Here is a 56,851-nt window from a genome sequence, read left to right on the forward strand (position 1 = left end):
CTGGTCCTGCTCGCCTGCGCCGTGTTCTGCGCGGCGCTGTCCCCGCTGCTGCGCTGGTACGCCTTCCCGCGCGTGGCCCGCATCCCCGCCGACGAGTACCAGGACATGGTCCTCGAGGCCAGGGACGCCACCCTCCTCGACTACGGCACCATGCGCGCCAGGAAGGTCTCCAAGGTCACCATCGTGCAGACCCTCAAGGGCGACGTCGAGGCCGCGAAGAGGATCGAGAAGACGGCGGGACGGCCGGTCGTCGTCTGGGACGGCCTCTCCTACGTCCAGGGCCCCGACGGCAAGATGGTCTCCAAGGTGCCCGAGCGGTACATCTTCGACGCCCACAGCCAGGACCCGGTGCACGCAGGCGGCGAGATGGTCGACGGCGACCCGGTCAAGCGCGAGGGCATCGAGTTCAAGTGGCCCTTCCTGACGCAGAAACGGGACTACGAGTACTTCGACGCGCAGACCCGCACCACCAGCCCCATCCACTACAAGGGCACCCGGAACTTCCGCGGCCTGACGGTCTACTACTTCGAACAGACCGTCCCCTGGACCAAGGTCCCCATGCCGAAGACCATGCCGGTCCAGGGCATCACACCGGAGACGGTCGCCGAGACGGGCACCACCCGCTGGTACAGCACCGTCCGCAGATTCTGGGTCGAACCGGTCACCGGCGCCCCCGTCTACGGCGAGGAACTCCACAAGGAGGAACTGCGCGGCGGCACCCTGCTGGGCGGCCGGGCGAAGGTCACCGCCTTCGCCGGGCACGTGAAGATGCGCGAGGACTACATCGACCACACGGTCGCGCTGGTCAAGCACAACCGCACCCTCGTCCTGGCGCTCACCTCCTACGTCCCCTGGGGCTCCCTCGGCCTCGGCCTGCTGCTCCTCGCCCTCGCCCTCTACCTGGAGGCCCGCGCACGCCGCCCGCGGGACCCCGCACCCACCCCGACGGAGGACCCCGATCCGGTCAGCGCCTGAGCCGGGCGTTGGTGTGCCGCGTGGGCTCGGCGGTCGCCGGGTCCTCGGGCCACGGATGCTTCGGATACCGGCCGCGCAGTTCCGCCCGGACGGCCCGGTAACCGTCCCGCCAGAAAGAGGCGAGGTCGGCCGTGACGGCGGCAGGGCGTCCGGCGGGGGAGAGCAGGTGCACGAGCAGCGGCACGCCCGCCACCGCCGGTGTCTCCCGCAGCCCGAACATCTCCTGAAGCTTGACGGCGAGGACCGGCCGCCCGGGATCCCCGTAGTCGATCCGGATCCTGGACCCGCTCGGTACGGTGATCCGCTCGGGCGCCAGCTCGTCCAGCCACGCGGCCTCCCCGCTCGCCCAGGGCAGCAGCCGTGCGAGGGCCTGCCCGGCGTCGATCCGGGCGAGATCGGCCCGCCGCCGGGCCCGGCCCAGCTCGGGCTCCAGCCACTCGTCCACGCGCGCGTGGAGCGCGCCGTCCGAAACGTCCGGCCACGGATCCCCGAGATGGACACGCAGGAACGCCAGCCGCTGCCGCAGCGCCTCGGCCTCCGGCGACCAGCGGAGCAGCCCGAACCCCTCCAGGCGGAGCCCCTCCAGGAGCGCGCCCCGGACGAGCGCGGGGTCGGCGTCCTTCAGCGGGCGTACGGCCAGCTCGATCGCCCCCAGCCGTTCGACATGCCGGGCCACGACGTCCCCGCCGGCCCAGTGCACCTCGTCCCGCTCGCCGAGCAGGGACCGTGCGGCCGTCCGCGCCACCTCCTCGTCCACGGTGGCCCCGAGCAGCACGCGCGCGTGCCCCTTGCCGGAGGGCCGGTCGGCGACGGCCACGACGATCCAGGGAGCGCTCCGCAGTGCGGACCCGTCGGACAGTTCGGCCCGCGTCCCGGACGCCATGAGGTACGACCCGCCGTCGAGCCGCGCGACCCGCTCGGGAAAGGCGAGGGCGGCGACAATCCCGGCGGCCTCGCTTCCGACGCCCTCCGCGTCACCACGCCGCTCACCGGCCCTCACCGGGCCCCGCCGCCCGTCAGGCCCCGTCCGGTCCCGCCCTCGGGCGGGTCCCGTCCGGAGCGGTCCCTCGGAGGGCGCCGGGCGGTCACGTCCCGCCGACTGCTCCATGCGGTCCCACCGCTCGGCAGGCCTGCCCCGGTCCCGCTCCTCGGCGGGCCCGATGCGGTCCGGCCCCTCGGCCCGCTCCGAGGGGGCGCGCTCCCCGGCCCCGGTGGTCGGTCCTGCTCCGGCGTTCGCCTGTGAGTGACGGTCGTGAGCGGGCCGGTGGGCGAACTCCGTGGAGACGGCCCGCAGCCGCCGCACCTCCGCGGCCCACCGCCCCGCGTAGGCGTCGCCCCCACGCCGGGCCCGCCGCAGAGCACCGCCGAGGTCATCGCCGTAGTCCCGCGGCACCTCCTCGGAAAGCAGCGCGACCACCGCGGCCCCCTCACCGGAGGTGTCCAGCAGCGCCCGCCCCAGCCGGGGATGCACCCCCAGCCGGGCCAGCCGGGCACCGACCTCCGTGGCCCGCCCGGCACAGTCCACCGCTCCCACGGCCGCCAGCACCTCCCGAGCCGCCGCCATCGCCCCGCCCGGCGGCGGATCCAGCAACGCCAGCCCGGAGGCGTCCGGATCGCCCCAGCAAGCCGCCTGGAGCGCGAACGCGGTCAGATCGGCCACCCTGATCTCCGGTGCCGGATAAGCCGGCAGCCGGCCGTCCTCGGCCTCCGCCCAGCACCGGTACACCGCACCCGGCGCCTCACGTCCGGCCCGCCCCGCCCGCTGCCGCCCGGCCGCCCGCGACGCCCGTACGGTGGTCAGCCCGCTCAGCCCGCGCGCGTGATCCACCCGCGGCTCCCGCGCCAGCCCGGAGTCGACCACCACCCGCACCCCGGGCACGGTCAGCGAGGACTCCGCCACGGACGTCGACAGCACCACCCGGCGCCGCCGCCCCGCCGTCAGCACCGCGTCCTGCACGGCGGCCGGCGCCCGCCCGTGCACCTGGAGCACCTCGACGTCACCGAGATCCCCCAGCAGACCCGCCACGCGCGCGATCTCGCCCACGCCCGGCAGGAAACACAGCACGTCCCCGTCCCGCTCGGCCAGCGCCCGCCGCACCACCGACGCCACCTGCGCCAGCAGCGCGGGATCCACCCGCATCCCGTGCGGCGGCCGTACCGGCCGGGCCGGCGGAGCCCACACCACCTCCACCGGATGCGCCACACCCGCCGCCTCGACCACCGGTGCCCCGCCCAGCAGAGCCGCCCACCCCTCGGCGTCCGTGGTCGCCGACGCGGCCACCAGCCGCAGCTCCGGCCGCAGCGTCTGCCGGACGTCCCACAGGAACGCGGCCACCGTGTCCGCGTCCAGATGCCGCTCGTGGCACTCGTCGAGGACGACCACGTCCACCCCGGCCAGCTCCTGGTCGCGCTGGAGCCGCTGGAGCAGGACACCGGTCGTCACGACCTCCACACGCGTGTGCCGGCCCACGGCCCGCTCGCCGCGCACGGTGAAGCCGACGCTCCGCCCGGGCTGCTCGCCCAGCAGCCACGCCATCCGCCGGGCCGCCGCCCGCGCCGCGATCCGCCGCGGCTCGGCCACCACCACCCGCCTCTCGGGACCGCCCCCGACCAGCCCCGCCAGCACGAGCGGCACCAGCGTCGTCTTGCCGGTGCCGGGCGGCGCCACGAGAACCGCGGTGCCGCCCTCGTCCAGGGCGTCGGACAGGGCGGGCAGGGCGGAGCGCACGGGCAGCGCGTCCAGGGCGTCGTAACGGATCACGCCCCCAGTGTCGTACGCCGGCGAGAACGGCCCACGCGCGCGTGCCCCGCCATGGAGGCACCCCACAAGGCGGCCCACGGAAAAGTCCGCGCGGCCGCCCGCGGAGAAACACCCGAGGCCGCCCACGGAAGGATCCGCGAGGCGGCCCGGGGAGAAACGGCTGCACCTGCGTCCACAAATGCACTTACGCGCGCGTCCACGCATGTGCACGCGCGCGTAGATGACCGGTCATAGGCGACAGGCAGGCGTCAGTCCCGCTCGCACACGAAGATCGCCGTGCCGGGGATCAGGTTTCCGCGGAGGGGCGACCAGCCGCCCCACTCCGAGGTGTTCCAGGCCGGCCACTCCGGCTCCACCAGGTCCACCAGCCGGAACCCGGAGGCCACGATGTCCCGCACCCGGTCGCCGAGCGTCCTGTGGTGCTCCACGTACACCGCGCGGCCCTGCTCGTCCTGCTCCACGTAGGGCGTGCGGTCGAAGTAGGACGCGGAGACCGACAGGCCCTCGGGCCCCGGCTCGTCCGGGAACGCCCAGCGGAGCGGATGCGTCACCGAGAACACGAACCGCCCGCCCGGCCGCAGCACCCGGCGCACCTCGCCCAGGACCAGCCGCGGGTCGGCCACGAACGGCAGCGCCCCGTACGCGGAGCACGCCAGGTCGAAGGAGCCGTCCGCGAACGGCAGCGCGCCGGCGTCCGCGCAGACCAGCGGGAACGATCCGCCGATCCGCAGCGCGTGCTGGAGCTGGCGGTGCGAGAGGTCCAGGGCCACCGGGCGCGCCCCCTGGGCGGCCAGCCAGCGCGCGCACTGCGCCGCGCCCGCGCCGATCTCCAGGACGTCCTTGCCCTTCAGCTCCTCCGGCGGGCCGAGCAGCTCCGCCTCCACCTCGTCCAGGCCCTCCGGGCCCCACACGAAGCGGTCGTCACCGAGGAACGTGCCGTGCTCGACCTGGTACTCGTCCGCGTTGCGGTCCCACCAGCCACGATTGGCCCGCGCACTCTCCGTGACGCTCGTGTCGCGCCGAGTGGCCTCCGGCTCGAAACCCGCGGACTGCTCAGGCTCGTACGCTTCCGGCTCTTGGATGATCGGCTCCCTCGTCGTACTCTTCCGTCCAACCCGCCGGGGGTCTCCACGGAAGGGATCCCCTGGGCCCGTGTGGCCCGTTGGGGCGAATATTCTGCCGGTTATGCGGCGATCCGCCCCGGGTGTGCGCCTTCGCGCATTGACCCTGTCCGGCTGCCCCCGTATGCTACAAGTTGCGCTGCGGGCCTGCGCACCTCAGACGTAGCAGGCTGCGCTCGCATCTGTTGTATGTCCCCTCGGTTGTCGAGGCGCCATCACCAGTTCCTGGTGGGGCGCTTCCTTGGCTGTCCGGCTTCTGCAGAGCGATACGGGCTCCCGGCGTAGCAGTACCTACGACTTCAATGTCCGTACCGGAGCCCTTTCCCACATGACGAGCAGCACCGAGACCACCGCCACCACCCCGCAGGTTGCGGTCAACGACATCGGTAACGAGGAAGCCTTCCTCGCCGCGATCGACGAGACGATCAAGTACTTCAACGACGGCGACATCGTCGACGGCGTCATCGTGAAGGTCGACCGGGACGAGGTCCTGCTCGACATCGGTTACAAGACCGAAGGTGTCATCCCGAGCCGCGAGCTCTCGATCAAGCACGACGTCGACCCGAACGAGGTCGTCGCCGTCGGTGACGAGATCGAGGCCCTCGTCCTCCAGAAGGAGGACAAGGAAGGCCGCCTGATCCTCTCGAAGAAGCGCGCCCAGTACGAGCGTGCCTGGGGCACCATCGAGAAGATCAAGGAAGAGGACGGCATCGTCACCGGTACCGTCATCGAGGTCGTCAAGGGTGGTCTCATCCTCGACATCGGCCTCCGCGGCTTCCTCCCGGCCTCCCTGGTCGAGATGCGCCGCGTCCGCGACCTCCAGCCCTACGTGGGCAAGGAGCTCGAGGCGAAGATCATCGAGCTGGACAAGAACCGCAACAACGTGGTCCTGTCCCGCCGTGCCTGGCTCGAGCAGACCCAGTCCGAGGTCCGCCAGACGTTCCTCACCACCCTCCAGAAGGGTCAGGTCCGCTCCGGCGTCGTCTCCTCGATCGTCAACTTCGGTGCCTTCGTGGACCTGGGTGGCGTCGACGGTCTGGTCCACGTTTCCGAGCTGTCCTGGAAGCACATCGACCACCCGTCCGAGGTCGTCGAGGTCGGCCAGGAGGTCACCGTCGAGGTTCTCGACGTCGACATGGACCGCGAGCGTGTCTCCCTGTCGCTGAAGGCGACCCAGGAAGACCCGTGGCAGCAGTTCGCCCGGACCCACCAGATCGGTCAGGTCGTCCCGGGTAAGGTCACCAAGCTGGTTCCGTTCGGTGCGTTCGTCCGCGTGGACGAGGGCATCGAGGGTCTGGTCCACATCTCCGAGCTGGCCGAGCGCCACGTGGAGATCCCGGAGCAGGTCGTCCAGGTCAACGACGAGATCTTCGTCAAGGTCATCGACATCGACCTCGAGCGTCGTCGCATCAGCCTCTCGCTGAAGCAGGCCAACGAGTCCTTCGGTGCCGACCCGGCCTCGGTCGAGTTCGACCCGACCCTGTACGGCATGGCCGCGTCCTACGACGACCAGGGCAACTACATCTACCCCGAGGGCTTCGACCCCGAGACCAACGACTGGCTCGAGGGCTACGAGAAGCAGCGCGAGGAGTGGGAGCGCCAGTACGCCGAGGCGCAGTCCCGCTTCGAGCAGCACCAGCAGCAGGTCATCAAGTCCCGCGAGGCCGACGCCGCTGCCGCGGCCGAGGGCGGCGAGGCTGCGGCTCCGGCCGCCTCGGGTGGCGGCTCGTACTCCTCCGAGGGTGCGGACACCTCTGGTGCCCTGGCTTCGGACGAGGCGCTGGCCGCGCTGCGCGAGAAGCTGGCCGGCGGCCAGAGCTGAACGCAGCCGCTGAGGCTTAGCCGATAGCAGGCTGAGGGGCCGTACCTTTCGAGGTACGGCCCCTCAAGCTTGTTCGGGGGCCTGCCGGGGGCCTGCCGGGGGCTTTGTTCGAGGGCCCACCGGTGGCCTTGCCTTGGGTCAGCCGGAGGCCTTGCCTTGTTCGAGGGTCTGCCGGTGTCCTCGCCTTGTTCGAGGGTCTGCCGGTGTCCTCGCCTTGTTCGAGGACCCACCGGTGGCCTTGCCCTGTTCGAGGGTCCGCCGGTCGACTTTCCGCCGCGGGCCGGCTGCGGCTGGCCGCGCCCGCGCGACGGAGCCGCGCATCGACACAGCCCCGCACCCCTGGGGGGTTCGCCCCCGCCCGTCTCAGGGGGCGACCGGGATGTCGGTCAGGCCCTTGCCGCCCGTCACCGTGTTGCTGCTGTAGACCGTCGTCCGGCATGCGGTGCTGTAGTTCGTCACGTTGATCGCCAGCTGGGTCGAGCCGGTGGCGCCTGTCAAAGTCGATTTGTCGCCCCGGAAGACCGTGCCGCAGCCCCAGCCGGACTACTGGGTGTGGGTCTGGTAGCCGTCGTTGCTGGTCCGGGTACCGGTGTTGTCCTGGACGAGGACATCGTTGCCCTTGTACACGCCCTCGCCCATGCCCCGGCCGTCGTTCCCGGTGTCGTAGATCCTCGAGTTCCTGATCATGCCGTCGGTGCTGGAGTTGCGGAAGTGCACGCCCTCCATGTCCAGGCCGTGCACCGCGACGCCGTCCACGACGACGCCCTCGGCCGCGTCGGGCCCTTTCTCATACGTGAACGATGAACGTCAATGTGAACATCGATGGTCCAGAAGGTACGGACCAGTTGACGGAGCGTCAATGCCTCTCGCACGAGATCGCAGATCAGCGGTGTGTCGCGGGAATTCCCGCGTTCCAGGGCGCGTTGTCGATGAGGAACACGAGGAGGAGCGGTCACAGTGCTTGATCCGCAGGGTTTGTACGCATGGGAGCCGAAGGGCCTCGCCGTCGTCGACATGGCGCTCGCCCAGGAGTCGGCCGGCCTTGTCATGCTCTACCACTTCGACGGATACATCGACGCGGGTGAGACCGGCGACCAGATCGTCGACCGGCTGCTCGACTCACTGCCCCACCAGGTCGTGGCCCGGTTCGACCATGACCGGCTCGTGGACTACCGGGCCCGCCGGCCCCTGCTGACCTTCAAGCGGGACCGCTGGACCGACTACGAACTCCCCGCCATCGAGGTCCACCTCGTCCAGGACGCCACCGGTGCCCCGTTCCTGGTGCTGTCCGGCCCCGAGCCGGACGTGGAGTGGGAGCGGTTCGCGGCGGCGGTGCGGCAGATCGTGGAACGGCTCGGCGTTCGCCTGTCCGTGAACTTCCACGGCATCCCCATGGGCGTCCCGCACACCCGCCCCGTGGGTCTGACCCCGCACGGCAACCGCACCGACCTCGTCCCCGGCCATCGCAGCCCCTTCGACGAGGCGCAGGTGCCCGGCAGCGCCGAGTCGCTGATCGAGTACCGCCTCATGGAGGCAGGGCACGACGTCCTGGGCGTCGCCGCCCACGTGCCGCACTACATCGCCCGCTCCCCGTACCCGGACGCGGCTCTGACCGTCCTGGAGTCCGTCACCGCCGCGACCGGTCTGGTGCTGCCCGGCGTGGCCCACTCGCTGCGCACGGAGGCGCACCGCACGCAGAACGAGATCGACCGGCAGATCCGGGAGGGCGACGAGGAACTGACCGCACTCGTCCAGGGCCTCGAGCACCAGTACGATGCCGCGGCGGGCGCCGAGACCCGTGGCAACATGCTGGCCGAGCCCGTGGACATCCCGTCGGCGGACGAGATCGGCCAGGAGTTCGAGCGGTTCCTGGCGGAGCGCGAGGGCGACAACTAGGTCCACCGCGAGACGACGTCCGAGGCTCGGGGCGGGCGGCCGACTGCCTGTGCGCGACGCGGGGTGGTCGGCCAGACCCGTGGGCGCGGGGTGGTCCATGTGGCCGTCGGTGGCGCATGTGCGAAGTCGTTCACGGGCCGGCGATGGCGCCTCGAGCCGGCGGTGGCGCCGTGTGCGGTGCCGTGGGTCGGTCGGTGGCGCCGTGTGCGGTGCCGTGGGCGGCCGGTGGCGCCGTGGGCGATGGCGTCCGCGGGGCCGTCGGTGGCGCCCTCGGCGGCAGGGCCTAAGCTTCCGCTCATGCTGACAGTGGGCCTGACCGGCGGTATCGGCGCCGGCAAGAGCGAGGTGTCGCGGCTGCTCGTGGAGCACGGGGCCGTGCTGATCGACGCGGACCGCATCGCGCGCGAGGTCGTGGCGCCGGGCACCCCCGGCCTCGTGGCCGTGGTCGACGCCTTCGGGACGGACGTCCTCGCCGCCGACGGCAGCCTGGACCGGCCCCGGCTCGGCTCGATCGTCTTCGCCGACCCCGAGAAGCTCGCCGTCCTCAACTCGATCGTGCATCCACTGGTGGGCGCCCGCTCCCGTGAGCTGGAGAGCGCCGCGGCCGAGGACGCCGTGGTGGTCCACGACGTCCCCCTGCTCACCGAGAACGGACTCGCACCGCTCTACGACGTCGTGATCGTCGTGGACGCCGGCCCCGAGACCCAGCTCGACCGGCTGGTACGGCTGCGCGGTATGACCGAGGAGGACGCACGCGCGCGCATGGCCGCACAGGCGACGCGCGAACAGCGCCGGGAGATCGCGGACATCCTCATCGACAACGACGTGCCCCTGGAAGCGCTGAAGAAGCGCGTCGCCGAGGTGTGGGACGACCTCGCACACCGGGCGCGGCAGGCGGCCGCGGGCAGCGAGACGGGAACGCAGGAGGGCACGGAATAGTCGGCCGGCCCGGGGCGTTGAAGCGCTGGAGCAAGGGAAGGACTCAGCCGTGCCCGAGACCAGCGGTTCCACCGGACGTACTCCGGAAACGCATGTCATCGACTTCCGTGCCGCGGAGCAACTGCTCAACGCACGGGACCCGCGGGGCGCGGTGAAGCTGCTCGACGGAGTCATCGCCGCGCACCCCGAGAACACCGCCGCGCGGCTGCTCCGCGCGCGTGCCTTCTTCGCCGCTGCGCAACTACGGCCCGCCGAGCTGGAGTTCACCATCGTGCTGGAGCGCGAGCCGGACAACGCGTTCGCGCACTTCGCCCTGGCCCGCACCTACGAGCGCCAAGGCCGCCCCGACCAGGCCAAACGCCACTTCCGGCTGGCCGCCGCGCTCGATCCCAACCCGGAGTATCTGAAGGCGGCACGTTTCGACGACTGACGCGAGGCCGGACCCGGCTCAGGGATGCCGGTGCCTCGGCGGCCCCGGGTACGGCGGTCCGCTCGGCCGGTGCCGCCTCAGCCGCTCGAAGCGCGGTGGTCCGCCGTCCGGCGGACGGTACGGGGGTATGTCGCGGCCCGGCTGGTAGTGCGGCCCCTGCCGGATGTGCCGGAGGATCATGGCCGTGTCCACGGTGATCACCAGCCACAGCACCCCGCACGCCACCGCCCAGCCCGGGCGCCCGGCCAGGGCGAACGCCGCCGTACCGAAGATCGCCCAGAGCAGTCCCCACACGCTCAGCCAGAACCGCGCTCGCAGAGCACTGCGTGCGGTCGCCGGTTCACTGCCCGTACGCATCGGCCATCACTCCCAATGGCAACGTACTCTTCGTCGACCACGCGCATCAACGTTCGACGGGACGGCGAAGACCACGGGCTCGACGGGACGGCCGAGACCACCGCTGGTCGGGACGGCTGAGAGCAGCGCTGGTCGGGACGGCTGACGGCTGAGAGCAGCGCTGGTCGGGACGGCCGAGACGGCCGCTCGACGAGGCGTCGGGGGCATGGTGCCGGCCGAGAACTCTCGGCGCGCGCCGACCGCCCTGGGCCGTCACATCGCGCCGCACCGCGGGGCGTGCACCGCAGGCCGTACATCGGCCGCTTCCAGACGCCTCGGTTCCGCATCGCCGGTGAGTCACGGCTGGCCGGCCGACACCGAGCATGTCCAGTCCGACTTCGGCGCCCCGGACCCGCCGGTGGCGGAGCTGCCACCCCGTACGTCTCTGAAGCGGGCGGTCGGGCACCACCTGTGGGTCGGCGGCCACTGATATCTCACGCACAGATGGTTCCCGTCCCAGCCCGAGTAGCTCGAACGAGTGAACCGGGGGAGGAGGGGAACGGGCGTGCGGGGGCGGGCCGTTATCCGGGCATGAGGATCGACATGCGTGAGGGACACGAGGGCACGGGCCCCGGAGCGGTCACCCCGGACGGCTGCGCGGTCGAGCTGTACGCACGGCTGCCGGTGGGTGACGAGCCGAACGTCATCGCCGCGGCGGTACCGGCCGGGGCGCACATCCTGGAACTGGGCTGCGGGGTGGGCCGGATGACGCATCCCCTGCTCGAACTCGGCTTCACGGTCACGGCGGTGGACGAGTCCGCCGAGATGCTGGACCGGGTCCGCGGGGCGCGCGCGATATGCAGCCCCATCGAGAACCTCGAACTGGGCGAGAAGTTCGACGTGGTGTTGCTCGCGTCGTTCCTGGTCCACACCGGTGACGAGGAGGTGCGCAGAGGCATCCTGCGCAGCTGCGCCCGGCACGTGGCGGAGGGCGGCTGCGTGCTCATCCAGCGGGAGGGCCCGGACTATCACACCGACGTGCCCCGGGAACGGGTCGACCCGAGCGGCTTCACCGTCCGCATCGCCTCGGCCGAGCCAGCCGGAGAAGGGGTGAACTCGGTCCGCGCGGAGTACGTGTTCCCGGACGCGGTCTGGACCCAGACGTTCCTGGCCAGACCTCTGACGAAGGGGCAGTTCGAGTCGGCGCTGGCGGAGGCGGGACTGGAGGTGGACACGTATCTGACACCGGACGGGATGTGGGTGAGGGCAGTGCCCATGGCCTGAGGGAGCGCGAGCCGACCGGGACGGCGCGAACGGGGGCCCACCGAGGGAGGGGCTCCTCAGATCGGGCTCCGCGGGATCGGGGCGGGCGGTGTGAGCAGTGCGATCACTCTCAACGGTGTGATCAGTGGCGTCGGCGCGGTCATGGTGAGCGGTGCGATCGGTGGCGCCCGGCGCGCTCATGGTGAGCGGTGTGATCAGTGCCAGCGGTGTGTGGCGCCCGGTACGGTCAGGATGCCTGTTGGGCGTGCAACGGGACCTGGACCTGCTGTGACTGCTGCGCCGGCGCACTGCCACCACCAAGGTCGGCCGGGCAGTGGGGGCCCGGCCGACGTCAGCGAGGACGCCGTCCGCCCCGTCCGTCGGACCCGCCCCGGCCGCCGGGCCCACCTCGGCCGTTGGACGCGTCGGGTCCGCCCCGGCTGCCCGCTGCGTCGGAGCCGCCCGCTCCGCCGAAGCCTGCGGGGCTGCCCGGTTTGCCGAAGCCTCCGGAGCCGGTCGGCCCGCCGAAGCCGAAGCCTGCCGGGCCGCCCGGTCCGCCGAGGGCGCGGAGGCGATCCAGTTCGCGGCGGTCCCGCTTGGTGGGGCGGCCGGTGCCGCGGTCGCGGAGACCGGCGGGCGCGACGGCCTCGCGGGGCGGAGGCGGAGGGGAGTTGTCGATGTAGCACTGGGCGGCCACGGGCGCGCCGACCCGCTTGCGGATCAGACGTTTGACGATCACGACCCGTTCCCGGCCCTCGTGCCGCAGCCGCACCTCGTCGCCGACGCGCACGGAGTGGGCGGGCTTCACCCGCTCGCCGTTCACATGCAGATGCCCGCCCCGGCACGCGGCGGCGCCGAGGGAGCGGGTCTTGATGAGGCGGACCGCCCAGATCCAGCTGTCGATGCGGACAGTCTCGCCATGGGAGGGCCCGGCGGCCTCGGCGGCGGCCACCGCGGCTGCGATCTTGGGGTCGACCGGCTGCTCGGCGGGGGCGGTTCCGCCCGGCGCGTCCGTCTCCTCGCCGTTCCCCTCACCCGTCTCACGGTCCACGTTCTCGTCCGCATCCTCGGAAGCCATGCCCCGACCTTAACGCCACGGGGCGGTCGAGCCCGAAGCGTTTTCCGGCGCCCGCGACCGCCCGGCCACGACGACTTCGCCGTGTCCGTACGTTCGCGCCGGGGGTCCGCGCCGGGGGTCCGCGCCGGCCCTCCACGCCAGCGGTCTGTGCCGGGCGTCCGCGCGGGGGTCTGTGCCGGTCGTCCGGGCCGGTCGTCCGCGCGGGAGGTCCGTGCCGGCCTTCCGCGCCAGCGGTCCGCGCCGCTGGTCCGTGCCGGTCGTCCGCGCTGGCGGCCCGTGCCGCTGGTCCGTGCTGGTCGTCCGCGTGGCGGTTCGTGCCGGTCGGCCGCGCTGATCTCAGTCGCGGCGTTCGCCCGGGTGTTCGGGGCATACGGTGGCCGTATGGACGACAGCAGCGCCCTCGCCCGGCTCGACCGGCGCGTCGCCGACTGCCGGGCCTGCCCCCGGCTGGTCGACTGGCGCGAGGAGGTGGCCCGTACGAAGCGGGCCGCTTTCGCCGACTGGACGTACTGGGGACGGCCGGTGCCAGGGTTCGGCCCTGCGGACGCCCGGCTGGTGATCATCGGGCTGGCCCCGGCCGCGCACGGCGGCAACCGCACCGGCCGCATGTTCACCGGTGACCGCTCGGGAGACGTGCTCTACCAGGCGCTGTACGACGTGGGGCTCGCCTCCCAGCCCATCTCCGTGAGCGCCGACGACGGGCTGGATCTGTACGGCGTGCGGGTCACGGCGCCCGTGCACTGCGCCCCTCCCGCCAACAAGCCGACTCCCAGGGAGCGCGACACCTGCCGCCCCTGGCTGGTCCAGGAGCTGACGCTGCTCAGGCCGACCCTGAAGGCCGCGGTCGTCCTCGGTGCCTTCGGCTGGCAGGCCGCGCTGCCCGCGTTCGCGGAGGCGGGCTGGACCGTGCCGCGCCCCCGCCCGGCCTTCGCCCACGGCACCCGGGTCGCGCTCGACGGCCTGGACCTCTTCGGCTGCTTCCATGTCAGCCAGCGCAACACCTTCACCGGCCGGCTCACCGCCGGGATGCTGCGCGAGGTTCTGCGTACGGCGGCGGACGCGGCCGGGCTGCCGTAGCGCGCCCGCCTCCTCATGGGGCGCCAGCCGCTCCACCGCGCCCTTCGCCCACCGCGCCCTTCGCCCACCGCGCCCTTCGCCCACGCGACCTCACCCGTCACCCAGGCGTAGCGGTCAGGGCCGCCACACGTAGCGGACGTCCGGCTCCAGCTCCTCGTTGCCGCTGCCGTCCGTGTACTCGGCGGCGACGAAACCGTGCCGCTCGTAGAAGCGGTGTGCGGCGGTGTTGACCTGGAAGGTCCAGAGCGTGAGGCCCTGGGGGCTGCGCTCCTTGGCCAGGGCGACGAACCGGTCCCCGAGGCCGCGGCCCCGCCAGTCGGGGGCGAGATAGAGCTGGGCCAGCTCGTCGTCGTCCAGCACCATCATGCCGACGACCTCCCGGCCAGCGTCGGTCGCCTCGGCGACCCAGGTCTCCTGGAGCGGCACGACCACGTCCCGGAAGTACGCGCGCACCTCGTCGTCCGAGTGCGCCCGGCCGACCGTCGGCAGGGCGGTGGCGAAGGACCGCAGCCAGACGTCGGCGACGGCGCGGGCGTCCGCCGGCACCGCCCTGCGCAGGTGGACCGTGTCCGGCGTCGGCCGCAGGTGGACCGTGTCCGGTGTCGGCCGCTCCTCCTCCCGCTCCGGCACCACAGCCGTCGCCGTGATCTCCACCAGCTGTCCGGTGTACCCGAGGCAGGAGACGCCGAGCAGTGTGGAGGAGTGCGGTCCCCGGCTCAGGCCGGACGCCTCGACCACCTTCCACACCGCGGAGAGCGTGGCGGGCTCGTCGGCGACCACATACACATCCGTCGCGACCACGTGCTCCAAGCCGGAGCCGACCGACCGCAGTTGCTCGCGCAGGTTGGCGATCACCTGCTCGGCCTGGCGCACCGGATCCCCCGGCCCCACCAGCTCACCGTCGGCCGTGAGCGGCACCGCGCCGGCGAGGAACGCGAGCTTCGTGCCGGCCTCGACGACGGAGGCGTGGGAGTAGGAGGGCGGGGGGAAGAGCCCGGGGGTGGTGACGCGCCGGATCACGGAAGCGGCTCCTGCAAGGGTCGGTGGACAGGGTCCTGCGAGGGCCGGCGCGGACGGTGTTCCGTCAGGGCTCGGCGAACAATTTTCCGATCATCGGACCTTCTTGGCTACGCGCGCATCCGAATTACCGGCGCACGAGCCGCCGGACCGCTCGCCGGGGACGGGACGGCTCCCCGGGGATTCACCGGCTCGCCGAGACCGGACCGCCGCCCGGAACCGGACCACTTCTTGGGAACCGGCCGGGCCGAGGAGATCATCGCCGGGGCACTGCGTCCGGCGCGCCCGTCACCCTCGTGAGACAGCGCGGCTTCGCGTCACAGGGAGAGGGAACGGCGCGGGGTATCGCGCTCGAAGGGGCGGCGCCTGCTTCGCCTTCACAGGGGGCTGCGCCGGCATCGCGCTTGAAAGGGTGGCACCTGCTGCGCCTTCACAAGGACAGTGCGGGCAGCGCGTTCGAAGGCGCGGGGCCCGTTTCGCCTTCACAAGGAGGGCGTGGGCATTGTGTTCATAAAGAATCCGGTCGTCCCGGCATCTTTCACCTTCCTGAAACGTGATCGTCCTGTTCACACGGGGAACGCCGTCTACCGTGGAGTCACGTCCACCGGCCACCGTCGTCCGAAGGCCCACCCCGCCCTCGAATGAGCAGGAGCCCCGTGTCCCGGCCCGCCGCACCTCCCTGGCTCGCCCACGCCTTCCGTGCCCAGCGCGGTCCCGTCCCCTGGAGCGCCGTGTGCCGGGGAGCCCTCGCCGCCGGGCCGTTGCTCCTCGCCGGGGTGCTCCTCGGCCAGCGGGCCGACGGAGTGCTCGCAGCCATCGGCGCGATGCTCGCCGGCATCAACGACCGGCCCGGCAGCCGCCGGGCCTCCGTGCAGCGGCTCGGGGTGCCCGCGCTGGCCGGGGCGCTCGGACTGCTCGCGGGGACGTACGCGGGGCAGGGGCTGGCCGCGGTGCCGCTGACCCTGGCGCTCACCGCGCTCGGCCTGGCCGCCGGCGGCATCAGCGCCGTCGGGCCCGTCGCCTCCGCCGCCGGCACCCAGCTGCTCGTCGCCGCGGCCGTCGGCGCCGGAATGCCGGCGGCCGAGAGCGGCTGGCAGCGGGCCCTGGCGTTCCTGGCGGGCGCCGGCTGGCTGCTGGCACTGCGGCTCGCCCTGCCCACCCCCGGTTCGCTCGCCGGGGACTTCCGGTTCGACGGGGAGCGGGAAGCGGTCGCCGATGTCTACGACGCGATCGCCGCACTCCTCGACGCCGTGGGCGGGGAACGGGCCACCGCCCGGCGGGCCGCGCTGACCGCCGCCCTCGACCATGCCCAGGACGCCCTCGCCGGACCCCGGCTGCGCCCGTACACCGGATCGGCCGCCGAGCGCCGGCTGCACGCCCGGTTCGCGGCGGCGCTGCCCCTCGCCGAGGCCGCCACCGCCCTCTACTGGGCCGGGGAGCCCGTGCCGGCGCGGACGGCCGAAGGGCCCCGGCGGCTCGCCGCGGCCGTCCGGGGCAACACCGGCACCGGCCCGCTGCCCGCGCCGCACCTCCCCAACGCCCGGCTGCGCACGCGCGGCGGGACTCCCGTGGTCCCCGCCCTGCGCGCTCTGGACGACGCTCTGCTGCGGGCCGCCGACGCCTTCGACCGCGGTGAGGGCGCCCAGCGCGGGCTGCTCGGCCGGCGCCGCGGCGTCCGGCAGGCGCTGCGGGCCGCGCTCGGTGCCGGCGGGCGCGAGTACGGTCTGCGGGTCGCCCTCTGCTTCGGCGCCAGCGCCGCCATCGCCCAGGCCCTGCACAACAGCCGCTGGTACGGGCAGCACGCGCACTGGTACTGGCTGCCCGCCACCGCCGTCTTCCTCGTCAAGCCCGACCTCGGTCCGCTCGCCTCCCGGGTGCTGTGCCGGGCCGCCGGTACCGTGCTCGGCGCCGTGGTGTTCGCCGGCCTCGCCGCGCTGGTGCCCCGCCCGGCGGGGCTGATCGCGCTGGTCGCGGTGTGCGGCGCCCTCATACCGGTCGCCACCCGGCACTTCGCGGCGCTCACCGCCGTCGTCACCGTCCTCGTCCTCGCCCTGATCATGGCCGGCGGCGAGCCGCAGGCCTCGGTCAGCCGGATCGGCGAGACCCTGCTGGCCTGCGCGCTCGTGCTGGTCGTGGGGCATCTGCCGATGCCGGGGAAGCGGGGCGGCGGAGTACGGGCCCGGCTCGCGGCGGCCGACGGTGCCGCGCACACCTATCTCCTGCACGTGCTCGGCGAGTCCGGTGACCGCGCCGAGCGGTGGGCGCTGCGCCGCGAGGCCTACCGCACCCTCGCCGAAGCGCGTACCGCCATCGCGGTCGCCGCCGCCGAACTGCCCGCCCTCGCCCGGCACACCGAGGGCACGGAAGCCGTCGCCGAGGCGCTGGAACGGCTCGTGGACACCACCACGGCCTGCGCCGTGCACCTCGACGACACCGGACGGCTCACCCCCAGGCACCTCGGCCGACTGCGAGAGGCGCTGGGGGAGCTGGAGGGGCGCGGGGTAGGGGTGCCGCTGCCGGCAGCCGCGTAGCCGTCCGGCCGTAGTCGTCGGGGGCCGTCCGGCCGTAGCCGTCCATGCCGTAGCCGTCCGGCCGTAGTCGTCCGGGGCCCGTCTAGCCGTAGCCGTCCGGGGCCCGTCCGGCCGTGCCCATGCGGCTCAGTCCCCGGCGACCCGTATCCACACCGGGGCGTGGTCCGAGCCGGGCGCGTCGCGGCGCTCCGCCGGATCCGGGCCGACCGAGGGAAGCAGCGGCGCCGGGCCGGCGGGCAGGCCGGTGCCCGCCTCCGTCACCCGGTGCGCCAGGTGGTGGCTGACCAGCACGTGGTCGATCAGTTCGCGGCGCCCGGAGTCGATCCGGGAGTAGCGGCGGCCGGCCGGTATCAGCGGGGCCACGTCCCACAGCCGAACCGGGTCGCCCCCGTCGGGACGGTCGTAACCGGGCGTGCCGATCTCCGAGCCGGGCGGGCCGAGCAGCATCTGCGTGGTGGCGGCCGGTACCTCGTCGTTGAGGTCGCCGAGCACGGCCACGTCCCGGGTCCCGCCCTCGCCCGCCAGCAGCTCGTCCGCGAGCGCCCGCAGGGCGGCGGCCTCGGCGGCACGGCGGTAGAGGGCGTAGGCGCCGTAGCGGGCCCGTTCGCCCTCGTCGTGGGGGAAGAAACGGCCCCCGGGGTAGGTGAGCAGCTTGGACTTCAGATGCGCGACCGCCACCGTCAGCTCACCCGTCCCGGTGTCCGTCGCCACGGCCAGGAAACCGCGGCCGGCCTCCGCCTCCGTCGCACCCGAGTCGTCCGACTGCACCGGGCGCAGCCGGGCCGGGAAGGCGGCCGTGTCGGCCACCACGCGCAGCTCGGTACGGCCGAGGAAACCGACCCGTATCCCGCGCCCGTCGGGATGCGTGGACAGGGCCGTGTGCCAGTCTCCGCCCAGCAGGCCGGCCAGATCCGCCAGCGCCTCCGGGTCGCCGACCTCCTGGACGCCGAGCAGCAGCGGTTCGAGTTCGCCGATCACATCGGCGAGGGCGGCGAGTTTCGCCTCGTAGGCGTCCTTGTCACCCGGGCCGTACGGGCCGCCGGGGCGGTAGAGGTTCTCCAGGTTCCAGGTGCCGAGGAGCATGCGCAGGCTCCTTTCAGGGGGCCGCGGGGGCCGCGGACGGGCTGTGGTGAGGCCAGGGTGCTCGTCCCGCGCACCGCGCGACAGGGCCGCGACCGGATGCGCGGTTCGGCTCACACCACCGTACGACGGGACCGTACGTTGGGCTCATGACTGCCGCCGGGCCCCCGAGCGCCTCTCCCGCCGACCTGGTCGTCACCGGTTGCACGGTCCTCGTCCACGAGGAGCACGACGACCCGGAACGGATCGGTTTCCGCCAGGACGCCGCCCTCGTCGTCCGCGACCGGATGATCGACGCGGTCATCACGGCCGCCGCCGCGCGGGAGGTGCCGGCCGTGACCCGGATCGAGGCGCACGGGCAGGTCGCGCTGCCCGGACTGATCAACTGCCATACGCACGCGCCGATGGCGGCCCTGCGGGGACTCGCCGAGGACCTGCCGATCGGGGAGTGGTTCAACGACGTCGTCTGGCCCGTCGAGACCAACCTCACCGGACGGGACGTGGAGTTGGGGACGCGCCTCGCCTGCGCCGAGATGATCCGGGGCGGGGTGACCTGCTTCGCCGACCACTACTTCCACATGGACACGGTCGCCGCCGTCGTCGCCGGGTGCGGGCTGCGCGCCCACCTCGGCGAGGTCTACTTCTCCAGCCAGGGGCCCCGGGGGCGGGAGGCGTCGCTGGACTTCGCGCTGCGTCTGCGCGGCGCCGCCGACGGCCGCATCACCACCGCGCTCGCCCCGCACGCCCCCTACACCGTCACCGGCGCCGACCTCAGCGCCACGGCCGAACTCGCCCGCGAGCACGGCCTGCCCATCCACATCCACGCCGCCGAGAACCGCGACCAGACCGACACCAGCCTCGCCCGGTACGGTCTCACCCCCATCGAGGTCCTGGACCGCGCGGGGCTCCTCGGCACCGACCTGCTCATCGCCCACGGCACCGGCATCGTGGAGCGGGATCTGCCGCTGCTGGAACGCACGGGCGGCCGTACTGCGGTGGCCACCGCGCCCCGCGGCTATCTCAGGTTCGCCTGGCCGACGACCACTCCGGTGCGGGCCCTGCGGGAGGCCGGCGTCCCCGTCGGCCTCGCCACGGACGGCGCGGCCTCGAACAACTCCCTCGACGTGTGGGAGGCGATGACGCTGACGTCCCTGATGCAGAAGTCCGCCGAGGGCGACCCGCGCTGGCTGACCTCCCGCCAGGCCCTGCACCACGCCACGGTGCAGAGCGCCCGCGCGGTCGGGCTCGGGGACCGGGTGGGCGTGCTCGCGCCCGGCCGGCGCGCCGACTTCGTCCTGGTCGACCTCACCGGCCCGCACACCCAGCCGGTCCACGACCTCGCCGCCACCCTCGTGCACAGCGCCCGTGCCGCCGACGTCCGCACGACGGTCGTCGACGGCCGCGTCCTGATGCGGGACCGCGAACTCCTCACCCTCGATGTGGCGGAGATCGTGGGGGAGTTGACGGAACGGCTGCCCACGCTGACCGCACGCGACCACGGCCGGCGCGTCCAGCGGTACGACACCTGAGCCGACCGCCCGGCGGACGACGGGCCGGCCGGGGGAAGGCGGAGGGCGCGTCGGCCGAGGTCGGCGGACGACGGGCCGGCCGGGGAAGGCGGAGGGCGCGTCGGCCGAGGTCGGCGGACGATCAATCGGCCGCGGGTGGCCGGAGGGCGATTGAGCCGTGGGCCCGCTGACGACGATCCGGCCGGGCCCGGCCGGAAAGTGAGCCTCACGGGGGTTGGCCGAAAAATTCTCGCTGTCCGGCGATGAGTTCCGCTGCCGCCGGCGGTCACCACCCCGAACCGACCGTCGGACAGGAGAGCCCATGTCGTTCCCGGAGATCGTCTCGCGCGAGCAGTGGCGCGCGGCGCGCGAGGAGTTGCTGCGCAAGGAGGAGGCGGTCAGACGGGCGCGTGAGGTTCTGGGTGCCGAACGGCGGCGACTGCCCGTGGTCGAGACCGACCCGGAGTACGTCTTCGAGGGCGGCGACGGCAAGGCCACCCTCCTCGACCTCTTCGAGGGACGAACCCAGCTCGTCGTCCACCACTTCATGTTCGCGCCGGAGTGGGAGACCGGCTGCCCGTGCTGCGCCGCCTTCCTGGACCAGGTCGGCCACCTCGCCCAGCTGCGCGCCCGGAACACCTCCTTCGCGGCCGTCTCCCGGGCGCCGTTCACCCGGATCCTGCCGTTCAAGGCGCGGATGGGCTGGGCGGTGCCCTGGTACTCCTCGTCGCACAGCGACTTCAACCACGACTTCGAGGCCACCGTCGAGTCGGACGGAGACCTGGTCGAGCGCCCGGGCCTGAGCTGCTTCCTGCGCGACCACGACCGGGTGTTCCACACGTACTCCGTGTACGACGGCGGGCTGGACGGACTCGGGACCATCTCGGCCCTGCTGGACCTGACGGCGCTCGGCCGCAGCCCCGTCGGCAGCGACCGCCTCCGCCTTCACGACGAGTACGACACGTGACACGGAGCGTACGGTTCGTGTCACAAGGTGAACGGATCCTCACGGTCCGCGCCGACCTGGTGTCGAGAATGTCTCAGTCGCGTCACTGAGCGAGGCGTTTCCCCCCTCCAGAGCGTTAACTCCTACACGTACGACGCTTCTGGAGGTGCGAGATGGTGAACGGGCGAACGGTGCTCGAACGCTTTCCCGCCGGTGGTCCGCGCGGCTCCTGGCCCGCGGAGGAGTTCGCGCACGCGCGGCGTCTGGAAGGCCTGCCCGCCGAGGTCGTCATGGACCTCGCGACGGACACGTTCCTGGTGATCGTCCGCGGGGGCGACGCCGTCGAGTGAGCCGGGCCCCAGGCCGGGCACGGAGGCCGGGCGGGGCCCGGGCCGGGCGGTTCAGGCCGGCTTCGGCGCGGGTACCTTGTGCGCTGTCGCTGTCGCTGTCGCTGTCGCTGTCGCTGTCGCTGTCGCTGTCGGGGTGGGTGGGGGTGTGGGTGCCGGTGGGGCTGCCGGTGTCCTCGCCGTGAACTGCTCCGCCTGGAGCGTGTACAGCTCGGCGTAGACACCGCCCCTGGCCAGCAGCTCCTCCGGGGTGCCGGATTCCACCAGGCGCCCCTGCTCCAGCACATGCACCAGGTCGGCATGCCGGACCGAGGCCAGCCGGTGGGTGATCAGGACGACCGTCTGCCCGCCGCCCGCCAGCGCCCGGATCTTCTCGAAGACCTCCAGCTCGGCCCGCGCGTCCAGCGCCGCCGTCGGCTCGTCCACGATCAGGATGCTCCCGCGCCGGTAGGCGGCCCGGGCGATGCCCAGCCGCTGCCACTGGCCGCCGGACAGCTCGTGACCGCCGCTGAAGTTCCGGGCCAGCAGGGTGTCCAGACCGCGCGGCAGATCCGCGACCACCTCCTCGGCCCCCGCCTCGGCGACCGCCGCGGCCAGACGCTCCTCGGTCATCGCCGCGGTGGACCGGCCGACGGCCACGTTCACCCGGGCGGTGAACGGCCAGCGCTTGAAGTCCTGGGCCACCATCGCGATGCGCTCGGCGAGCAGCCGCCGGTCGGCTCGCGCGGCGTCGACGCCGTCCCACAGGATCCGGCCCCGGTCCGGCGTGTACAGCCCCGCGAGCAGCTTGACCAGTGTGGTCTTGCCCGAGCCGTTCTCGCCCACGAGCGCGATGATCCGGCCGAGGGGGAGGGTGAGGGTGACATCGTCGAGGGCCGGACGGGGGCCCTGCGGACGGGCGTCATGCGAGGGCCCGGTCTCCGGCTCGGGGTGCGCATCGTGCGGATAGCTGAAGGTGACGTTCTCGAAGCGGATCTCCTTCGGGTCCTGCGGCAGCGGCTCCCCGCCCACCGGAATGGCCCGCTCGGCCGCCTCGGCGTACAACCGCTGCAGATCGCCCACGAACAGGGCCTCCTCGTGCAGCTGGTTGATCTCCAGCACGAGTGTGTCCAGGCTCGCCGCACCCGTACGGATCGCGATCACCGCCGTACCGGCCACCGACAGGGCCATCGCGCCGCCCAGCAGCAGCGCGCCCAGCGTCGCGTACGTCGCGAGGGTCGCGAGGCCCGTCCAGGCCGCGGCGATCAGGCCGGTCCGGGCGGCCAGCCGGGACAGCCGGGCCTGCTCCGTCTCCGCGGTCTCCGACATGGACCGGAAGTGGCGCAGCAGGAACGGGCCCACGGCATGCACCCGGATCTCGGGGGCCGCGGCCGGCTCGGTGAGCAGACTGCTGATCAGCTGGCCGGCCCGGGCATGCTGCACCCAGGTGTGGAAGGACTCGTAGCGCCGCCGGGCGTTGGTCAGCGCGCTCCAGGCGCTGGGCAGGGTCATGGTGATCAGCAGGGGCAGCAGCGCCGGATGCAGCACGGTGAGCACGCCCGCAGCGGCGATCAGCGAGATCATCGCGTTGATCACCCGGGCGCTGTAGCTGATCATGTGCCGGGCGGACCGGGCGCCGTACTGGGCCGTGTCCAGCAGCTTGTGGAAGGCGTGATCCTCGATCGCGGCCAGCTCGACGTTGGCCGCGCGCTCCAGGTACAGCTCGGTCGCCACCCGTTCCACCTTGGGCTCCAGCCGCCCGGTGGCGTAGGTCGAGGCGGCCCGCAGCAGCGCGGCGACCAGCATCACGGCGGCCATCACGGCGAGGGCCGGGCCGGCCGAGCGCAGCCGCTGCTCGATGTCCGGGCCGGTGAGCAGCTTGCCGAGCGCGTTGTTCACGGCGAGCAGGCTCACCGCCTGGGCCGCGCCCCGGCCCACCTCGGCGGCCAGCATCACGCGTGCGGCCCCCGCGTCGGCCTGCCGGGCCAGCCGCAGGCTGGACGCCAGCATGCCGGGCAGCCGGAGCATCATCGCCCGGAAGCTCAGCGCCATGAAGGCGTCCGCGTGCCGGTTCCAGCCCATGTCGTACCGCAGTGGGCCGCCGAACAGCAGCCGCTCCGACGCCGACACCACGGGCTCGGCCGTCTCCCGCCTCTTCCTCACCGTGACCTCCCGGACCCAGGACGGAACGGCCACTATCGCGGCCGGGGCGGCGGTCCGGCAGGGCGCGAGGGGACGCACGAGGGGCGCGGTGGGAGCGCAGTCCGCGTGGCGGTGGGGCGGAGCGGGGCGGATGGAAGACCGTCCGCGGGTCGGGGGAGCCGTCCGCGTCAAGGCGGAGGGGGCGGGTGGACGCGATGGCGGAGCGGGTGGGTGGACGCCGTCCGCGTGAGCCGGTGGTGGCGTGAGCCGGTGGTGGCGTAAGCCGGTGATGGGCGGGAAGGCCCGGGGTGGGAGTAAGGCAGGGCGCTGGGTGCGGGCGGTGGGTGCGGGCGGTGGGTGTGGCGGTTACGCCGATACGGCCCGTGACCAGTCCGGGGCCGTGTCCGTCACCCGGCACAGGGCCAGGTACAGCGGGATCGGCGGGGTGTACGGGACCGTGCCTTCCGGGCGGTGGATCAGCCGGGCGGTACCGGTGATCAGGGCGCCCGGGGCGTACTGGGCCGGGGCCGGCCACGGCAGGGCGTAGTCGGAGTCCGACGGAACGATCCACCACCAGTGCGAACCGTCGGCGTACACACACCCCACCCGTGGCAGCCGGGGTACGACGAGCGGTCCGAGGCGGTCGGGTACGGCCACGGCGTCACAGCCGAGCGGGGCCGTCATGCCGTCCGGCAGCGGCAGCCGGCGGTCCGGACCCGGGGCCGGGCGCCGGCGCTGCAGACGCACGAGGGTGTTCAGGCCGATGGCGTGGTCCTGGCCCATACGGGCATTGCGGCCGATGGCGTGCTCCTGTCCGGTTCCGATGCCGCCGGGGTGCCCGGCGCCGCCGCCGCTCCTCACGGCCGCTCCCCGCGCAGGGGCTGCTCCGGAGCGCGGTACGCGCGCTGCTGCGGCGCCGTGTGCCGGAGCTGTTCGGGATGCGTGGCGTGCCGGTGCTGCTCTGGGCGGGTGGCGTGCGGATGCTGCTCGGGATGGCCGGCGTGCGGGTATTGCTCGGGATGGCCGGCGTGCGGATGCTGCTCCGGACGGGTGATGTGCCGGTGCTGTCCCGCCGTTCCGTGCCGGTACTGCTCAGGCGCCCGTCGGCTCGCCTCGGCCGGCTGCTCCTGGTCGGAGTCGTCCGGGCGGCCCGGCTTCGGGCGGGCACCCCAGCCGAGGTCGCACCGCACCTCGGGGGTGCCGGCGGCCGGGTCGGTCCGGCGGGGCAGTTCCGCCCAGACCAGCAGGCCGGGGCCGTGCTCCTGGACACCCCAGGCCCGGCACAGCGCGTCGACGAGAAGCAACCCCCTCCCGTGCTCCTCATCGGGTCGCTGCGGTGACGGGTGGGGTTCGCCAGGAGCACAGCCCTCGTCTCGCACGGCTATGCGCACCGTGTCGTCATGGGCGTGCAGTTCGCACACGACCCGGCCGCTCGCCGTGTGCACGATCGCGTTGGTGACCAGCTCGGACACGACCAGGGCCGCGTTGTCACAGGTGTCCACGCAGACCGACCAGCCCGACAGCCGGGCCTGTGCCAGGCGTCTCGCTCGGGCGACGGAACCCGGATGTGCGGCCAGTTCGAAGCGGAACCTGCGCTCGGCAGCGCCTTCCTGCGGAAGCGCTCCCTCGCCCTCGCTCGAACCGGCTCGCGCGGTGGGACCCCGATCGGCGCCGGGACCGGAACGGTGTGCGGCGGCGTCTGTTCCTAAAGGCGCGGACGGAATCACGCCTGCCACTATCTCCCTGCCACGGACACTTGGCAAGAGTCACTCTGAAAATTGCAGAGTGCAGTGTGACTCGGTCAGAGGCCGTGGCACACTGCTCGCAACAGCACCTCGCGCGGCGCCAATTGGAGTCGTCGGAGATCCGATCCGATCTTCGAATGAACCTTCGAATGGCGCCGCAGGGCTGTCGGGAAACTTTCGGTGGAGGCTTACGGTGGAGGTGGGAGCGTGAGCGAACCGCGGTCCGCGCCGACGGTTGGCCAGGTGGTCCTCGGCCGGCGCCTGCTGGACCTGCGGGAACGCGCCGGACTGAAGCGCGAGGAGGCCGCCCGCGTCCTCCGCGTGGCCCCCGCCACCGTCCGCCGCATGGAGATGGCCGAGGTCGCCCTCAAAATCCCGTACCTGCAACTGCTGCTGAAGGCGTACGGCGTCCCCGACGACGAGGCCGAGGTCTTCGTCCAGCTGGCCGAGGAGGCGAACCTTCCCGGCTGGTGGCAGCGGTTCCACGACATCCTGCCCAACTGGTTCTCGATGTACGTCAGTCTCGAGGGCGCGGCCGGCCTCATCCGCTCCTACGAGCCGCACTTCGTCCCCGGCCTGCTGCAGACCGAGGACTATGCGCGCGCGGTGCTGAAGTCCGGCGCCATCGGCCAGACGAGTCCGGAAGACATCGAGCGGCACGTCGCGCTGCGCATGCAACGCCAGGAACTGCTCACCCGCCCCGACGCCCCCCGCTTCTGGGCGGTGATGGACGAGACCGCCCTGCGCCGCCCGGTCGGCGGCCCGGAGGTGATGCGCGCGCAGATCGACAAGTTGCTCGAGGCCACGAAGCTGGCCCATGTGACGCTCCAGGTCGCCCCGTTCGCCAACGGGCCGCACCCGGGAACGTACGGGCCCTTCGTGCTGTTCCGATTTGCCATGTCAGAACTGCCGGACATGGTCTACAGCGAGTACCTGACCGGCGCGGTCTACCTGGACGCGCGCACCGAGGTGGCGACCCACCTGGAGGTCATGGACCGCATGGCGGCGCAGGCCGCTACGGCACAACGCACGAAGGAGATCCTCCTGGATCTCCGCAAGGAGCTGTGAATGGATCGCATCAGTCCGCGCGGGCGCGTCTACAACGGCATGCCGGCGCGGGAGTTGGGCAGCGAAGGGTGGCACAAACCCTGGAGCGGCGGCAACGGCGGAAACTGCCTGGAGGCGATGAAGCTGGCCGACGGCCGGATCGCGGTGCGCCAGTCGACCGACCCGGACGGGCCGGCGCTGATCTACACCATGGACGAGATGACCGCGTTCATCGAGGGCGCCAAGGCGGGGGAGGCCGACTTCCTGCTGTCCTGAACACACCGGCGGCCGGGCACCGCGGCCGTGGACGGTTTTTATCCCTTGCTCGTTTGCAACTTCCCCTTGTGACAGTGACTTGATGCTTCCACGCGTCCGACGCTTACGGAGCGCCGCATGACAGGCCAGGACCCGACGGCCATCGGGATCGACACCAGCAAGCCGCATCCCGCGCGGATATACGACTGGTATCTCGGCGGCAAGGACAACTACCCGGTCGACGAGGCGATGGGCCGGCAGATGCTGGCCCTGGAACCCCGGGTGCCGGTGATGGCCCGGGTCAACCGCGCGTTCATGCACCGGGCCACGCGCTGGCTGGCCCAGCAGGGTGTGCGGCAGTTCCTGGACATCGGCACCGGCATACCGACCGAGCCGAACCTGCACCAGGTCGCCCAGCGGATCGCACCCGACGCCCGGGTCGTCTACTGCGACAACGACCCGATCGTGCTGGCCCACGCGGCGGCCCTGCTGCGCAGCACCCCGGAGGGCGTCACCGAGTACCTCCAGGCCGACGTGCGCGACCCGGACGCCATCGTCGAGGGCGCAGGGCGGATCCTGGACCTCGGCCGGCCGGTCGCCCTCTCCCTCATCGCCCTGCTGCACTTCGTCTCCGACGAGGACGGCGCGCACGCCCTCGTCTCCCGGCTGCTGTCCGCCCTGCCGTCCGGCAGCTACCTGATGATGACCCACGCCACCGCCGACTTCACCCCGGAGGAGTCGGCGGCGGCCACCGAGAAGCTCAAGGCCGCCGGCATCACCCTCGCCCTGCGCTCCCGCGAGGAGTTCGCCGGCTTCTTCACCGGCCTCGAACCGGTCGAACCCGGCGTAGAGATCGTGCACCGGTGGCACCCCGAGCTGGGCGAGCCGGTGCCGGGCCAGGACGACGGCGTCATCCCGGGCTACGGGGCGGTGGCGCGCAAGCCGTAGCACCGGCCGGCCGCGCCCCGGACGTCGGCCAACCAGCTGCCGGGTCGCCTCCGCCACCGCCCCCGGTCTCCGCGGGTCCTTCCGGCCGTCCCGGTCCTCACCCCGGCGGCAGCACCCCGCACAGCGCCTCCAGCGCCGCCCCGTAGGCGTGTTCGGCCGGGGTCGCGTACCCCACCACCAGTCCGTCCCCGGCCGCCGTCGGGTTCTGCGGGTGCCGGAACGCGGCGAGGCCGTCGAGGGCGATGCCCTGCCACGCGGCGGCCTTCACCGTCGACCGTTCCGTACCGGCCGGCAGCCGCAGCACCGCGTGCAGCCCCGCCGCGATGCCCGTCACCTCGATGTGCGGCGCCTGCGCGGCGAGCGCGGCGACGAGCCGGTCCCGCCGGCGCCGGTACTGCTGCCGCATGCGCCGCACATGACGGTCGTACGACCCACCGGCGACGAAGTCCGCGAGCGCGAGCTGGTCCAGGACGCTCGCCCACGCCTCCCGCTCGCCCTTGGCCGCCAGCACCGGCCCCACGTACCGCTGCGGCAGGACCATCCAGCCCAGCCGCAGCGCCGGTGACAGACTCTTGCTGACCGACCCGATGTGGATCACCCGCTCCGGGTCGAGCCCCTGAAGCGCGCCCACGGGCCGGCGGTCGTACCGGAACTCGCCGTCGTAGTCGTCCTCCAGCACCACCGCCCCCCGCGCGCGTGCCCAGTCGATCACCGCGGCCCGGCGTTCCGGGTGCAGCGGACCGCCGGTCGGGAACTGGTGCGCGGGCGTCAGCAGCACCGCCCGCTCGCGCCCGAGCGCGTCCACCCGAGCGCCGTGCTCGTCCAGCGGCAGCGGCACGGTGCGCACCCCGGCCGCCGCGAGCAGATCCCGGTGGAAGCCCAGCCCGTACCCCTCCACGCCGAGCGGACCGCGCAGCACCCCGCCCGCGGCCGGCCCGTCCCGGGTGCCCCGGCCGAAGAGGAGCCGCAGCGCGTGCGCGAAACCCGAGCAGATCACGATCCGGTCCGGCTCGGTACGCACCCCACGCGCGCGTGCCAGGTATTCCGCCAGCGCCCGGCGCAGTTCCGGGCGCCCGGCGGGATCGCCCGGCCCGAACGCCTCGTTCGGCGCCGCCTGCAGCGCCCGGCGGTACGAGGCCGTCCAGGCCGCCCGCGGGAAGGCCGACGCGTCCGGCGTGCCCTGTCGCAGGTCGTACCGCGGGCCACGCGTGCGCAGAGGCGTCTTCGCGGGTGTCCGCGGGTTCCGGCCCAGTGGCTCGGCCCGCCCGGCGACCCTGGTCCCCGAACCCTGCCGGGCGGTCAGCCAGCCCTCCGCGACCAGCTCCGCGTACGCGTCGGCCACCGTGTTGCGAGCCACACCAAGGTCGGCGGCGAGCGACCGGTACGGCGGCAGCCGGGTGCCCGGCGCCAGCCGGCCGCTGCGCACGGCCTCCCGCAGCGCCCCGGTCAGCGCCGCCCGCCGGCTCCCCGGTCCCGACAGCTCCAGATGCAGGTCGGCCCCGATCCGCTCCGCCGAATTGACCCACGATCCCGTCATGGAAGTGCACCCTACAGCCGGTCTTTTCGCCACCTAGGTTGGAGCACATGACGACGAACGCGAACACCGCCGCCGCCCTCGACCCCACCGCCGGGATCGCCGCCGCCGAGGCCGCCCGCACCCGCCTGGACTTCGCCAAGTCCGCACCGAAGGTCTTCCGCGCGATCATCGGCCTCGACGCCGCCGCCCGCGCCGGCCTCGACCCGGCCCTGGTCGAACTGATCCAGATCCGTGCCTCCCACCTCAACCACTGCGCCTACTGCCTGCACATGCACACCAACGACGCCCGCAAGGCCGGCGAGAGCGAGGACCGGCTCCACATGGTCGCCGTCTGGCGCGAGGCCCGGCACTTCTTCACCCCGAAGGAACAGGCCGCCCTCGCCCTGACGGAAGCGGTGACCCTCGTCGCCGACGGCGGCGTCCCCGACACCGTCTACGCCGAGGCCGCCGCCCACTTCGAGGACCAGGAACTGGCCCAGGTGCTCTCCCTGATCCTCACGATCAACACGTGGAACCGCGTGGCCCTGGCCACGGGGAAGGTGGCGGGCACGGACGAGCGCAAGCCCTGACGACCCCACCGGCGGGGGGACGCCCCGGCTCTCCGCGCCCCCTCGGGCAACGCCTCAGACGACCATGGGCCGGTCCGTGGGCGTGATCGGGGCCGGGAGCCGGGAACGCCCCGTCAGGTAGCGGTCGACGGCCGCCGCGACCGCCCGCCCCTCCGCTATCGCCCACACGATGAGCGACTGCCCGCGCGCCGCGTCCCCGGCGGCGAACACCCCGGGGACGTTGGTCGCGAAGCCGTCGTCCCGGGCAATGGTGCCGCGCGGCTGGAGCGCCAGCCCCAACTGGTCGATCAGCCCGTCCTCCTGGTCGGGCCCGGAGAACCCGAGGGCGAGCAGCACCAGGTCGGCGGGGAGCGTCCGCCCGGTGTCCGGCACCGGAACCCGCCGCTCGTCTACCTCCACCAGATGCAGCGACCGCACCCGCCCGCTCTCGTCCCCCGTGAAACGCAGCGTGGACGCCGCGAACAGCCGCGCGTCCGCGTCCGCCGCCGGCGCCGTCCGCAGCTCCCGCGCCTCCTCGTGCGCCGCCGACAGCCGGTAGATCTTCGGGTACGTCGGCCACGGCTCGCTGTCCTCGTCGCGCTCCGCATCCGGCTGTGCGTAGATGTCCAGCTGGGTCACGGACGCGGCCCCGTCGCGCACCGCGGTGCCCAGACAGTCCGCCCCGGTGTCCCCGCCGCCCACGATCACCACGTGCTTGCCGGCGGCCGACAGCGGCGAAGCCTCCAGATCCCCCTCACACACCCGATTCGCCAGCGGCAGATACTCCATCGCCTGGTGTATCCCCTTCAACGCACGGCCGGGCACCGGAAGTTCCCGCCACGCCGTCGCACCCGTCGCGATCACCACCGCGTCGTACCGGGTCCGCAGCTCGTCCGCCGGAACATCCCGGCCCACCGCCGTCGAGGTACGGAACCTCGTCCCCTCGGCCCGCATCTGCTCGATCCGCCGCTCCAGATGCCGTTTCTCCATCTTGAACGACGGGATGCCGTACCGCATCAGACCGCCGATCCGGTCGTCCTTCTCGTACACCGCGACCGTGTGTCCGGCCCGGGTCAGCTGCTGTGCCGCGGCCAGCCCGGTGGGCCCGGAGCCGATGACGGCGACCGTCTTCCCCGACAGCCGATCGGGCGGCCGGGCCGGGGTGAACCCCTCCTCCCACGCCTTGTCCGCGATGGCGCACTCGACGTTCTTGATGGTGACGGCCGGCTGGTTGATCGCCAGCACACACCCCGCCTCGCACGGCGCCGGGCACAGCCTGCCGGTGAACTCCGGGAAGTTGTTGGTGGCGTGCAGCCGGTCGCTCGCGGCCCGCCAGTCCTCCCGCGAGACCAGGTCGTTCCACTCGGGTATGAGATTGCCCAGCGGACAGGCCTGGTGGCAGAACGGGATGCCGCAGTCCATGCAGCGGTCGGCCTGCTTGCTGATGATTGGCAGCAGCGCTCCCGGGACGTACACCTCGTCCCAGTCCCGCACCCGCTGCTCGACGGGCCGCCGCGGCCACTCCTGGCGCGGCGTGGTCATGAACCCCTTGGGATCGGCCATGGCGTCTTCCTCGCGTACGGGCACCGGAGGCACCGGGTGTACGAAGGGCCGTGCGTCTTCGGGCGGCACTCTTTCGGCCACGATACGTCCCCGTCGACGGCCGCGCAGAGTGGTGGACAGCGCTTTCTCCCCGGGTCTCCCCAGCGCAGTCCCGGCCGGCTCCCGGCCGCCGCTCAGGCAGGGTCCGGGTGATCCCCGGCGAACGGTCAGGACAGCCGGGCGCACGCACACCCGGGACAGACGCACGGCACAACCGGGACAGACGCACGGCCACCCGGGGCCGACCCGGGCGCACCCGGGCTCAGGCGAGGGCCAGTATGTAGGCGAGGGACGCCGCGGCCGAGGCGACGGTCCGGACGTGGTGCCAGAGAGTCCACTCACGTACGTACGCCGGCCAGTAACCGGCTGCCTCCGGCGCACCCGGCGTGAGCCCGGCCAGCCGGTCGTTGCGGGGCACGTTCGCGACGATCGTCAGCCCGAACGAGCCGACCAGATACAACGCGCTGCCCGACAGCAGTTCCACCGTCCCCTCGGCCGGCCACACGACGAACGTCACCACCGCGATCAGCGCACTCAGCGCCGCGGAACCGGCGAACACGGCCATGAAGGCCGGCCGTACGGCCGCGACGTTGATCGCGTTCATCGCCGCGACGCCCTGCGCGGGCGGCAGCGCCGCCAGCCCCCGCATCACGAAGGCCGAGAAGCCGAAGAAGACACCGGCCACCAGCCCGGTCCCCAGGACCCCCGCCACGACCAACACGAAGAACGGCCCGTCGATCATCCCCACGCCCCCATCCCATTCCGCCCGAACCGGCCTCCGGCACGGGTCCTCCCATCGGGCCGGGCGCCCGGCACGGATGTCACCCGGACTCCGGCGCAAATCCGACACCGGGGACCGGCCACGGCGGACGCCGATAGCAGCCCGTGTCCCGACGTCGCCCCGCACGTTCTCCCGGCCTCCCGCCTACTCCGGCCTAAGGCACCCTCAGCCCGTGCCCTCTCCGGCCTCCTGTCTCCCGCCCTCAGCCCGTGGCCTCTCCGGCCTCCTCTCGTCTCCCGCATCCTCACCCGTGCCCTCCCCGGCCTCCTCCTGCCCTCCGCATCCTCAGCCCGTGGCCTCTCCGGCCTCCTCCTGTCTCGCGCGCCCTCAGCCCGTGGCCTCTCCGGCCTCCTGCCACGTCCGCAGCACGCTCTCCACGGCCGGCGTGATCCGGCGCCGTGCCTCATACCGCGACACCCCGGACATCAGCAGTTGGTCGTACGGCGTGTCCACATGCCGTACCGCCGCCACGACCGCCGAGATCACCGCCCCCTCGGTCAGTGCCCGCCCGGCCGCGCTGCGCCCCACCCGCCCGCTGCCCCGCACCGACGCGTGAGCCGCGATCGCCCGGGCCCGCTCGGCCGGACACCCGGGAAACAGCCGGAGGATCTCGGCGGCGAACGCCACCGCGAACCGCTCGTCCTCCACCGCCCTGCGCCGCGCGTCCCGGGCGCGCCGCCGGCGCCGGGCCTCCGCGTCCGCCAGACAGCGTGCCTCGGCCCGCACCAGCGCGGCCTCCTCCACGAGCACGCCCTGGCGTTCGTACCGGCTCTTGCGCCGGTTGAACCGCACCACCACCGCCGACAGCGCGCTCCCCTCCCGCGATCTGCGGGTCAGGGCCGTGTCGCCGCGCGGCAGGAACACCAGGTGCCCGAGGTCGGCACAGTCCAGGCACCGCGGTGCTCCGTCCTCCAGCACCAGCAGCGACAGGGGACCGCGCCGGCAGCCGGCACATCGCTTGCGCTTCAGCGACTGGACGACGACAAGCCGACCGGGGGAGTGGGGAGTTGCGGGAAGCGCCATACGCGGTACTTTCCCCGCCACCGCCCACGCCTCCCTCGCCCGCCCACACCTTCTCCTCCTCTTCCTCTCCGCTGCCAGTCCCGCCCCCGCACCTCCTCCCGCTCTTCAGCCCGCCGGAACCAGCCCGTCCCCGCCTGGAGCGAAGCCCGCCTTCCCGCCCTGCTCTCGGGCCGCCGTGGAGCCGGTCCCGTCTCCCGGCCGTCCTCGCCGGTCTCCCGGGCCACCCGGCATCATGGGCGGTGTGCGACTCGAAGCGATCACCTGGGACCGGCTGGCCGAGCGGCTCGCCGACCGTCTGGCCGGTGCCGCGCCGGCCGACGGCGGGAACTGGCAGCGGGTCGGCTTCGACGGTGCCCCGGCCGTACACCCGGGAGACCTCGCCGCGCGTGTCGGGGAGGCGCTGCGGGTGCGCGGCCGGCCCTCGCTCGTCGTCGGCACGGAGGGTTTCCTGCGCCCGGCCTCACTGCGGCTGGAGCACGGGTGGCGGGACGCGGAGTCGTACTACAGCGGATGGTTCGACACGGGCGCCCTGTGGCGCGAGGTCTTCGGACCGCTCGATCCCGGAGGCAGCGGGCGGGTCCTGCCCGACCTGTGGGATCCGGCCACGGACCGGGCCACCCGCAGTTCCTACGTCCAACTCCCGGCCGGTGGGATCCTGCTGCTCCACGGCCCCCTCCTGTTGCGCCACTGGTTCCCCTTCGACCTGACCGTGCACCTCCTCCTTTCCCCGGGCGCCTTGCGCCGTCGCACCCCCGAGGCCGACCACTGGACGCTCCCCGCCTTCGAACGCTACGAAGCCGAGACCGACCCGGCCGCGACCGCGGATGTCCTGGTCCGCGCCGACGACCCGCGCCACCCCGCCTGGAGCGGATGATCCGAAGGCGCCGTCCACGGATCCGGCCCCGGCGGCACCCGGAGCCGAAGTGCCGGCAAGCAACCGGGGTACCGGCCGACCCCATGTGGCCGCCGAGGCACGCGGCTCCGCGTTGCGCCGCTCAGAGCCAGCCGTTGCGCCTGAAGCCCCGGTACAGCGCCAGACACGCCCCCGCCATCACGGTCATGACCACCGGGTAGCCGAACTGCCAGTGCAGCTCCGGCATGCGGTCGAAGTTCATGCCGTACACCCCGCACACCATCGTCGGCACGGCGATCACCGCGGCCCAGGCAGTGATCTTCCGCATGTCCTCGTTCTGCGCGACGGTCACCTGCGCCAGATGTGCCTGGAGGATCGAGTTGAGCAGCTCGTCGAACGCGGCGATCTGTTCCTTGGCCCGGATCAGATGGTCGAGCACATCCCGGAAGTAGGCCTGTATCTCCGGGGCGACGGCCCGTATGGGCCGGGTGGCCAGGTCCTCCACCGGGCGGCCCAGCGGCACCACCGCCCGCTTGAGTTCCAGCAGTTCACGCTTCATCTGGTAGATGCGGCCCGGGTCGAGACGCGCTCCGTTCTCCGAGAACACCTCCGTCTCGACCTGGTCGATGTCGGCCTGCACCGCATCCGTGACGTTCAGATAGTCGTCGACCACATGGTCGGCGATCGCGTGCAGGACCGCCGCCGGCCCCTTGGCGAGCTGGTGCGGGTCCGCCTCCAACTCCTCGCGCAGCGGGCCGAGTGAGCCGTGCCGCCCGTGCCGCACCGTGATCACGAAGTCCTCGCCGACGAACATCATGATCTCGCCGGTGTCCACCACCTCGCTGGTCGCCGTCAGCTGCTCGTGCTCCACGTAGCAGACGGTCTTGAACACCGCGAAGAGCGTGTCCCCGTAGTGCTCCAGCTTCGGCCGCTGGTGTGCCTCGACCGCGTCCTCCACCGCCAGCGGATGCAGGTCGAACAGCTCGGCGATGCCGGCGAACTCGCGGGCCGTCGGCTCATGCAGCCCGAGCCAGACGAAACCCTCGCCGGTCTTGCGTACCAGCCGCACGGCGTCCACCAGGTCGGCGCACCCCGGCACGCGCACGCCGTCCTGATACGTCACGCAGTTCACCACCGACGATCCCAGGGGTGACCTGGCGGGATGGCTCAGGTCCACGCGCGGCCGCCGCCGGGCCAGCCGCGCCACCTTGCGCAGGCCGCCGACCCTGCCCAGCCCCGTGACCTTCCGCAGATTCCCTGCCATGGACATCTGGATCTCCTCGCGTGGATCTCCTCGCACAACGCTTTCGCGCCTTGCTCGGCAAGTCTGCCAGTCCTGGTCAACGTGCGGGCAAGCCTGTGGGAGCGGCGAGTTCCGCTTGGTTCCCGCCTGTGGACGAAGGGCCGGTCGAGGCGGACAACTCGGGTGACCGGGATGATCGGGGCATGCCGCGATCCGACGGATACCTCCTGGACAACCAGCAGAACGAGGCAGGGCGGCGATTCGACGCCTTCGCGCACCTCTTCGGCCCCACGACCTTCCGGCACCTCGAAGGCCTCGGTGTCGGACCGGGCCGGCGCTGCTGTGAAGTCGGGGCCGATGGCACCTCCGTCGTGTCCTGGCTCGCCGAGAAGGTGGGCCAGGCCGGGCGGGTCGTCGCTACCCACATCGACACCTCGCGGCTCACCCCCGCGGCCCGCCCGCCGGTGGAGGTCCGCGTCCACGACGTGGGCGCCGAGGAGCCGCCGGGGGAGGGCTTCGACCTGGTCCACGCCCGGCTCGTCCTCGTCCATGTACCCGACCGGGAACGGGCCTTGCGGTCGGTGATCGAGTCTCTGCGGCCCGGCGGACGGCTTTTGATCGAGGACGCCGATCCCGCCCTCCAGCCCCTGATCCGCCCCGGCGAGCACGGCCCCGAGCAACGGCTCGCCAACCGGCTCCGCCAAGGCTTCCGCAAGCTGCTCGCCGACCGCGGCGCCGACCTGTCCTACGGGCGCAAACTCCCGCGGCTCTTGCGGGAGTCCGGACTGCACGGTGTCGAGGCGGACGCGTACTTCCCGGTGACCTCGCCCGCCTGCACCACTCCGAAGCCGCGACGGTCCGTCGGATCCGCGACCGGCTCGCCGCCGCCGGCCTCGCCACCGACGCGGAGACCGACCGGCACCTGGCCAACGTGGCAGCCGGTGCCATGGACCTGGCCACCGCACCGATGATCACGGCCTGGGGCCGCAAGGAACAGCTTCCCGCGCCGGGGCACCGTCAAGTGCCGGACCGTTTCGGCTGCCGTCGGCCGGCCGCCCGCCCCGGGAGGCGCGACGACCGGCCTCCCGGCGCCTAGTTTCCGCTGCCCCGATGCGGCGGCCTTCCGCCCACCCGCCGTACCGCCTCCGCCCCCGCCCGGCAGCCCCGTGCCGCCGCCTCCTCGGGCACCGCGCCCGCGATCAGCGCGGCGAGGAATGCGCCGGTGAACGCATCCCCCGCCCCCGTGGTGTCCCGGGGCGCCGCAGGCAGGGCCGGGACCCGGGCCAGTACCGAGCCGGAACGCGCCACCAGTGCCCCGTCCGCGCCCGCCTTGGCCACCACCAGCGGCACGAGACGGCTCAGCTTGGCCGCCGCGTCCGCCGGATCCGGCAGCCCGGTGAGCAGACACGCCTCGTCCCGGCTGGGCAGCAGCAGGTCCAGTCCCTGCGCGAACGCCAGGAAACGGTCCACCCCCAGCTCCAGCAGGAAACCGGCCGACGCCGGGTCCAGACTGACCGGCACGCCACGCGCGCGTGCCGCCGCGAGGGCCGTCCCCGCGAGTGCCCGGCTCGACTCCGTGAACAGCAGATACCCCGACAGGTGCAGTCTGGCCACCCCGTCGAGCAGCGCGTCCGACCAGTCGGCGGGAGTGAGCCTCAGGGACGCCCCGCTGTCCGTCAGAAACGTCCGCTCGGCCGCCGCGCCCCCGTCGACCAGGCAGATCACCGTCCCCGTCGCCGCCCCCGGATCCACCACCAGCCGGGGCCGCACCCCGCCCGCGACCAGCTCCCGTTCGTGCCACGCGACGGCGTCCGCCCCCACCCGGCCCAGCAGTCGTACGTCAGCGCAGCCCGAGTGGGCCGCCCAGCAGGCCACGTTGGCGCCCGCGCCGCCCGGCCGCGTCCGGATCACGGCGGCCGTGTCGGTGCCGGTCGCGAGCGGCCCCCGGTGCCGGGCGACCACGTCCGTCACCACGTCCCCGACGACCAGCAGCGCTCCGTTCCGGCCCGCGCTCACCCCCTGGCCCACGCCGTGGCGATCCGCGCCGCCAGCCGGACGTTGCCGCGCACCGCCGCGAGGTTGGCGCTCAGCGAGGCGCCGTCCGTGTGCCGGACCAGGTAGTCCAGCAGGAACGGCGTCACCGCCTGCCCGGTGACACCCTGCTCCGCGCACGCGTGCAGCGCGTCGGCGAGCACGCGCGCGTGCAAGTCGGGGTCGAGTTGTTCCGCCTCCGGGACAGGATGGGCGACGATCAGTGCCGAATCAGGCGCGTCCAGCCCGTCCTGGGCCCGCATGACGTCGGCGACCTGCTCCGGGGTGTCCAGCGTCCAGTCGACCGGATGCCCCGAGTCCGACAGGTAGAAGCCGGGGAACCGGTCCGTGCCGTACCCGGCGACGGCCACTCCCAGCGTCTCCAGCCGTTGCAGCGTCGCCGGCACGTCCAGGATCGACTTCACGCCCGCGCACACCACCGTTATCCGGGTACGCGCCAGCAGCCCCAGATCGGCCGACTCGTCCTGCGTCACCGTCCACTCCCGGTGCACCCCGCCCAGCCCGCCCGTGGCGAACACGCGGACCCCCGCCAGCGCGGCCAGCTGCGCAGTCGCCGACACCGTCGTCGCCCCGCTCGCCCCCGCCGCCACGGCGAGCGGCAGGTCGCGGTGGCCCAGCTTGCGGATGCCGTCCTCGTTCGCGACCCGCTCCAGCTGCTCCTTGTCCAGGCCGACCCGGGGCCGCCCGTCGAGCACCGCGATGGTCGCCGGCACGGCACCCTCCCGCCGCACCGAGTCCTCCAGCTCCAGCGCCACCTGAAGGTTGCGCGGGCGGGGCAGGCCGTGAGCGATGATCGTGGACTCCAGAGCCACCACCGGCCGCCGCGCGTCGATCGCCTCCCGCACCTCTTCCGACACCACCAGCACCACGTGTCCGCCTCCTGTCCGTCGGTCCTTCCTCATCTCTGGCGGGCATCGGCCGCGAATAAACGCTTGTGCCTCGTGGGAGGAGGCCACCAGCCTGGGACCCATGACGAAGAACACCACGCGTTTCGACCACGTCGTCCTGTGGGTGGCCGACCCGGTCGCCGCGGCCGCCTTCTACGAGAAGGCCGTCGGCCTGGAGACGATCAGGGTCGCCGAGTTCACCGAGGGGAAGGTGGCCTTCCCCTCCATACGCGTCAACGAGGAGACCATCCTCGACCTCGCCCCGCACAGCTTCGCCCCACGGATGAAGATGCTGCCCGGCTCGGCCGACAGTGCGGGCCACCCGGTCAACCACGTCTGCCTGTCCCTGCCGGTCGACGCCTTCGACGCCCTGCGCGCCCGTCTCGAGGATCACGGTGTCCCCGTGTCGGACATCGACACCGGCCTGTCCGGCGCCCGCGGCAACGCCGCGCGCAGCTTCTACTTCCGCGATCTCGACGGCAACGTCTTCGAGGCCCGTCACTACGACGACTAGAGGCCCGGCACTACGGCGACTGGACGACCAGCCTGGTCCCGGGCCGTCAGAACAGCGGCTCGGGCAGCACACCCTCCAGAGCGAGCAGCTTGCGCTTGGTCTCCAGTCCGCCCCCGAAGCCGCCGATGCCACCGTCGCTCTCGACCACCCGGTGGCACGGCACCACCACGGGCAGCGGATTGGCCCCCATCGCCGCGCCGACCGCCTGCGCCCCGCCGGGCTGCCCCACCCGCCCCGCCAGATCGCCGTACCCCACCACGGTGCCGAACGGCACACCGGACGCCAGTTCGCGCAGCACCTGCCGGTTGAACCCGGAGATCAGCGACCAGTCCAGGGGCAGGTCGAAGTCGTGCCGCTCACCCGCGAAGTACGCCCGCAGCTGGCGTATCGCCTCCGCCAGCAGCGGCGACTCCGGATCCTCAACGGGCTCGCCGCCCAACCGGGCGGCCAGCCGCTCCAGCGCCCGGTCGCGCACCGCGTCCGAGGCGTGGAAGACGACGTTGACCAGGCCGTCGCGGGTCGCCGCCAGCATCAGCGGCCCGATGTCCGAGCCCACCACCGCCCACACGACCCGCTGCTCATCCCGCCCATGGCTGTCCATGCGCCCACGGTACGACCCGGCACTGACAACGCCCGCCGGCTCAGTCCCCGCCCAGCGCCGCCCGGACCACGTCGGGCTTGTTGGTGATGACCCCGTCGACCCCGTAGGCGGCGGCCCTGCGGGCGGTGACCGCGTCGTCCACCGTCCAGGCGAACACCCCGAGCGGCCGGTCGTGCGGCCCGCCGAAGGCGTGCACCGTCGAGACGTAGCCCTGGGTGAGCGAGGTGTACGAGGGATTGATCAGATCCGTGAAGCCGGCGAACCGGTGCAGCTGTGCCACGGAGGGCTTTCCGAGGTAGGCGGTGGTGACCGCCGGCTTCAGCTCGTGGACGGTCCGCACACTGTCGGCGCTGAAACTCTGCACGATCAGCCGGTGCAGGTGCCCGCGGTCCAGCCAGCCCTCGTTGCCGAGGAGCTTCAGCGTCTGCTGCTCGATTCCCGGGTACAGCTCCGGATTCTTGATCTCCAGAAGCAGTTTCTCGTGGTTGCGCTCGACCCGGCGCATGTACTGCTCGAGCGTCGGCACGCGCGTGCCCGCGTACGCGGGGGAGTACCAGCTGCCCGCGTCCAGCCGGGCGATCTCCGCCGCGGTGAAGTCCCGCACCTTCCACGGCGCCCGGCCCGGGAAGACGTCTTCGACGTTCGTGGTGCGCTGCAGGCTGTCGTCGTGGAGGACGACCAGCTCGCCGTCCTTGGTGCGCTGCACGTCGTTCTCGACCCAGGAGAAGCCCAGCTCGGCGGCCTTGTCGATGGAGGCCAGAGTGTTCTCGGGAGCGTAGGCGGAGGCGCCCCGGTGCGCGATCACCGTGGGCACACCGTGCTCGCCCGCCCGGGCGTCTGAGCCGGGGCTCAGCAGAGCCGTCGCCGTCCCCAGGGCCGCGGCGACCGTGGCGGCGACTACGCGTACGTACATGCGCACTCCTCGCGTCGAGCGAATACCGACAGCCACCAGACTGACAGCCCAAGGTCGACAGCACCCGGGCGCACGATGGCCACACACTGAACGGAGATGTCCCAGTCCGCTCACCGGTGGCGCACATGTGGGGCAAGGCCGTGTTTCTTTGCCGGAAAATCGTTCGACCATTCCGGTGGGGGTCATACTCTCTGCGACAACCCTGACCGCCCGCGCGGTCCTGGGACGGGGGCATATCCAACTATTCCGGGACGCAAGACAGCGGAAGGGCAGCCGCGGATGCAAGGCACGGTCGACGGATTCAGCTACGGGGCCGTCACCCCATTGGTGGCCTATCTGATGGCCTGCCTCGGCAGCGCCCTGGGCCTGCGCTGCACCACACGGTCTCTGCTGGTCACACACTCCCGGCGCCCCGCCTGGCTGGCCCTCGGCTCGGCGGCGATCGGCTCCGGCATCTGGACCATGCACTTCGTCGCCATGATGGGCTTCAGCATCGAGGAGACGCAGATCCACTACGACAAGCCGCTCACCTACGCGAGTCTCGGACTCGCCATCGTGATGGTCGGCGTCGGGATCTTCATAGTCGGCTACCGGGGCGCCACCGGCACCCCGCTGTTCACCGGCGGCACGATCACCGGTCTGGGCGTCGCCTCCATGCACTACCTCGGCATGGCGGGCGTCAGCTTCCACGGACGGTTCACCTACAACACCTTCACCGTCGCCGCCTCCGTCGTCATAGCGGTCGTGGCCGCCACCGCCGCCCTGTGGGCCGCAGGACAGGTGCGGGGGTTCATGTGGAGCGTCGGTGCGAGCCTCGTCATGGGCCTCGCGGTCAGCGGCATGCACTACACCGGAATGGCCGCCCTCGGCGTCCACCTCGACCGTGCCTCCCACACCGCCGGGGGCGCCCCCGCGGCTTCCGCGCTCGCGCCCATGCTGATCGGCCCGCTCGCCTTCCTGCTCCTCGCGGGCGTCGTCGTGATCTTCGACCCGCTGATGGCGATCGGCCGGCCCGACTGGAGGCCCGTCGAGCACAAACCGGGCGTCCCGGCCGCCGCCGTCGCCCCCCACACGGAGCGCCGCGCCACCCTCCACGAGGGGCGCAGGCCGGCCCGGCGGCCCGAGCACCACGGCTCCCGCACCCCCCAGAACCGCTGATCGGGACCCGTTGTCAGTGCGGGGTCGTACGGTGGATGACATGCGGCCCGTATCCCACATCGAACGCACGGTGGCGCCCTTCGAGGTCGTCAGCCCCTACCAGCCCAGCGGTGACCAGCCGACGGCCATCGCCGACCTGGCCAAGCGCATCGAGGCCGGCGAGAAGGACGTCGTCCTCCTGGGCGCGACCGGTACCGGCAAGTCCGCCACCACGGCGTGGATGATCGAGAAGCTCCAGCGCCCCACGCTCGTGATGGCGCCGAACAAGACGCTGGCCGCCCAGCTGGCCAACGAGTTCCGCGAGCTCCTCCCGAACAACGCGGTCGAGTACTTCGTCTCGTACTACGACTACTACCAGCCCGAGGCATACGTCCCGCAGTCGGACACCTACATCGAGAAGGACTCCTCGATCAACGAGGAGGTCGAGCGTCTGCGCCACTCGGCGACGAACTCGCTGCTCACCCGCCGTGACGTCGTCGTGGTCGCCTCGGTGTCCTGCATCTACGGCCTCGGTACCCCACAGGAGTACGTGGACCGCATGGTCCCCCTCCGGGTCGGTGACGAGATCGACCGGGACGAGCTGCTGCGCCGCTTCGTCGACATCCAGTACACGCGCAACGACGTGGCCTTCAGCCGCGGCACCTTCCGGGTCCGCGGCGACACCATCGAGATCTTCCCGGTCTACGAGGAGCTGGCCGTCCGCATCGAGATGTTCGGCGACGAGATCGAGGCCCTGTCCACGCTCCACCCGCTCACCGGCGAGATCATCAGCGACGACCAGCAGCTGTACGTCTTCCCCGCCTCCCACTACGTCGCCGGCCCCGAGCGCATGGAGCGGGCCGTCAACGACATCGAGAAGGAGCTGGGGGAGCGCCTCGCCGAGCTGGAGAAGCAGGGCAAGCTCCTGGAGGCCCAGCGCCTGCGGATGCGCACCACGTACGACATCGAGATGCTCCGCCAGATCGGCACCTGCTCCGGCGTGGAGAACTACTCGATGCACTTCGACGGCCGCCTGCCCGGATCCCCGCCCAACACCCTGCTGGACTACTTCCCGGACGACTTCATGCTCGTCATCGACGAGTCGCACGTCACGGTCCCGCAGATCGGCGCGATGTACGAGGGCGACGCCTCCCGCAAGCGCACCCTGGTGGACCACGGGTTCCGCCTGCCCTCCGCCCTGGACAACCGCCCCCTGAAGTGGGAGGAGTTCCAGGAACGCATCGGCCAGACCGTCTACCTGTCGGCCACCCCGGGCGCCTACGAGCTGTCGCGCTCGGACGGCGTCGTCGAGCAGATCATCCGGCCGACCGGCCTGGTCGACCCGGAGGTCGTGGTCAAGCCCACCGAGGGCCAGATCGACGACCTGGTGCACGAGATCCGCAAGCGCACCGAGAAGGACGAGCGGGTCCTCGTCACCACGCTGACCAAGAAGATGGCGGAGGACCTCACCGACTACTTCCTGGAACTCGGCATCCAGGTCCGCTACCTGCACAGCGACGTGGACACCCTGCGCCGTGTCGAGCTGCTGCGCGAGCTGCGCGCCGGTGAGTACGACGTCCTGGTCGGCATCAACCTCCTCCGTGAGGGCCTCGACCTGCCCGAGGTGTCCCTGGTGGCGATCCTGGACGCCGACAAGGAGGGCTTCCTGCGCTCGGGCACCTCGCTGATCCAGACCATCGGCCGTGCGGCGCGCAACGTCTCCGGCCAGGTCCACATGTACGCCGACAAGATCACCCCGGCGATGGAGAAGGCCATCGAGGAGACCAACCGCCGCCGGGAGAAGCAGGTCGCCTACAACGAGGCGAACGGCGTCGATCCGCAGCCGCTGCGCAAGAAGATCAACGACATCGTCGCGCAGATCGCCCGCGAGGAGGTCGACACCGAGCAGCTCCTCGGTTCCGGTTACCGCCAGACGAAGGACGGCAAGGGCGCCAAGGCACCCGTTCCGTCGCTCGGCGGCAAGGCGGCCAAGGGCGCGAAGGCCGGCAAGGCGGCCAAGGGCAAGGCGGTGCCCACGGACCGCCCGGCGGCCGAACTCGCCGAGCAGATCGAGGAGATGACCGAACGCATGCGTGCCGCCGCGGCGGAGCTTCAGTTCGAGATCGCCGCCCGGCTGCGCGACGAGGTCTCCGAGATGAAGAAGGAGCTGCGCCAGATGCGGGAGGCCGGCATCGCCTGAGCCCCGCTCCCGCTGCCGGCCTCGGCATAAGCGCCAAGTGTTGCAACACCGACACAAAAGCGCGGGCCGGGGTCGGCACTGTCAGTGGCCCTGCGTAGGGTTCTGGACAACCGCGCAGCGCACGGCAACAGCTCGGCGCGGCAACAGGGGAACGTCGAGAGGGGATTCAGCCGTGTCCGTCAACTTGTCCAAGGGCCAGGCCATCAGCCTGGAGAAGAAGGACGGGGCCACCCTGAGCGCGGTCCGCATGGGGCTGGGCTGGCAGGCGGCCAAGCGGCGCGGCCTGTTCGGCTCCCGCACCCGGGAGATCGACCTGGACGCCTCGGCGGTCCTCTTCGCCGGCGGGCAGCCCACGGACGTCGTCTTCTTCCGCCACTTGGTGAGCGACGACGGATCCGTGCGCCACACCGGTGACAACCTCGTCGGCGGAGTGGGCCAGGGCGGGGACGACGAGGCGATCCTGGTGGACCTGCAGCGCGTCCCGGTCCACATCGACCAGATCGTCTTCACCGTGAACTCCTTCACCGGCCAGACCTTCCAGGAGGTGCAGAACGCGTTCTGCCGGCTCGTGGACGAGACCAACGGCCAGGAACTCGCCCGCTACACGCTGGCCGGCGGCGGCGAGTACACCGCCCAGATCATGGCCAAGGTGCACCGGGCGGGCTCCGGCTGGACGATGACCGCCATCGGCGCCCCGGCCAACGGCCGCACCTTCCAGGACCTGATGCCGGCGATCCTGCCCCACCTCTAGGACCTGCCTCCTGAACCTGCCGGGGCACGGGTCGCGGGTCAGGTGGACGCGGGCCACGGGGCCGTGGCACGGAAGCGCAGGGCCGAAGCAGGGGCCTGGAAGCACGGGGCCCGGCATGCTCGGGTGGGGCCGGCGGCCCGGCCCCGGAACCGGCCCGATCCGGGGGAAGGATCCCGGGCCCGGACCGCCCGCTCGCCGGGCGCGGTACGAACGACAGAACGACACAGGGGGCGACGGCGATGGCGGCCGAGCTGGTGCGGGGACAGAACCACCCGCTGTCCCACGTCCGGCTGGAGATCCGGATCTCCGCCGGAGTGCCGGTCCTCGCCGGCGCCACACTCGGTGACGAGCAGGGCATGGTGCACGGCCGCCAGTGGGTGGTCCACCCCGGCGCTCCCGTCGCGCACGGCGTCGAGGCGGCCCCGCAGGCCGCCCCCGAGCACCGTCTGACCGTCGACCTGGCGGCCCTGCCCGAGGCGGTACACCGGCTCGACGTGTTCCTCGCCCTGCCCACCGGTACCGCGGGACCGCTCCGCTTCGGTGCGGTCCCGGCCCCGCACACCGCGGTGTACAGCTCCGAGGGCACCGAGATCGCGTGTTTCACCCTCACCGGCCTGGACACCGAGTCGGCCGTGATCGCGCTGGAGCTGTACCGCAGGCAGGGCGCCTGGAAGATACGTGCGATGGGCCAGGGCTACGACGGCGGGCTTCCCGCGCTCCTCGCCGACCAAGGACTGCGCGACGCCGACGACCTCGCGACGGCCGTCCACGAGGCGGCGGCGCGCGGCCTGCCCCACGCGACATCCGCACCGGCGACGAGCGAGCCGTCCCCGCGGACGGCAGCGGCGTCCGCGGCCCAGCCCGCCCCGGGCCGCCAGGTGCCTTCCGCTCCGCATGCCTCGCAGGGCGCTTCCGCGCCCGATCTCCCCGCGGCCCCCCGGACGCCTTCCGCGTCCCAGACCGCTTCCGCGACGCCAGCCGCGTCCACGCCTCATGAGACTTCCGCCTCCGGCCAGACGGAGCCGGCACACCCGTACGGCCCGCCGGGCGCCGACGGCGACGGCGGTCCCGGCCTCCCGCACTCCGGCGGCCCGGTCGACTACACGCACCCCCGCCGCACTCCGTCGCCGCCCCCGCCTCCGGCCCCCACGGCCGCCGACGGGCAGCCCGCGCGGCCGGTCGCCGGAGACGCCGTGGGCTGGTCGATGGAAGAGCGGCTGTACAACCAGATCTGGGGCATGTTCGAAGACCTGGCCCGCACGACTGCCGCCTACCGCAGTGCTGTCCAATTCGCCGACTCCCGTCTGGAGCAGGAACTGGACCAGGCACTCGCCGACCCGCGCGCACGACTCAGCGGGGCGGGCGACGCCGCCCGCGAGGCGGCCCACGATCGCCGCATCCAGCTGACCGACCAGGCACGCGCCGCCCTCGACCGTGACCTGGCCCAGCTCACCGACGAGGCAGAGGTGGTCGAGCCCGCGCTCCCGCCCGCCTACGCCCGCTGGGACAACCCCGTCTGGCATGCCTACCGGGCCCCCGACGAGGAGCCGATGGCCCTGCGGCTCGGTGATCTCCACCTCCCGGAAAGCGCCCCACTGAGCATCCCGCTGCTGGTCAGGCTGCCGCTGGAACGGGGGCTGTGGATCGACAGCGGCCCGGTGGCAGCCGTCGACGACCGCGTTCTCGACTCCGCCGAGCTACGTCACCTGGCCATGGAGGCGGCGGTCGCCCTCGCGGCCCGCCTCCTCGCCGTACACCCGCCCGGGGCCTTTGCCGTGCAGGTCGTCGATCCGGCGGGTGCGGGGGCGCGGGCACTGCTGCCGTTGACGCAGTCCGGCGTGCTCGCGACACCGCCCGCGGCGGGGGCGGCGGGGGTCTCGCAGACGCTGGAGCGGCTCACCCGGCGGGTCGACCTGGTGCAGATGGCGGTGCGCGGCGGTGCGGCCGAGGCGCTGCCGGCCGATGTGGACACCGCGCAGCAGCTGCTGATCGTCAACGACTTCCCGCACGGATTCGACGAGCGGGCGGTGACCCGGCTCCGCTATCTCGCCGACGAGGGTCCGGCCGTGGGCGTGCACCTCATGCTGGTCGCCGACCGTGCGGACGCCGCCGCCTTCGGCCCCCTGCTCGATCCGCTGTGGCGTTCGCTGCTGCGACTCACCCCGCTGCCGGACGACCATCTCGCCGACCCGTGGATCGGTCACGCCTGGACCTACGAACCTTCGCTCGTCCCGGCCGGCAGCCGGATCCTGCAAGAGGTCCTCGCCGAGGTGGTCAACGCTCGCGCCAAGCGCGGGTAAAGCCATCCTGAGCAGGTAACTTGGTGTTTCTTTTACTTAGCGCTTTACCTTTCCTTGGTGATTGGGTACCGTTTTACGTACGGAGGGGAGTACTCCCTGACTGCGGCGCACCCGTCAGTACGGACCGTTTCCGGTCCCGGGGCGTCGGCCCATCGCGGGTGGAAGAGACCTCCGGCAGCGACAACGCTGACGTGTTTGCCGTTACGTAATGCCGGAGGTGCAGTGGACGTCTCGATGACCCTGTGGGTCTTCACCATCGTGGGCCTGGCCGCCCTGATCGCGGTCGACTTCTTCATCGGCCGCAAGCCGCATGAGGTGTCGATCAGGGAAGCGGGTATCTGGACGGTCGTCTGGATCGCCCTGGCCGGCCTCTTCGGTCTCGGCCTCCTCGTCTTCGGCGGGGGACAGCCGGCCGGCGAGTTCTTCGCCGGCTTCATCACCGAGAAGTCGCTGAGCGTCGACAACCTCTTCGTCTTCGTCCTGATCATGGCGAAGTTCGCGGTGCCCGCCCAGTATCAGCAGCGCGTCCTGCTCGTCGGCGTCCTCATAGCCCTGGTCCTGCGGGCCGTCTTCATCGCCGCCGGGGCCGCGATCCTCGCCAGCTTCGCCTGGGTGTTCTACCTCTTCGGTGCCTTCCTGATCTGGACCGCCTGGAAGCTAGTCCAGGAGGCCCGCACGGACGAGGAGGACGAGGAGTACGAGGAGAACAAGCTGCTGAAGGCCGTGGAGCGCAAGTTCGGCGTGGCCGACCGGTACCACGGCACCAAGCTGTGGATTCAGCAGAACGGCAAGCGCGTCATGACCCCGATGCTGGTCGTGATGCTCGCCATCGGCACCACGGACGTGCTGTTCGCCCTGGACTCCATCCCCGCGATCTTCGGTCTGACCCAGGACCCGTACATCGTCTTCACCGCCAACGCCTTCGCCCTGATGGGCCTGCGCCAGCTGTACTTCCTCATCGGGGGACTGCTCCGGAAGCTGGTCCACCTCTCCTACGGGCTGTCGATCATTCTCGGCTTCATCGGCGTCAAGCTGGTGCTGCACGCCCTGCACGAGTCCGGCGTTCACGTGCCCGAGATCAGCATCCCGGTCTCGCTCGGCGTGATCTGTGCGGTCCTCGCGGTCACCACCGTCACCAGCCTGCTCGCCTCCCGGAAGCAGGCGGCCGCCGAGGCGGCGCGGGCCGGCGGCGAGGGCGCCCGTAAGAGCAGCGTCGAAGTCTGACCGCGCCTCGCGGAAGCCCGCGATCGCGTACCGCCCCTCTGCGGGGTCTCGATGTGACGCGGGGCTTGGTCCCACCGGCACCGGGCCCCGCACCGGAAAGGATGAGAGGTATCCGAAAAGAACGGAATGCGAACCCTGTAAGCCTCTGCGACCATCGCCGCATGATCACTCGGCTCCGGTCGCTCACCCATCAATGGACGATCCTCGTGCCGGTGCTCGCGGTCGTTCTGCTGGTCTTCACCTGGGGCCGGGACCTGCCAGGCGCCGTCGTCGCCCTGGTGACCCTCGTGCTCGCCGGCTCCGTCCTGTCGGCGGTGCACCACGCCGAGGTGATCGCCCACCGGGTCGGCGAGCCCTTCGGCTCCCTGGTGCTCGCCATCGCCGTGACGATCATCGAGGTGGCCCTGATCGTCACCCTCATGGCCGACGGCGGTGACAAGAGTTCCACGCTGGCCCGGGACACCGTCTTCGCTGCTGTGATGATCACCTGCAACGGCATCGTCGGGCTCTGCCTGCTCGTCGCCTCCCTGCGGCACGGCACGGCCGTCTTCAACCCCGAGGGCACCGGTGCCGCGCTGGCGACCGTGGCGACACTGGCCACGCTCAGCCTGGTGCTGCCGACCTTCACCACCAGCAGGCCCGGACCCGAGTTCTCCTCCGTCCAGCTGACCTTCGCCGCACTGTCCTCACTGATCCTGTACGGCCTGTTCGTGACCACCCAGACCGTGCGCCACCGTGACTACTTCCTGCCCATCACCCGGCAGGGCGAGGTCATCACCGGCGAGGACCATGCCGGGCCCCCGTCCGTGCGCACCGCCTGGTTCAGCCTCGGCCTGCTCGGGCTGGCCCTGATCGGTGTGGTCGGCCTGGCCAAGGGCGTGTCGCCCACGATCGAGGCGGGTGTCTCCGCGGCGGGCCTGCCGCAGGCGGTGGTCGGCGTGGTCATCGCCCTGCTCGTCCTGCTGCCCGAGACGATCGCCGCGCTGCGCTCCGCCCGCCGGGACCGGGTGCAGACCAGCCTCAACCTCGCGCTCGGCTCCGCGATGGCCAGCATCGGCCTGACCATCCCGGCCGTGGCCCTCGCCTCCGTCTGGCTGTCCGGGCCGCTCGTCCTCGGCCTCGGTCCGACGCACATGCTGCTGCTCGCCGTGACCGTGGTGGTCAGTTCCCTGACCGTGGTGCCGGGCAGGGCCACACCCCTGCAGGGCGGCGTCCATCTGGTGCTGTTCGCGGCCTATCTGGAACTGGCGATCAACCCGTGACCGGAAGCCGGCGCGCGAGGCGTCCGGTCAGCCCGTGGCCGGCTCCACCGCCGGCACGGGCACGGGCCGCGTCTCCGGCAGCAGCGCGAAACACACCAGGCTGATCAGCGCGATACCCGTCAGGTACACCCCCACACCCCAAGGCACCCGCCCGCCGCGCTCCGCGAGCGCCGTGGCGACGATCGGGGTGAGAGCACCGCCGAGGACTCCGCCGAGGTTGTAGCCCACCGCGGCGCCCGTGCAGCGCACCCGAGGCTCGTACAGCTCCGGCAGATAGGCGGCGATCACCGCGAACATGGTGACGAAGGCGAGCAGGGCGCCCAGGATGGCGAGGAACATCAGCAGCGGCTCGCCGGTCGCCAGCAGCGCGACCATCGGCAGCATCCACAGGACGCAGGCGGCGCACCCCGTCAGACACATCGGCCGGCGCCCGTACCGGTCACCGAGCAGCGCCACGAGGGGAATGAGCGCGCCCTTCACGAGCACCGCGCCCATGACGCACATCAGCATGACGGTACGGCTCACGCCGAGCCGTTCCGTCGCATACGCCAGCGACCAGGTCGTCACCGCGTAGAACACCGCGTACCCCACCGCCAGCGCGCCTGCCGTCAGCAGCACCAGCCGCCCGTGGTGCCGTACGACCTCGACGAGCGGCACGCGCGCGTGGTCGTCGATCTCCAGAAACCGGGGGCTCTCGGTGAGTGACGAGCGCAGCCACAACCCGGCCAGCGCCAGAGCGCCGGCCGCCCAGAACGGCACCCGCCAGCCCCAGCGCGCGAACTCCGCGTCGGACAGTGCCGCCGACAGGGCGAGCGTCACCCCGTTGGCCAGGACGAAGCCGAGTGCCGGACCCACCTGGGGGAAGCTCGACCACAGGGCGCGCCGCCCGGCGGGAGCGTGTTCGGCGGTCAGCAGCACCGCCCCGCCCCATTCCCCGCCGAGCCCCAGCCCCTGGACGAAACGCAGGACGAGCAGGAGGACGGGTGCGGCCACACCGATGGTCCCGTAGGACGGCACACAGCCGACGGCGACCGTGGAGGCGCCGGTGAGCAGCAGCGAGATGACGAGCACCGGCCGTCGTCCGCGCCGGTCCCCGAGGTGCCCGAACAGCACCGAGCCCAGCGGTCTGGCCACGAATCCCACCCCGAACGTCCCGAACGCCGCCAGCGTCCCCGCGACCGGAGAGAACGTCGGGAAGAACAACGGCCCCAGAACCAGAGCCGCCGCGGTCCCGTAGACGAAGAAGTCGTAGAACTCGATCGCCGTCCCGGCGAGGGAGGCGGCGGCGAGCCGAAGCATGGACGGGGTACTCACGGCGCGTACATCGCTCATGCCGCGTCAACTACCCACAGTGATCAGGGGTTACGGGGGCGTACGGTGGTGATCAAGGGACCGGAGTGCACGCCGGGGCGACCGGCGCGCATGGCCTCGCCGACCGCCCTGACGAGCGTGATAGACCGGGTGCGAACAGCGGTCGCAGCCGCGCCGCGCCGAACGGACCGGAGGAACCGTGCCCTGCACCCTGGCCAACGCCCCGATCATGATCCTCAACGGGCCGAACCTGAACCTCCTCGGCCAGCGCCAGCCCGAGATCTACGGCAGGGAAACGCTGGCCGACGTGCAGGAGCTGTGCGCCGAGGCGGCGGCCGCACACGGGGGCACGGTGGATTTCCGGCAGTCCAACCGCGAGGGCGAACTGGTCGACTGGATCCACGAGGCCCGGCTGGGGCACTGCGGCATCGTCATCAACCCCGGCGCCTACTCGCACACGTCGGTCGCCATTCTGGACGCACTCAACACGTGCGACGGCATGCCCGTGCTCGAGGTGCACATCTCCAACATCCACCAGCGTGAGTCCTTCAGGCACCACTCGTATGTCTCGCTGCGCGCCGACGGTGTGATCGCCGGCTGCGGAGTGCAGGGCTACGTGTTCGGCGTGGAGCGGGTCGCGACGCTGCTCGGGGCGGCGCAGAGCGGCGACTGAACCGGCGCGGCGAGTGATCCGGCGCCGGCCGGGGCAGGCCGACGAGTGATCCGGCGCCGGGCGGGACGGCGCAGCCGAGGGCCGACCCGCGCGCGGCACTACAGCCGGCCGGCCTCCACGATCCGCCGCAGGAAGCGCCGTGTGCGCTCCTGCCGGGGGTCGCCGAAAACCTGCTCGGCGGTGCCGCGTTCCAGAACGACCCCACCGTCCAGAAAACAGACCTGGTCCGCGACGTCCCTGGCGAAGCCCATCTCGTGCGTCGCCAGCACCATGGTCATGCCCTGGTCCTTCAGGTCACGGACCACCTCCAGGACCTCACCCACCAGTTCCGGGTCGAGCGCGGCCGTGATCTCGTCCAGCAGCAACAGCCGCGGCCGCACCGCGAGGGCCCGGACGATCGCCACCCGCTGCTGCTGACCGCCGCTGAGCCGGTCCGGGTAGGCATCCGCCTTGCCGCCCAGTCCGAGGCGCTCCAGCAGCTCCCTGGCGCGCTCCTCGGCCTCCGCGCGGCTGACGCCGTGCACCCGGCGCGGGGCGAGCGTGACGTTGTCGAGCACGGTCATGTGCGGGAAGAGGTTGTACGCCTGGAAGACGACGCCGATCCGGCGCCGTACCGCGTCCTGGTCCACCCGCGGATCGGTGATCTCCTCGCCGTCCAGCCAGATCGCGCCGTCGTCGATCTCCTCCAGGAGGTTGGCGCAGCGCAGCAGCGTCGACTTGCCGGAGCCCGAGGCGCCGATCAGCGCGGTGACCGTGTGCGGGGCGACCTCCAGATCGACGTCCCGCAGGACGACCGAGCCGCCGAAGGTCTTGCGGACGGACTCCATCCGCAGGACGGGCGCGTCGCCCACGGTCGTGGTCTCAGGCGTGCTCACAGCGATCCTCCCGGGCGTTCACAGGGACCCTCCCTGGGCCTGCCGCCGGTCCATCCGGGCCGTCACCCAGTCGGTGAACCGGGTCATCGGGATGGTCAGCGCCACGAACACCAGCCCCGCGACGATGTACGGCGTGTAGTTCAGACTGCGGCCCACGATGATGTCGGCCGCCCGTACGGCGTCCACCGCACCCCCGATGGACACCAGCCCGGTGTCCTTCTGCAGCGACACCAGGTCGTTGAGCAGCGGCGGCACCTGACGGCGCACCGCCTGAGGAAGTACGACGTGCCGCAGGGCCTGCCGGCTGGTGAGACCCAGCGAGCGTGCCGCCGCGCGCTGCGAGGGATGGACGGACTCGATGCCGGCCCGGAACACCTCCGCCACGTATGCCGAGTACGTCAGCGTCAGTGCCGTGCCGCCGAGCACCACCGGATCGACCGTCACGCCCTGCAGCCGCAGCGCCGGAACCCCCAGCACCACGATCATCAGATTGATGATGAGCGGCAGCCCGCGGAAGAAGTCGGTGTAGGCCGCGGCCAGTACCCGGAGCGGGAAGAAGACCGGGCCGCGCAGGGTCCGTGCGACGGCGATCAGCATGCCGAGGACCAGGACGGCGGCACCGCAGATCAACAGCAGGCGGACGTTCAGCCACAGCCCTTCGAGGACCTTCCAGAACGCCTCGCGCGCGTAGTGCGCGCTGAAGAAGGTCTCCTTGGTGCGTGGCCAGCCCGGCGCGTTGACGACGACGAGGTAGAGAACGGCGGCCGTGACGAGGGTCGACAGGGACGCGAGGGCCGTGGCACGGCGCGCACGCGCGCGTCGGTAGCGCTCGCGCGCCAGGCGCCGCTCGGAGGGCACATAGCCGTCGTCGGCGCCGCCAGCCATGTCGCCCTCGCCGTCCGCCCCCTCCCGGGCCGACTCGTCCTTGGTGACCGTCACTTGAGCACCGGAGCGTCGACGGCGTCCGAGAGCCACTGCTTCTCGATGCGGGCCAGCGTGCCGTCCTTGCGCAGGGCGTCGACGGCTCCGGTCACGCACCGGGTCAGCGCGCTTCCCTTGTCCAGCACCAGCCCGAACTGCTCCGGCGAACCGCCCTGGTTCTCGAACTGGCCGACGATCTTCGCGTCCGTCACCTCGGCCGCGGTGATGTAGAAAGCGGTCGGCAGATCGGTGACGACGGCGTCGACCTGGCCGTTCTTCAGCGCGGACTTGGCCTGGTCGTTCTTGGCGTAGACGGCGGCCTGCCGGGCCGGTTGCACGACGTCGGTGATGTAGTCGAGGCTCGTGGTGCCCACCTGCGCGCCCAGCTTGAGCTTCTTCAGGTCCGCGATGCTCGTCGCCCGGGCGGCCTCGCCGCCCTTGAGCGCGATGACCGCCTGCCGCACGTCGTAGTAGCCGGAGGAGAAGTCCACGGCCCCCTTGCGCTCGGCGCTGATGGACACCTGGTTGATGTCGAAGTCGAAGGTCTTCACCCCGGGCGCGAACGCCTTGTTGAACGGCACGCTCTGCCATACGACCGCGCTCTTGCCGTACCCGAGCCGCTTCGCCACGGCATAGGCGACGGCCGACTCGAAGCCCTGCCCGTTGGCGGGCTTGTCGTCCTTGTACCAGGGCTCGTACGCCGGTTCGTCCGTCGCGATCGTCAGCTTGCCGGACGTCTTGGTGGCGAGACTGCCCTGGGCGCAGCTCTTCGCGGCCGGCCCGGACGGGGCGGCCGACGCCTTCTCCTCGGGCTGCGGCGCACAGCCGACAGCGGTGGCGAGCAGGGCTACGGTGACGGCGGCGACCGCGCGACGCACGGCGCGAGGGGCAGGATGCATGGCGGGAGAGTGGCAGCGAACACCGCGTCTGTCCAGGTCACGGCGGTGGTTGTCCGCATACTGGGAACGGGTGTTGCGGCGGTGTGAACACGGCCGTATCCGGCCACGCGCGTGTGCCCCAGCCTGGGCCGCCGGCCGAGGGCGGGGTTGAAGACCGGCGACCCCTACCGCTCAGGAGCCGTCATCCTGTGCGGGGCTGCTACCAGTTGACTGCGGGCGCGCGTTCTCCGCGAGTGCGCACGGGGGTTCGATGCGTGCGAAGGATTCACACGGGGCGCGCGAAGAGGTGGCGTACGCCCAGCGCGGGTGCCCGGTGCGCCCCTGGCGCGGGCGCAACTGGCGTGCGCGGGGCGCGCGTACGACCTGTACGCCGGAGCACGCGCCCCTCTTCGACGCCGGGCACATCTCACGGGGCTGCGGGAAACCGCGGGGCGCCCATGAACGCACGCACGAGCCGCCCGGGCACCCGCCGAGCCACCGTAAGGCGCCGGCTCACCACCCGCGCGCGTGCCACTCCGGCAGATGCGGCCGTTCCGCGCCCAGCGAGGTGTCGTTGCCGTGCCCCGGATAGACCCATGTCTCGTCCGGAAGCACGTCGAAGATCTTCGTCTCCACGTCGTGGATCAGGCTGGCGAACGCCTTCGCGTCCTTGCGCGTGTTGCCGACGCCGCCCGGGAAGAGACAGTCGCCGGTGAAGACGTGCGGGTGGCCGTGCGGGTCGTCGTAGACCAGCGCGATCGAACCGGGTGTGTGGCCGACCAGGTGGCGCGCGGTGAGCTCCACCCGGCCGACCCTGATGACATCGCCGTCGTCGACGAGCACGTCGGTGGGCACCGGGATGCCGGCCGCGTCGTCGCGGCCGGCGTACGTGCGCGCGCCCGTGGCCGCGACGACCCGGGCGAGCGCCTGCCAGTGGTCGCCGTGCTGGTGCGTGGTGACGACGGACGCGATGCCGTCGTCACCGATCATGGCGAGGAGCGTCTCCGCCTCGTTGGCGGCGTCGATCAGGAGCTGCTCGTCGGTGGCCCGGCAGCGCAGCAGATAGGCGTTGTTGTCCATCGGGCCGACCGCGATCTTGGTGATCATCAGGTCTTTCAGCTCGTGCACATCCGCCGGTCCGCCGACCTTGACCTCTCCGGAGTACGTCATGGCGGCAGCCTATAGCGGGTGAGCCCCGGTGGACGTCCGTGCGGGCGAGCCCGCGGGCGGCCGTCGCCTACAGCGGGGGCAGCTTCGGCAGCTCCCCGCCGCGCACCTCCAGTGCGGCCCCGTCGCGGCGCCCGGCGAGCCAGCCCACCAGGTCCGCCGGCCGGCCGGTGACCGTGACCTCGGGCGCGTCGGCCTCGCGACCGGTGGTCCACGTGCGTGTGCCGTCCGTGACACGCGTCGCCGGGACGTCGGGGTGCCCGGAGAACCGCTGGGCGAGGAAGCCGGTCTCCCGCTCCAGGAACTCCGCCGGTAGGTCCTCCAGCTCGTACCCGATCCCGAGGTCGACGTGGTGCAGCTCCACCTCCACCCACCGCCGGAAGGGCACCCGGGACGCGGAGTCGGTGACCCCGTTGCGCAGCTCCACCGTGCGCGTCCAGTCCGCGGGGGCGTCCCCGGTCGCCCGGAAGCGGTCCGCGCTCTCCCGGACGTCGGCGATCTGCACCGCCAGGGGCCGCGGGGCGTCGCGCTCGATGTCGGCGTCCCGCGCCTCGGCGCTCTCGTACATGGGACGGCCTTCGAGGACGTTCACGAGCGCGTCCGCGTTCCGGGCGAGGTGGGCGAGGACGTGCCCGCGGCTCCAGCCCGGAAGCCGTGACGGCTCGGCGAGCGAGGCGTTGTCCACTTTGGCGACCGCGGTGAGGAGCCGATCGGTCGCTTCGCGTACACAGGCCAGGTCATGAGCGTGATCAATCATGCCGCCGACCCTAGCCCGGCCACACGTTTGGGTGAAGGTGACGAACCCCGACCTCAAATCGAATGCACGTGCTATATCGTCGAAGGTGGCGTCGGGCATGCTGGAGGGCCGGGGGTTGTTATGCAACCGGGAAATCCGACCGGCGTTGTCAGTGGCTCCCCCTAGTCTGAAGAAGGACGGGGGCCCCGCCCCTGTCACTTCTCTCAAGAAAGGTGCGGACCGGCGTGGCCGACCGTCTCATCGTCCGTGGCGCGCGCGAGCACAACCTGAAGAATGTCTCGCTCGACCTGCCTCGTGACTCGCTCATCGTCTTCACGGGCCTGTCCGGGTCGGGCAAGTCCTCCCTGGCCTTCGACACGATCTTCGCGGAGGGCCAGCGCCGTTACGTGGAGTCGCTCTCCTCGTACGCCCGGCAGTTCCTCGGCCAGATGGACAAGCCCGACGTCGACTTCATCGAGGGTCTCTCCCCGGCGGTCTCCATCGACCAGAAGTCGACCTCGCGCAACCCGCGCTCGACGGTCGGCACGATCACCGAGGTCTACGACTACCTGCGTCTGCTCTTCGCGCGCATCGGCAAGCCGCACTGCCCCGAGTGCGACCGCCCGATCTCGCGCCAGTCGCCGCAGGCCATCGTGGACAAGGTCCTGGAACTGCCGGAGGGGAGCCGCTTCCAGGTGCTGTCCCCGCTGGTGCGCGAGCGCAAGGGCGAGTTCGTCGACCTCTTCGCCGACCTGCAGACCAAGGGCTACTCCCGCGCGCGCGTGGACGGGCAGACCGTCCAGCTGTCCGAGCCGCCGACCCTGAAGAAGCAGGAGAAGCACACCATCGAGGTGGTCGTGGACCGCCTCACGGTGAAGGACTCCGCCAAGCGACGCCTCACGGACTCCGTGGAGACCGCCCTCGGCCTGTCGGGCGGCATGGTCGTGCTCGACTTCGTGGACCTCCCCGAGGACGATCCCGAGCGCGAGCGCATGTACTCGGAGCACCTGTACTGCCCGTACGACGACCTGTCCTTCGAGGAGCTGGAGCCCCGTTCCTTCTCCTTCAACTCGCCCTTCGGCGCCTGTCCCGAGTGCACCGGCATCGGCACGCGCATGGAGGTCGATGCGGAGCTGATCGTCCCCGACCCGGACAAGTCCCTGGACGAGGGCGCCATCCACCCCTGGTCGCACGGGCACACCAAGGACTACTTCGGCCGTCTGATCGGCGCCCTCGCGGACGCGCTCGGCTTCCGCACCGACATCCCCTTCGCGGGGCTGCCCCAGCGCGCCAAGAAGGCACTGCTCTACGGCCACAAGACGCAGATCGAGGTCCGCTACCGCAACCGGTACGGCCGCGAACGCGTGTACACCACGCCCTTCGAAGGCGCGGTGCCCTTCGTCAAGCGCCGGCACAGCGAGGCCGAGAGCGACGCCAGCCGCGAGCGCTTCGAGGGCTACATGCGCGAGGTGCCCTGCCCCTCCTGCGAGGGCACGCGTCTGAAGCCGATCGTCCTCGCGGTCACGATCATGGAGAAGTCCATCGCCGAGGTCTCCGCGATGTCGATCAGCGACTGCGCGGACTTCCTGGGCGAGCTGAAGCTGACCGCCCGCGACAAG

The 56,851-nt window shown here is 72.3% G+C and carries 48 protein-coding genes and 4 pseudogenes (2 of these 52 only partly in view); 26 read left to right on the top strand and 26 right to left on the bottom strand.

The window, feature by feature from the left end; translation table 11 throughout:
- Positions 1 to 975, top strand: the 3' portion of a protein-coding gene (pgfA, locus tag JK361_RS16565) for a cell envelope lipid trafficking protein PgfA (RefSeq protein ID WP_201818415.1). Its footprint begins 18 nt before the window's first position; only the last 975 of its 993 coding nucleotides appear in the window; the start codon falls outside the window, past its left edge; the stop codon is at positions 973 to 975.
- On the opposite strand, the gene JK361_RS16570 is transcribed toward pgfA, so the two are convergent.
- Both JK361_RS16570 and JK361_RS16575 read right to left on the bottom strand, forming a co-directional pair.
- Positions 965 to 3,736: an ATP-dependent RNA helicase gene (locus JK361_RS16570; protein WP_201818417.1), complete on the bottom strand. Its 2,772-nt coding sequence runs from the start codon at positions 3,734 to 3,736 to the stop codon at positions 965 to 967. The two genes, pgfA and JK361_RS16570, sit on opposite strands and share 11 nt — an antisense overlap.
- A gap of 248 nt (positions 3,737 to 3,984) precedes the next feature.
- The gene (locus tag JK361_RS16575; RefSeq protein ID WP_201818892.1) at positions 3,985 to 4,821 is read right to left on the bottom strand and encodes a class I SAM-dependent methyltransferase; all 837 of its coding nucleotides are present in this window, start codon (positions 4,819 to 4,821) and stop codon (positions 3,985 to 3,987) included.
- A gap of 364 nt (positions 4,822 to 5,185) precedes the next feature.
- Between JK361_RS16575 and rpsA the strand changes: the two genes are divergently transcribed.
- Positions 5,186 to 6,679, top strand: coding sequence for a 30S ribosomal protein S1 (rpsA, locus tag JK361_RS16580; RefSeq protein ID WP_009322963.1), 1,494 nt, complete (start codon positions 5,186 to 5,188; stop codon positions 6,677 to 6,679).
- A 363-nt stretch (positions 6,680 to 7,042) separates the two neighbouring features.
- Here rpsA and JK361_RS16585 read toward each other — a convergent pair.
- Positions 7,043 to 7,456 (bottom strand): annotated as a pseudogene (locus JK361_RS16585) (right-handed parallel beta-helix repeat-containing protein); the annotation flags it as partial.
- Positions 7,457 to 7,636: 180 nt separating this feature from the next.
- On the opposite strand from JK361_RS16585, the gene JK361_RS16590 reads away from it, so the two are divergent.
- The 3 genes from JK361_RS16590 to JK361_RS16600 all read left to right on the top strand — a co-directional run bounded on the left by JK361_RS16590 (position 7,637) and on the right by JK361_RS16600 (position 9,944).
- Positions 7,637 to 8,575, top strand: coding sequence for a PAC2 family protein (locus tag JK361_RS16590; protein WP_201818419.1), 939 nt, complete (start codon positions 7,637 to 7,639; stop codon positions 8,573 to 8,575).
- A gap of 297 nt (positions 8,576 to 8,872) precedes the next feature.
- A complete protein-coding gene (gene coaE, locus JK361_RS16595) occupies positions 8,873 to 9,514 on the top strand; it encodes a dephospho-CoA kinase (protein WP_201818421.1) in 642 nt (213 codons plus the stop codon).
- A 49-nt stretch (positions 9,515 to 9,563) separates the two neighbouring features.
- Positions 9,564 to 9,944, top strand: coding sequence for a tetratricopeptide repeat protein (locus JK361_RS16600; protein ID WP_201818423.1), 381 nt, complete (start codon positions 9,564 to 9,566; stop codon positions 9,942 to 9,944).
- Positions 9,945 to 10,040: 96 nt separating this feature from the next.
- Here the strand turns inward: JK361_RS16600 and JK361_RS16605 are convergent.
- Positions 10,041 to 10,301 (bottom strand): annotated as a pseudogene (locus tag JK361_RS16605) (DUF6343 family protein); the annotation flags it as partial.
- Positions 10,302 to 10,883: 582 nt separating this feature from the next.
- Between JK361_RS16605 and JK361_RS16610 the strand changes: the two are divergent.
- Positions 10,884 to 11,564, top strand: coding sequence for a class I SAM-dependent methyltransferase (locus JK361_RS16610; protein ID WP_201818424.1), 681 nt, complete (start codon positions 10,884 to 10,886; stop codon positions 11,562 to 11,564).
- A 331-nt stretch (positions 11,565 to 11,895) separates the two neighbouring features.
- On the opposite strand, the gene JK361_RS16615 is transcribed toward JK361_RS16610, so the two are convergent.
- A complete protein-coding gene (locus JK361_RS16615; protein WP_201818426.1) occupies positions 11,896 to 12,621 on the bottom strand; it encodes an RNA-binding S4 domain-containing protein in 726 nt (241 codons plus the stop codon).
- 381 nt (positions 12,622 to 13,002) lie between these two features.
- On the opposite strand from JK361_RS16615, the gene JK361_RS16620 reads away from it, so the two are divergent.
- A complete protein-coding gene (locus tag JK361_RS16620; protein WP_201818428.1) occupies positions 13,003 to 13,698 on the top strand; it encodes a uracil-DNA glycosylase in 696 nt (231 codons plus the stop codon).
- 114 nt (positions 13,699 to 13,812) lie between these two features.
- Here the strand turns inward: JK361_RS16620 and JK361_RS41265 are convergent, their stop codons facing one another.
- Positions 13,813 to 14,283, bottom strand: a complete 471-nt coding sequence (locus JK361_RS41265) for a GNAT family N-acetyltransferase (RefSeq protein ID WP_262418635.1) — start codon at positions 14,281 to 14,283, stop codon at positions 13,813 to 13,815.
- Positions 14,284 to 14,385: 102 nt separating this feature from the next.
- Positions 14,386 to 14,718, bottom strand: a pseudogene (locus JK361_RS41270) (RidA family protein); the annotation flags it as partial.
- Between the two features lie 638 nt (positions 14,719 to 15,356).
- Here JK361_RS41270 and JK361_RS16630 point away from each other — a divergent pair.
- Positions 15,357 to 17,246, top strand: a complete 1,890-nt coding sequence (locus JK361_RS16630) for an FUSC family protein (protein WP_201818432.1) — start codon at positions 15,357 to 15,359, stop codon at positions 17,244 to 17,246.
- A gap of 126 nt (positions 17,247 to 17,372) precedes the next feature.
- Here JK361_RS16630 and JK361_RS16635 read toward each other — a convergent pair whose 3' ends face one another.
- Complete coding sequence (locus tag JK361_RS16635; protein ID WP_201818440.1) at positions 17,373 to 18,329, bottom strand: endonuclease/exonuclease/phosphatase family protein; 957 nt, start codon at positions 18,327 to 18,329, stop codon at positions 17,373 to 17,375.
- Between the two features lie 146 nt (positions 18,330 to 18,475).
- On the opposite strand from JK361_RS16635, the gene JK361_RS16640 reads away from it, so the two are divergent.
- The 3 genes from JK361_RS16640 to JK361_RS16650 all read left to right on the top strand — a co-directional run bounded on the left by JK361_RS16640 (position 18,476) and on the right by JK361_RS16650 (position 21,130).
- Positions 18,476 to 19,855: an amidohydrolase gene (locus JK361_RS16640; RefSeq protein ID WP_201818443.1), complete on the top strand. Its 1,380-nt coding sequence runs from the start codon at positions 18,476 to 18,478 to the stop codon at positions 19,853 to 19,855.
- A gap of 301 nt (positions 19,856 to 20,156) precedes the next feature.
- Positions 20,157 to 20,801, top strand: coding sequence for a DUF899 domain-containing protein (locus JK361_RS16645; protein ID WP_201818445.1), 645 nt, complete (start codon positions 20,157 to 20,159; stop codon positions 20,799 to 20,801).
- Positions 20,802 to 20,953: 152 nt separating this feature from the next.
- On the top strand, positions 20,954 to 21,130 hold the full coding sequence (locus JK361_RS16650) for a DUF8839 family protein (RefSeq protein ID WP_201818447.1): 177 nt from the start codon (positions 20,954 to 20,956) through the stop codon (positions 21,128 to 21,130).
- A 51-nt stretch (positions 21,131 to 21,181) separates the two neighbouring features.
- Here the strand turns inward: JK361_RS16650 and JK361_RS16655 are convergent, their stop codons facing one another.
- The 3 genes from JK361_RS16655 to JK361_RS16665 all read right to left on the bottom strand — a co-directional run bounded on the left by JK361_RS16655 (position 21,182) and on the right by JK361_RS16665 (position 24,984).
- Positions 21,182 to 23,269, bottom strand: coding sequence for an ABC transporter ATP-binding protein (locus tag JK361_RS16655; RefSeq protein WP_201818449.1), 2,088 nt, complete (start codon positions 23,267 to 23,269; stop codon positions 21,182 to 21,184).
- A 345-nt stretch (positions 23,270 to 23,614) separates the two neighbouring features.
- Entirely contained in the window at positions 23,615 to 24,031 is a 417-nt protein-coding gene (locus JK361_RS16660) for a hypothetical protein (RefSeq protein WP_201818894.1), read from the bottom strand.
- Between the two features lie 74 nt (positions 24,032 to 24,105).
- Positions 24,106 to 24,984, bottom strand: coding sequence for an ATP-binding protein (locus tag JK361_RS16665; protein ID WP_201818451.1), 879 nt, complete (start codon positions 24,982 to 24,984; stop codon positions 24,106 to 24,108).
- A gap of 216 nt (positions 24,985 to 25,200) precedes the next feature.
- On the opposite strand from JK361_RS16665, the gene JK361_RS16670 reads away from it, so the two are divergent.
- From JK361_RS16670 to JK361_RS16680, 3 genes are all read left to right on the top strand, one after another.
- Positions 25,201 to 26,061 carry a Sco1979 family transcriptional regulator gene (locus JK361_RS16670; RefSeq protein WP_201818452.1) on the top strand — a complete coding sequence of 287 codons (861 nt, stop codon included), beginning with the start codon at positions 25,201 to 25,203 and terminating at the stop codon, positions 26,059 to 26,061.
- Positions 26,062 to 26,316, top strand: coding sequence for a DUF397 domain-containing protein (locus JK361_RS16675; protein ID WP_201818453.1), 255 nt, complete (start codon positions 26,062 to 26,064; stop codon positions 26,314 to 26,316).
- A 117-nt stretch (positions 26,317 to 26,433) separates the two neighbouring features.
- Positions 26,434 to 27,243, top strand: a complete 810-nt coding sequence (locus JK361_RS16680; RefSeq protein WP_201818454.1) for an SAM-dependent methyltransferase — start codon at positions 26,434 to 26,436, stop codon at positions 27,241 to 27,243.
- Between the two features lie 97 nt (positions 27,244 to 27,340).
- Here the strand turns inward: JK361_RS16680 and pdxR are convergent, their stop codons facing one another.
- Positions 27,341 to 28,780: a MocR-like pyridoxine biosynthesis transcription factor PdxR gene (gene pdxR, locus JK361_RS16685; protein WP_201818455.1), complete on the bottom strand. Its 1,440-nt coding sequence runs from the start codon at positions 28,778 to 28,780 to the stop codon at positions 27,341 to 27,343.
- A gap of 47 nt (positions 28,781 to 28,827) precedes the next feature.
- On the opposite strand from pdxR, the gene JK361_RS16690 reads away from it, so the two are divergent.
- Positions 28,828 to 29,349: a carboxymuconolactone decarboxylase family protein gene (locus tag JK361_RS16690; protein ID WP_236053062.1), complete on the top strand. Its 522-nt coding sequence runs from the start codon at positions 28,828 to 28,830 to the stop codon at positions 29,347 to 29,349.
- Positions 29,350 to 29,403: 54 nt separating this feature from the next.
- On the opposite strand, the gene JK361_RS16695 is transcribed toward JK361_RS16690, so the two are convergent.
- From JK361_RS16695 to JK361_RS16705, 3 genes are all read right to left on the bottom strand, one after another.
- Complete coding sequence (locus tag JK361_RS16695; protein WP_201818460.1) at positions 29,404 to 30,891, bottom strand: glutamate synthase subunit beta; 1,488 nt, start codon at positions 30,889 to 30,891, stop codon at positions 29,404 to 29,406.
- Positions 30,892 to 31,192: 301 nt separating this feature from the next.
- On the bottom strand, positions 31,193 to 31,672 hold the full coding sequence (locus tag JK361_RS16700; protein ID WP_201818898.1) for an anthrone oxygenase family protein: 480 nt from the start codon (positions 31,670 to 31,672) through the stop codon (positions 31,193 to 31,195).
- 366 nt (positions 31,673 to 32,038) lie between these two features.
- Positions 32,039 to 32,734: a DUF2293 domain-containing protein gene (locus JK361_RS16705; protein ID WP_201818462.1), complete on the bottom strand. Its 696-nt coding sequence runs from the start codon at positions 32,732 to 32,734 to the stop codon at positions 32,039 to 32,041.
- A 241-nt stretch (positions 32,735 to 32,975) separates the two neighbouring features.
- On the opposite strand from JK361_RS16705, the gene JK361_RS16710 reads away from it, so the two are divergent.
- Positions 32,976 to 33,608, top strand: coding sequence for a nucleoside/nucleotide kinase family protein (locus tag JK361_RS16710; RefSeq protein WP_201818465.1), 633 nt, complete (start codon positions 32,976 to 32,978; stop codon positions 33,606 to 33,608).
- A gap of 121 nt (positions 33,609 to 33,729) precedes the next feature.
- Here JK361_RS16710 and corA read toward each other — a convergent pair whose 3' ends face one another.
- A complete protein-coding gene (gene corA / locus JK361_RS16715) occupies positions 33,730 to 34,857 on the bottom strand; it encodes a magnesium/cobalt transporter CorA (RefSeq protein ID WP_201818467.1) in 1,128 nt (375 codons plus the stop codon).
- Between the two features lie 176 nt (positions 34,858 to 35,033).
- Here corA and JK361_RS16720 point away from each other — a divergent pair.
- Positions 35,034 to 35,821: pseudogene (locus JK361_RS16720) on the top strand (methyltransferase domain-containing protein); the annotation flags it as partial.
- 101 nt (positions 35,822 to 35,922) lie between these two features.
- Here the strand turns inward: JK361_RS16720 and JK361_RS16725 are convergent.
- Both JK361_RS16725 and JK361_RS16730 read right to left on the bottom strand, forming a co-directional pair.
- On the bottom strand, positions 35,923 to 36,858 hold the full coding sequence (locus tag JK361_RS16725; RefSeq protein ID WP_201818469.1) for a carbohydrate kinase family protein: 936 nt from the start codon (positions 36,856 to 36,858) through the stop codon (positions 35,923 to 35,925).
- Positions 36,843 to 37,751: a pseudouridine-5'-phosphate glycosidase gene (locus JK361_RS16730; protein WP_201818471.1), complete on the bottom strand. Its 909-nt coding sequence runs from the start codon at positions 37,749 to 37,751 to the stop codon at positions 36,843 to 36,845. Before JK361_RS16730 ends, JK361_RS16725 begins: the two co-directional genes overlap by 16 nt.
- 100 nt (positions 37,752 to 37,851) lie before the next feature.
- Between JK361_RS16730 and JK361_RS16735 the strand changes: the two genes are divergently transcribed.
- On the top strand, positions 37,852 to 38,283 hold the full coding sequence (locus JK361_RS16735; RefSeq protein WP_201818479.1) for a VOC family protein: 432 nt from the start codon (positions 37,852 to 37,854) through the stop codon (positions 38,281 to 38,283).
- A 46-nt stretch (positions 38,284 to 38,329) separates the two neighbouring features.
- Here JK361_RS16735 and JK361_RS16740 read toward each other — a convergent pair whose 3' ends face one another.
- Positions 38,330 to 38,884, bottom strand: a complete 555-nt coding sequence (locus tag JK361_RS16740; protein ID WP_201818487.1) for a methylated-DNA--[protein]-cysteine S-methyltransferase — start codon at positions 38,882 to 38,884, stop codon at positions 38,330 to 38,332.
- Positions 38,885 to 38,924: 40 nt separating this feature from the next.
- The gene (locus JK361_RS16745) at positions 38,925 to 39,797 is read right to left on the bottom strand and encodes a glycerophosphodiester phosphodiesterase (protein WP_201818489.1); all 873 of its coding nucleotides are present in this window, start codon (positions 39,795 to 39,797) and stop codon (positions 38,925 to 38,927) included.
- 279 nt (positions 39,798 to 40,076) lie between these two features.
- Between JK361_RS16745 and JK361_RS16750 the strand changes: the two genes are divergently transcribed.
- The 6 genes from JK361_RS16750 to JK361_RS16775 all read left to right on the top strand — a co-directional run bounded on the left by JK361_RS16750 (position 40,077) and on the right by JK361_RS16775 (position 48,671).
- Positions 40,077 to 40,955: an MHYT domain-containing protein gene (locus tag JK361_RS16750; RefSeq protein WP_201818490.1), complete on the top strand. Its 879-nt coding sequence runs from the start codon at positions 40,077 to 40,079 to the stop codon at positions 40,953 to 40,955.
- 40 nt (positions 40,956 to 40,995) lie between these two features.
- Positions 40,996 to 43,134 (top strand): excinuclease ABC subunit UvrB, encoded by a 2,139-nt coding sequence (gene uvrB, locus JK361_RS16755; RefSeq protein WP_201818492.1) that lies wholly within the window; start codon positions 40,996 to 40,998, stop codon positions 43,132 to 43,134.
- Positions 43,135 to 43,306: 172 nt separating this feature from the next.
- Complete coding sequence (locus tag JK361_RS16760; protein ID WP_201818494.1) at positions 43,307 to 43,885, top strand: TerD family protein; 579 nt, start codon at positions 43,307 to 43,309, stop codon at positions 43,883 to 43,885.
- A gap of 239 nt (positions 43,886 to 44,124) precedes the next feature.
- Entirely contained in the window at positions 44,125 to 46,185 is a 2,061-nt protein-coding gene (locus tag JK361_RS16765; protein ID WP_201818496.1) for a TerD family protein, read from the top strand.
- A 222-nt stretch (positions 46,186 to 46,407) separates the two neighbouring features.
- Positions 46,408 to 47,409 (top strand): TerC family protein, encoded by a 1,002-nt coding sequence (locus tag JK361_RS16770; protein ID WP_201818498.1) that lies wholly within the window; start codon positions 46,408 to 46,410, stop codon positions 47,407 to 47,409.
- A 161-nt stretch (positions 47,410 to 47,570) separates the two neighbouring features.
- The gene (locus JK361_RS16775; RefSeq protein ID WP_201818500.1) at positions 47,571 to 48,671 is read left to right on the top strand and encodes a calcium:cation antiporter; all 1,101 of its coding nucleotides are present in this window, start codon (positions 47,571 to 47,573) and stop codon (positions 48,669 to 48,671) included.
- Between the two features lie 27 nt (positions 48,672 to 48,698).
- Here the strand turns inward: JK361_RS16775 and JK361_RS16780 are convergent, their stop codons facing one another.
- Positions 48,699 to 49,970, bottom strand: a complete 1,272-nt coding sequence (locus tag JK361_RS16780; RefSeq protein ID WP_201818900.1) for an MFS transporter — start codon at positions 49,968 to 49,970, stop codon at positions 48,699 to 48,701.
- A gap of 211 nt (positions 49,971 to 50,181) precedes the next feature.
- Here JK361_RS16780 and aroQ point away from each other — a divergent pair, with 211 nt between their 5' ends.
- Positions 50,182 to 50,655: a type II 3-dehydroquinate dehydratase gene (gene aroQ, locus JK361_RS16785; RefSeq protein ID WP_201818502.1), complete on the top strand. Its 474-nt coding sequence runs from the start codon at positions 50,182 to 50,184 to the stop codon at positions 50,653 to 50,655.
- A gap of 98 nt (positions 50,656 to 50,753) precedes the next feature.
- Here aroQ and JK361_RS16790 read toward each other — a convergent pair whose 3' ends face one another.
- The 5 genes from JK361_RS16790 to JK361_RS16810 form a co-directional block, all read right to left on the bottom strand.
- Positions 50,754 to 51,482 (bottom strand): amino acid ABC transporter ATP-binding protein, encoded by a 729-nt coding sequence (locus JK361_RS16790; protein WP_201818902.1) that lies wholly within the window; start codon positions 51,480 to 51,482, stop codon positions 50,754 to 50,756.
- A 66-nt stretch (positions 51,483 to 51,548) separates the two neighbouring features.
- Positions 51,549 to 52,469, bottom strand: a complete 921-nt coding sequence (locus JK361_RS16795; protein ID WP_201818504.1) for an amino acid ABC transporter permease — start codon at positions 52,467 to 52,469, stop codon at positions 51,549 to 51,551.
- Positions 52,466 to 53,350 (bottom strand): ABC transporter substrate-binding protein, encoded by an 885-nt coding sequence (locus JK361_RS16800; protein ID WP_201818506.1) that lies wholly within the window; start codon positions 53,348 to 53,350, stop codon positions 52,466 to 52,468. The genes JK361_RS16795 and JK361_RS16800 overlap by 4 nt, the downstream gene beginning before the upstream one ends.
- A 492-nt stretch (positions 53,351 to 53,842) precedes the next feature.
- Positions 53,843 to 54,499 (bottom strand): MBL fold metallo-hydrolase, encoded by a 657-nt coding sequence (locus JK361_RS16805; protein ID WP_201818508.1) that lies wholly within the window; start codon positions 54,497 to 54,499, stop codon positions 53,843 to 53,845.
- Positions 54,500 to 54,566: 67 nt separating this feature from the next.
- Positions 54,567 to 55,253 (bottom strand): maleylpyruvate isomerase family mycothiol-dependent enzyme, encoded by a 687-nt coding sequence (locus JK361_RS16810; protein WP_201818509.1) that lies wholly within the window; start codon positions 55,251 to 55,253, stop codon positions 54,567 to 54,569.
- Between the two features lie 224 nt (positions 55,254 to 55,477).
- On the opposite strand from JK361_RS16810, the gene uvrA reads away from it, so the two are divergent.
- A protein-coding gene (uvrA, locus tag JK361_RS16815; RefSeq protein ID WP_201818517.1) for an excinuclease ABC subunit UvrA crosses the window boundary here: on the top strand, positions 55,478 to 56,851 show its beginning. Its footprint extends 1,653 nt past the window's final position; 1,374 of the gene's 3,027 nt are visible here — the first part of the coding sequence; the start codon lies at positions 55,478 to 55,480; its stop codon lies beyond the right edge, outside the window.

The sequence above is a fragment of the Streptomyces musisoli genome (genome assembly GCF_016741855.1).
Taxonomy (GTDB): domain Bacteria; phylum Actinomycetota; class Actinomycetes; order Streptomycetales; family Streptomycetaceae; genus Streptomyces; species Streptomyces musisoli.

Excerpts from the sequence above, each read along its gene's own strand:
- JK361_RS16705 (WP_201818462.1), bottom strand. The coding sequence starts at position 32,734 with ATGGCGCTTCCCGCAACTCCCCACTCCCCCGGTCGGCTTGTCGTCGTC.
- JK361_RS16615 (WP_201818426.1), bottom strand. The coding sequence starts at position 12,621 with ATGGCTTCCGAGGATGCGGACGAGAACGTGGACCGTGAGACGGGTGAG.
- JK361_RS16700 (WP_201818898.1), bottom strand. The coding sequence starts at position 31,672 with ATGATCGACGGGCCGTTCTTCGTGTTGGTCGTGGCGGGGGTCCTGGGG.
- rpsA (WP_009322963.1), top strand. The coding sequence starts at position 5,186 with ATGACGAGCAGCACCGAGACCACCGCCACCACCCCGCAGGTTGCGGTC.
- JK361_RS16695 (WP_201818460.1), bottom strand. The coding sequence starts at position 30,891 with ATGGCCGATCCCAAGGGGTTCATGACCACGCCGCGCCAGGAGTGGCCG.
- JK361_RS16790 (WP_201818902.1), bottom strand. The coding sequence starts at position 51,482 with ATGGAGTCCGTCCGCAAGACCTTCGGCGGCTCGGTCGTCCTGCGGGAC.
- JK361_RS16765 (WP_201818496.1), top strand. The coding sequence starts at position 44,125 with ATGGCGGCCGAGCTGGTGCGGGGACAGAACCACCCGCTGTCCCACGTC.
- JK361_RS16660 (WP_201818894.1), bottom strand. The coding sequence starts at position 24,031 with ATGGGCCAGGACCACGCCATCGGCCTGAACACCCTCGTGCGTCTGCAG.
- JK361_RS16800 (WP_201818506.1), bottom strand. The coding sequence starts at position 53,350 with ATGCATCCTGCCCCTCGCGCCGTGCGTCGCGCGGTCGCCGCCGTCACC.
- JK361_RS16645 (WP_201818445.1), top strand. The coding sequence starts at position 20,157 with ATGTCGTTCCCGGAGATCGTCTCGCGCGAGCAGTGGCGCGCGGCGCGC.
- JK361_RS16650 (WP_201818447.1), top strand. The coding sequence starts at position 20,954 with ATGGTGAACGGGCGAACGGTGCTCGAACGCTTTCCCGCCGGTGGTCCG.
- corA (WP_201818467.1), bottom strand. The coding sequence starts at position 34,857 with ATGTCCATGGCAGGGAATCTGCGGAAGGTCACGGGGCTGGGCAGGGTC.
- JK361_RS16775 (WP_201818500.1), top strand. The coding sequence starts at position 47,571 with ATGATCACTCGGCTCCGGTCGCTCACCCATCAATGGACGATCCTCGTG.
- JK361_RS16610 (WP_201818424.1), top strand. The coding sequence starts at position 10,884 with ATGCGTGAGGGACACGAGGGCACGGGCCCCGGAGCGGTCACCCCGGAC.
- JK361_RS16640 (WP_201818443.1), top strand. The coding sequence starts at position 18,476 with ATGACTGCCGCCGGGCCCCCGAGCGCCTCTCCCGCCGACCTGGTCGTC.
- JK361_RS16690 (WP_236053062.1), top strand. The coding sequence starts at position 28,828 with ATGACGACGAACGCGAACACCGCCGCCGCCCTCGACCCCACCGCCGGG.
- JK361_RS16680 (WP_201818454.1), top strand. The coding sequence starts at position 26,434 with ATGACAGGCCAGGACCCGACGGCCATCGGGATCGACACCAGCAAGCCG.
- JK361_RS16735 (WP_201818479.1), top strand. The coding sequence starts at position 37,852 with ATGACGAAGAACACCACGCGTTTCGACCACGTCGTCCTGTGGGTGGCC.
- uvrB (WP_201818492.1), top strand. The coding sequence starts at position 40,996 with ATGCGGCCCGTATCCCACATCGAACGCACGGTGGCGCCCTTCGAGGTC.
- JK361_RS16675 (WP_201818453.1), top strand. The coding sequence starts at position 26,062 with ATGGATCGCATCAGTCCGCGCGGGCGCGTCTACAACGGCATGCCGGCG.
- JK361_RS16780 (WP_201818900.1), bottom strand. The coding sequence starts at position 49,970 with ATGCTTCGGCTCGCCGCCGCCTCCCTCGCCGGGACGGCGATCGAGTTC.
- JK361_RS16740 (WP_201818487.1), bottom strand. The coding sequence starts at position 38,884 with ATGGACAGCCATGGGCGGGATGAGCAGCGGGTCGTGTGGGCGGTGGTG.
- JK361_RS16620 (WP_201818428.1), top strand. The coding sequence starts at position 13,003 with ATGGACGACAGCAGCGCCCTCGCCCGGCTCGACCGGCGCGTCGCCGAC.
- pdxR (WP_201818455.1), bottom strand. The coding sequence starts at position 28,780 with ATGACGGGATCGTGGGTCAATTCGGCGGAGCGGATCGGGGCCGACCTG.
- JK361_RS16810 (WP_201818509.1), bottom strand. The coding sequence starts at position 55,253 with ATGATTGATCACGCTCATGACCTGGCCTGTGTACGCGAAGCGACCGAT.
- JK361_RS16805 (WP_201818508.1), bottom strand. The coding sequence starts at position 54,499 with ATGACGTACTCCGGAGAGGTCAAGGTCGGCGGACCGGCGGATGTGCAC.
- JK361_RS16630 (WP_201818432.1), top strand. The coding sequence starts at position 15,357 with ATGAGCAGGAGCCCCGTGTCCCGGCCCGCCGCACCTCCCTGGCTCGCC.
- JK361_RS16745 (WP_201818489.1), bottom strand. The coding sequence starts at position 39,797 with ATGTACGTACGCGTAGTCGCCGCCACGGTCGCCGCGGCCCTGGGGACG.
- coaE (WP_201818421.1), top strand. The coding sequence starts at position 8,873 with ATGCTGACAGTGGGCCTGACCGGCGGTATCGGCGCCGGCAAGAGCGAG.
- JK361_RS16635 (WP_201818440.1), bottom strand. The coding sequence starts at position 18,329 with ATGCTCCTCGGCACCTGGAACCTGGAGAACCTCTACCGCCCCGGCGGC.
- JK361_RS16750 (WP_201818490.1), top strand. The coding sequence starts at position 40,077 with ATGCAAGGCACGGTCGACGGATTCAGCTACGGGGCCGTCACCCCATTG.